Genomic DNA, 56541 nt, shown 5'->3' with positions numbered 1-56541 from the left:
TAGCCTTACTATCGGCAAAGCCTAATTTTTTCGCGGTAGCATTGAGCATATCCGCGTTCGGCAGCCCTTCAAAACCGCCGAAGAACACCTCGCGCAAGCCACGAAGCGCCACCACTGGCGCCTGGGGTTGGCCCATTTCCTGCAGGATAATCTGCATGGTTTCCCGTTGCCGCCCGGCATCACTGGTGTAATAACGGCTAAACGAGATATCCTTTAACCCGGCGCCAAGGTAGCGGGCGGTTTCAATGCCGGGAGCGGTCAATGGCGAATCAACCCACCCTTGCACGCGATCGTAAGTATTGAGCACCGTTTTCCCGTGGCGGGCAAAGTAAATATTAACGCTGTCTTCCACTGCGGCGTCCGCGTTATTGATTAATACCGTTGAAACGGCAAGCAAAGAAATGAAGAACCCTTTTTTTATGTTCATCTTATATTCCTCATTGAATAATAGGCACAGAAAAACAGGTACTACAGATAAAAACTAATTTATTAAAAACAAAAAAACCCAACCCTATATGACCAATGGCGAATAGGTTTGGGTTTTGCCTGTCGTTAAACAGTAACAATCCAGTTTCAGTGAGACTAACACATCAGGAAAAGAAGAAAATATGCTTTTTTTTAATTGGGATAGTTTCGTGATCGGTTTCGCACTCTTTATTTATTTTCTACCCCAAATAATTCAGGTAATAGAAAAGCGTAACGCCGTAAGCGCCAGGCGCTTACGGCCGAATAAACTCGGCCCGGCAGCAAAAATACCGCGATGGCGGCCTTACCCCATCCAACGGCTGATCCACTGGATGCCAAACGCGCCCGGCGCCAGAATGCCGAAGGCCCAAATCATCGCCGAAGCCAGATTGGCCGACTGGAAGTAGCGCTGCGGCATGGCGCATATCCCCCCGACCAACGGCACCACCGCACGCAGCGGGCCAAAAAACCGGCCGAAGAAAATGCTCATCACGCCCCAGCGTTCAAAGAACGCATGGCCGCGCGCCAACAGCTTGGGGTTACGGGAAAGCGGCCACATATGCGCCACGCGATCCTGATAGTGATAGCCCACCCAGTAGGAAAGCCAGTCGCCGAAAAACGCGCCGGCCGCCGCCGCCGCCCAGATCGGCCAGAAGGCGATGCCGCTTTCGCCGATCAGCGCCCCCAGCGCCAGCAGGATCACCGTGGCCGGCAACAGCAGCGACAGAAAAGCCAGGGATTCGCCAAATGCCAGGAAAAAGATAATCGGGATCGCCCAGCCTTCATGCTGACGTACCATTTCGCTGACCCAGTGGATCACATCATTCAGACTCAATGCACACTCCTTCAATGGGGCTGTCCTGCGCACAGAATAAGGAATCGCGCCCCGTGCCGCTTAAACACCGATTAAACATAACGTATTTCCCGGCTGGCGGGCTAAACGGCAGGCTCCAGATAGCGTGCCTGCAGCACGTCACGCTGTTGCGGCCCCAGGCCATACTCCGCCTCCAGCCAGCGCGCCGGCGAACCGTACTGTTCGCGGATGCAGCCAAGGGCGGTGGTCAGGAACTCTTCGCGGGCACCGAGCACGTAGGCAAACTGGGCCAGCGCCGCGGCGTTCAGGCGGCTCGAAAGCTGATCCAGCATCTGTTCGCGGAAGGCTGCCAGCGTGGTTTCGGTCAGCAGGTAATCCTCCAGCACCGTGGCCTCATCCGCCCCAAGGGCCAACAGCACCAACGCAGAGCCGACGCCGGTGCGGTCTTTGCCCACGGCGCAGTGCTGCACGATGGCGCCGTTTTCCGTTTGCAACAGCAGAGCGGCCAGTTGCCGGTAGGCCGGGTTATTGAACGGCAGGCGGCGATACAGCTGCAGCATAAAGGCCCGGCTGTCAAAAGCCGCCAGCACCTCGTTGTTCAGCTTTTCCAGATTGGCATTCACTTCGCTGCTCAACGGGTTGGCCGGGAAATGATGGTAATCGGCACCGGGCCACAGCACATCCGGCTTATCCTGCACTTCATCGCTGTCGCGGTAATCCAGCACGGCGCTGACCGGCACGCCGGCCAAAAACGCACAGTCACGCGGCGTTAAGCGATCGAGCGCGCCGGCGCGGAACAGCAACCCACGCTTGATACGGCGGCCATGAGCGACGCTATTGCCGCCTAAATCACGAAAGTTGATGCCGCCGTCGAGCGGGGCCAGTGAAGGGTGAAGCAGAATCTGAGCGGTCATAGACATCCTCGTTATTGTTGTCGACAAACAGCGCGATACAGGCAGCGGATACATCCCATCACAAAACACAGCAGGCTGCGCAGATGGCGCCAGTGCCTGCCACCGTAACAGATTATGGTGAAATGAAAAATGGGCCGCAGCGGCGGCCCATCGGCAACGAGGCGGGTTACAGCAGGCGGCGTGCGGCTTCCACCACGATTTGCACCGCGTGGGTTTCGGTTTGCTTCATGGTTTGCGCATCCGGAATTTCCTGCTGGGTGCGGTTGACGATCACCCCGGCCACCATCCCGGCGCGCAGCCCCTGGCTGGCGCACATGGTCAACAGGGTGGCGGATTCCATTTCATAGTTCATCACGCCCATCGCCTGCCATTCGGCCATTGAGCCCTTGAAGCGGCTCACCACACGGCCGGAATACGTATCGTAACGTTCCTGGCCGGGGTAGAAGGTATCGGAAGAAGCGGTCACGCCGATATGGGTCGTGGCGCCGCTGGCTTTCGCCGCCTCGACCAGCGCGGTGGTACAGGCAAAATCGGCAACCGCCGGGAACTCCATCGGCGCAAAGTGCAGGCTGGCGCCATCCAGGCGCACCGCCGCCGTGGTCACCAACACATCGCCCACGTTGATGTCAGGCTGGATCGCGCCGGTAGTGCCGATCCGCAAAAAAGTACGGATGCCCAACTGCGCCAATTCTTCCACCGCGATCGACGTGGAAGGGCCGCCGATGCCGGTTGAACACACGATGACGGGCTTGCCGTCGAGTTCCGCCCGCCAGGTGGTAAATTCACGATGGGAAGCCAGATGCACCGGGTTTTCCATCAGCCTGGCGATTTTTTCTACGCGTTGCGGATCGCCGGGGACGATCGCCAATTGCGCCCCCTGCAAATCGAATTTGGTCAGGCCAAGATGGAAGACATCTGATTGAGACATACCGGATCCCTCATTATTCATGTTTAGTCGGAGGAACAAAAACGCACTCTACTGAAAATCCATCGCCAATTTCGTGACGCGAATCACTTGTTAACAGAAAACGAATTTCAGAATACATATTTATTGTGATAATCATCACAAAATTAACCGACCGTTTACCCCTCGTGCAGTGTCTGCGCGGCTAAGCGGCTGGCCAGACGCAGCGGCCTTACACGGTGTAGCCCAAGCGCGCACGCCGTTGCCCGACGGCGAACAGGGTGGGGCTGCCACCGTGCGGAATCGAGCCTATAGTTAACAAGATCCCGCCCCGTTTTCCTTTTACACGGAGACCACAATGAAAACCGAGAGCCAAACGACGCAACAGCAAAGCCAGCAGGGCTTCAGCCCGGCCGTCAAACCGCTGGCCGCCACCACCCGGCACACCGACGAACAGGGCATTCACGCCGGCGAAACCACTATCCCGGTGCAGAACGAATCCCTGCCGGCCTACCTTGCCCGGCCCGATAACCAACGTGGCCCCTTCCCGGTGGTTCTGGTGGTTCAGGAGATCTTTGGCGTTCATGAACATATTCGGGATCTGTGCCGGCGGCTGGCCAAACAGGGCTATCTGGCGCTCGCCCCGGAGCTGTACTTCCGCCAGGGGGATGCCAGTAACTATAGCGATATCAGTGAACTGTTGCAGAATCTGGTGAGTAAAGTGCCGGACAGCCAAGTGCTGATGGACCTGGATCATACCGCCCACTGGGCCCTGCAGCACGGCGGGGCGCCAGGTAAGCTGGCGATCACCGGTTTTTGCTGGGGCGGGCGCATCGCCTGGCTGTACGCAGCGCATAACCCGCAGTTGAAAGCGGCCGTCGCCTGGTATGGCAAGCTGGTCGGTGAGAAAACCCTCAATACGCCGAAACACCCGGTGGATATTGCCACCGAGCTGTCAGCGCCCGTGCTGGGGCTGTATGGCGGCAAGGATACCGGCATCCCGCTGAACACGGTGGAAACCATGCGCCAGGCGATCCGCGCGGCGAATGCCGACGCCGAGATCGTGGTTTATCCGGACGCCGGCCACGCCTTCAACGCCGACTATCGCCCCAGCTACGATGCCGAAGCCGCCGCCGATGGCTGGCAACGGATGCTGGCCTGGTTTGCCCGGCACGGCGTCACCGGCGAGCCCCAGGCCTGAGCCGCGGCGGCGCATGTTATAGCTGTAAAGCGCCGAATGCGCCGCACCAGTCGTGCTCAAACTTTTCCACCGCGGCCTGCACTGCCGGCGCGGTGATGAACTGTTCCGCCACATCGACCGGCAAGGTTATCGCCCCGCAGCCCGCCAGCAGGCACTCCAGCGCCTGGCGCGGCGTTTTAAAGCTGGCCGCCAGCACCTGGGCGTGCGGCGCATGCAGCGTAAGCAATTGTTGCAATTCCCGTACGGTGGCAATGCCGTTGCCGCCCTGTGCATCCAACCGGTTGACGTAAGGCGCCACGTACTGCGCCCCCGCCAACGCCGAAAGCAGCCCCTGCGCGGCGCCGTACACCGCAGTGCCCAACGTTGGAATGCCCATGCCCTTCAGCGCCTTAATGGCCGCCAGCCCTTCCGCCGTAGCCGGGACTTTCACCACCAGCTCCGGCACCCGTTCATGCAGTAATACCGCTTCTTCCACCATGCGGGCCGCGTTGTTGGCCAAAACCTGGGCAAACAGCCGGCCTTCACCGCCCAACGCATCACGCAGCGCCGGCAGCACGTCCCACAGCGGAGTGCGCGAATTGGCGACGATGCTCGGATTGGTCGTCACCCCTTGCAGAGGCAGAATGCGCGCCAGGCGCTTGACGGCGCTGACATCGGCGGTATCGAGATAAAGTTCCATAATGGTTCCCCACAGCTAAACAAAGGGGCGCCCATGCGCCCGGAATAAATTACAGTTCAAGTTCCTGTTGCAGCAGGCTAACCACCTGCTGGGCGGAGCCTGCGTTGACCAGTGCGGCGCGAAAGCCTTCATGCATAATGCGCCGGGCCAGTTTGGAGAAAATACGCATGTGCTGATCGCCCGCGGCGTGTTTATTCAGCGTCAGCATAATGACGAACTGCGCCTCCTCATCGCCCCACGCCACCGGGCGGGCCAGTTTGGCCACGCTGATGGTCGATTGTTCAATGTGCTCCGATTTGGTGTGCGGGATGGCAAAGCCAAACCCCAGCCCGGTAGAGAAGACCGCCTCGCGCGCCCATACATCGGCCGCCAGTTTGCGCGGATAGCGGCAGCGCCCGGCCAGCAGCAGGTTATCCACCATGCCTTTGATCACTTCCTCCTTGCTGCGCCAATCGGCATCAAGGGCAATGCATTGAGAGGTGATCAGCGGCGCATCGCTTTGTTCCATACGGAACTGCGCCAGCAGGTGCTCCACCGCCAGCGACGTGCGGCAGGCCATGGCGCGGTTGAGCAACAGGCGGCACTCGCGGCTATCGAGCTTCGCCAGCCGCGCCTTGGTGGCCGGGATCGCCGGGGCGCTCATGCTGATTTCGTCCAGCCCCATCCCCACCAGCAGCGGCAGCACCGAGCCTTTTGCCCCCAGTTCGCCGCACAGGCCAATCCATTTGCCCTGCCGATGCACTTCGCGCACCGCATAATCCAGGCTGCGCAAAAACGCCGGGTTGAGGCTGTTGTAATGCTTAGTCACCTTGGCGTTATCGCGGTCCACCGCCAGCAGGTACTGCGTCAGATCGTTGCTGCCGATGCTAAAGAAATCTATTTCTTCGCAGCACTGTTCAATGATGAACAGCACGGAAGGCACTTCCAGCATGATGCCGAGCGGGATCTTTTCATCAAACGGCACTTGCCCGCCGCGCAGCGCCTGTTTTACTTCGGTCAGTTGATCCTTCACCCACAGGATCTCTTCCATCGAAGAGATCATCGGGATCATCACTTTCAGCGGGCCGTGGGCGGAAGCGCGCAGGATGGCGCGTAGCTGGGTGCGAAACAGCGGCAGGAATTCCTGATAGATGCGCACCGCGCGGTAACCGAGGAACGGGTTGTTTTCCGCCGGAATGTTGAGGTAATCCACCGGTTTGTCGCCGCCGATATCCATGGTGCGCACGATAATCGGTTTGCCGGCGGCCGCTTCCACCGCCTGGCAATAAATGTTGTACAGCTCGTCTTCCGTCGGCGCCGTGGTGCGGTCCATATACAGCATTTCCGTGCGGAACAAGCCTATCGATTCGGCGCCGTTGGCAAACGCGGCTTTGGCCTCCACCGCATGGGCGATGTTGGCCGCCACTTCCATCCGCACGCCATCGGCGGTGTGGGCCGGTACGGCCAGATAAGCGCTTTGCTGCTGGCGCAGCTGTTCACGCAGCCATTGTTCCTGGCGGTAATAGCGCCGTACCGGTTCGTTAAGATCGCAGGCGACCAGCCCCAGATCGCCGTCGATCTGTACCTGTTGATTCAGGTAGGGCTGCAACGCGGCGGCGTCAGCGCCCACCAGCGTCGGGATATTGAACGAGCGTGCCAAAATTACGGTATGCGAGGTGCTGCCGCCGCTGCCCAACAGCAGCCCTTTCAGATAGCGCTTGTCCAGTTCCAGAAACTGGCTCGGTGTCAGATCGTCAGTCAGGCAGATGCTGTCTTCATGCAGCGCCTGCTGGCAGGGGAAACGCTGCTCGCCGTAAATCTGCTGCAGCAGTTGAAAGCACAGATCGCGGATGTCCAGCTCACGCTCACGCAGGTAGGCGCTGGCGGACTGCGCCAACTGCTGGCTAAAGTGGGCGGCGGTAGCGACGATAGCCGCAGCGCAGCTGGCGCCTTGCAGCACGCCGTCCAACAGATGCTGGCGGAAGGCCGCGTCGCGCAACAGTGAACGATGCGCCTCCAGCACAGCCGTGGCGGTACCGGCGCCGGCCATCAATTGCAGCTCCAGCGCTTTGCTTAAACAGGCCAGGCCGTCGGCCAGCCGTTGCTGTTCCTGCTCAACCCCTGCCGACGCCGGCAGTTCGCCCAGCGCGCCGAGATCGACCCGCGCCAAATGCACCAGTTTGCCGAGCGCCGAGCCCTGGCTTACCGCTTTAGCGCGCAGCAAGGTGGGCTGCAGGTTGGCCAGCGCGGCCGGCACCGGCTCCAGTTCATCAGCCCCCGCTTCCTGCGGCAGCGGTTCGTCGCAGTGCGGGAATTCATGGGTAATGAAGTGGCTCAGGCGCTCAAAGGCGCCCTGCTCATCTTCCCCTTCAATCGTCACTTGGCATTCGTCGCCGAGCAGGATATCGGCGCCGATCAGCGACAGCACGCTTTTACCATCGCCCGTGATGCCGGTACGCGGGTTATGCCAGTGAAAGTGCGAGCTAAACCCGTTGCACAGGCTTTCAATGTGGCTGGCCGGGCGGGCATGGATGCCATTGGGCAGCGAACAGGTAAACGTCACGATTTTGGCCATTGATATTTCCTCATATCAAAGCAGTGCCGGAAAGCACCGGTTTGCCACAAGGATAAGAGCCGCCGCCCCGCGACGGCTAGCGGACAAAAATGCCAAACGCTGGACAAATGTAAGATACTGGCATAAATGCGAACTGGCTCACAAAGCGAGCCATACCGGCGGCATTTTATCTCGCTGTGCAATTTGCGTTGGATCTCACTTTTCCCCTGACATTACAAAAATCCAGTAAATGGCAACTTTATCCACTGTTGGCGCGCAGGGCGCTTGCCTATTGTGTTAGGCAACAACCTTTCTCCAGCAAGGGTTATTTTTCCTGATGGTTTCTGTACTCAGAGCACGCTGGTTAACACCGGGGGAATGAATGATGAAAGAGCTGATAAACATCCTAAAAAATACGCGCCAGCACCTGATGACCGGCGTATCCCACATGATCCCGTTTGTGGTGGCCGGCGGCATTTTACTGGCGGTTTCCGTCATGCTGTACGGCAAAGGGGCGGTGCCGGACGCAGCAACCGATCCCAACCTGAAAAAGCTGTTTGATATCGGCGTCGCCGGCCTGACGCTGATGGTGCCTTTCCTGGCGGCTTACATCGGCTACTCCATCGCCGATCGCTCCGCGCTGGCGCCGGCGGCCATCGGCGCCTGGGTGGGCGCTTCCTTCGGCGCCGGCTTCTTTGGCGCCATTATCGCCGGCCTGCTGGGCGGGACGATCGTGTTTTACCTGAAGAAGATCCCGGTGCCGAAGATCCTGCGTTCGGTGATGCCGATCTTCGTGATCCCCATCATCGGCACGCTGCTGACGGCCGGCATCATGATGTGGGGGCTGGGTGCGCCAATCGGCGCGCTGACCACCGGCCTGACGGAATGGCTGCAGGGCATGCAGCAAGGCAGCATCGTGGTGTTGGCGATCATTATGGGGCTGATGCTGGCCTTCGATATGGGCGGCCCGGTGAACAAAGTGGCCTATGCCTTCATGCTGATCTGCGTAGCGCAGGGGGTTTACACCGTGGTCGCCATCGCCGCCGTGGCGATCGCCACCCCACCGCTCGGGCTGGGGTTCGCCACCCTGATCGGCCGGAAATATTACACCGTAGAAGAACGCGAAGCCGGTAAGGCCGCCATTTTGATGGGCTGCGTCGGCGTCACCGAAGGCGCAATCCCGTTCGCCGCCGCCGATCCGCTGCGTGTGATCCCGGCGATTATGATCGGCGCCGCCAGCGCGGCCACCACCGCGGCCTTGCTGGGCGCACAGTGCTATGCCGGCTGGGGCGGGCTTATCGTGCTGCCGGTGGTGGAAGGCAAACTGGGCTTTATCATCGCGCTGCTGGTCGGTATGACGGTAACGGCACTGCTGGTTAACCTGCTCAAAAGTTTCGCGGCCAAAAAACAGGCGGCGGCGGCAAAAGAGAGCGATCTGGATCTGGATTTTGAAATCAACTAAACCGCGCCCGTGCGGGCGGCAAACGCCGACAAGACGGCGCTTTGCATACGAAGGAGATAATCATGGCTAACATTATTGCTGTAACCGCTTGCCCATCCGGCGTCGCCCACACCTACATGGCCGCCGAAGCCATTGAACGCGCGGCGAAGGCCAAGGGCTGGCAATGCAAGGTAGAAACCCAGGGTTCCATCGGGCTGGAAAACGAACTCACGCCGCAAGACGTGGCCGCTGCCGATCTGGTGATCCTGACCAAAGACATCGGCATCAAGCTTGAAGAACGCTTCAAAGGCAAAACCGTGGTGCGCGTGGCGATCAGCGACGCGGTGAAACGTGCCGACGCCATCATGGACAAGATCGCCGCACACCTGGCGCAAACCGCCTGACCGCCGGCCCCGGTGCGCCTGTGCCGGGGTTGTTTGCCCGTTCCGTAGGAAGAAGGATAACCTCATGACATCCCGTATCGAACGCCTGAAAGCCGCCCTGTTTTCCGCCCCGCGCGAAATCTCGCTGGAGCGGGCGCTGCTGTATACCGCCAGCCATCGCCAGACCGAAGGGCAACCCACCCTGCTGCGGCGGGCCAGGGCCACGGCGCATATCCTCGATCACGTGGCGATCGGCATCCGTGATGATGAACTGATCGCCGGCAACCGTACCGTCAAACCACGCGCCGGCATTATGTCGCCGGAGATGGACCCCTACTGGCTGCTGCAGGAGCTTGATACCTTCCCTACCCGCCCACAGGATCGCTTCGCCATTTCTGAACAGGATAAGCACGTATACCGCGAACAGCTCTACCCTTACTGGGCACAGCGCTCCATGAAGGATTTCATCAACGGCCAGATGCCGGCGGCGGTCAAGGCCGCCACCCAGACCCAAATTTTCAGTATCAACCAGACCGATAAAGGCCAGGGGCATATCATCATTGATTACCCGCGCTTATTGAATAACGGCCTGGATGCCCTGCTGGCCGAACTGCAGCACTATGTGGCGCAGCAGCCGGATAATCCCTTTTACCAGGCGGCGCTGCTGCTGTTGCAAGCGTCACAGCGCCATATCCTGCGCTACGCCGGCCTGGCGCAGCAGATGGCGGCGGCGTGCGAAAACGCCGCGCGCAAGGCGGAACTGCTGCGCATCGCCGACGTTTCTGAACGGGTGGCCCACCAACGGCCAAAGGATTTTTATCAGGCCTGCCAGCTGTTCTGGTACATGAACATCATCCTGCAGTACGAATCCAACGCCAGTTCGCTGTCGCTCGGCCGCTTCGATCAGTACATGCTGCCGTTCTACCAGGCTTCGCTCAACCAGGGTGACGATCCGGCCTTCCTGCGCGAACTGCTGGAAAGCCTATGGGTGAAGTGCAACGACATCGTGCTGCTGCGTTCCACCGCCAGCGCACGCTACTTCGCCGGCTTCCCCACCGGCTATACCATTTTGCTGGGCGGCCTGACGGAAACCGGGCGCAGCGCAGTCAACGTGCTGTCGTTCCTGTGCCTGGACGCCTACCAGAGCATCCGCCTGCCGCAACCGAACCTTGGCGTGCGGGTGAATGAGTTTATCGATCGGCCGTTCCTGCTGAAAACCGCCGAAACCATCCGCCTGGGCACCGGTATCCCGCAGGTGTTCAACGATGAAGTGGTGGTGCCGGCGTTTCTCAACCGCGGCGTCACACTGGAAGACGCGCGCGATTATTCGGTGGTGGGTTGCGTGGAGCTGTCGATCCCCGGCCGCACCTACGGCCTGCATGATATTGCGATGTTCAACCTGTTGAAGGTGATGGAGCTGGCGCTGCTGGAAAACGAAGGCAACGCCGCGCTGACCTATCCGCAGTTGCTAAGCCAGATCCGTGAAAAAATCCGCCACTACGTCAGGCTGATGGCCGAAGGCAGCAACGTCTGCGATATCGGCCACCGCGACTGGGCGCCGGTGCCGCTGCTGTCGTCGTTCGTGGAAGATTGCCTGCAAAACGGCAAAGACATTACCGCCGGCGGCGCCCGCTATAACTTCTCCGGTGTGCAGGGTATCGGTATCGCCAACCTAAGCGACTCGCTGTATGCCCTTAAGGGGCTGGTGTTTGATCAGCAGCTCGTGAGCTTCGATCAGTTGTTGGCCACGCTGAAAGATAACTTTGCCACCCAGGAAGGGCAGAAAATCCGCGCACGGCTGATCAACCGCTTTGATAAATATGGCAATGATATTGACGAAGTTGACCTGATCAGCGCCGAACTGCTGCGTTTTTACTGCAAAGAGGTGGAAAAATACCGTAACCCGCGCGGCGGCCAGTTCACACCGGGTTCGTATACCGTTTCCGCCCACGTCCCGCTGGGGGCGGTGGTCGGCGCGACGCCGGACGGGCGGCTGGCGGGCGAGCAGTTGGCGGACGGCGGGCTTTCGCCGATGCTGGGCCAGGACGCGCAGGGGCCGACGGCGGTGCTCAAATCGGTCAGTAAGCTGGACAACTACCTGCTGTCCAACGGCACCCTGCTGAACGTGAAGTTCACCCCCAGCACGCTGGAAGGCCAGGCCGGGTTGAACAAGCTGGCGGATTTCCTCGGCGCCTTCACCAAGCTCAAACTGCAGCATATCCAGTTCAACGTGGTAAACGCCGAGACGCTGCGCGCCGCCCAGGCCAGGCCGCAGGACTACGCCGGGCTGGTGGTGCGCGTCGCCGGTTACAGCGCATTCTTCGTTGAGCTGTCGAAGGAGATCCAGGATGACATCATCCGCCGTACAGCGCATCAACTGTAGCCTGATCGCGCCCGGTGCAGACCGGGCGCCCAACGGGCCGCAGGGCCATATTTTCAACATCCAGCGCTATTCGCTGAATGACGGCCACGGCATCCGCAGCGTGGTGTTCTTCAAAGGGTGCCCGCACACCTGCCCGTGGTGCGCTAACCCGGAATCCATGTCGCCGCGGCAGCACATCGTGCGGCGCATGGCCAAATGCCTGCACTGCCAGCCCTGTTTGAACGATCCGGACGAATGCCCAAGCGGCGCGCTGGAGCGCATCGGGCAATCCATCGGGCTGGAGGCCCTGCTGCAACAGTTACTGAAAGACGAGGTGTTTTACCGCACTTCCGGCGGGGGCGTAACGCTCTCCGGCGGCGAAGTGCTGATGCAGGCCCCCTTCGCCGGGCAACTGCTCCAGCGTCTGCGCCGGTACGGCATCCACACGGCGATAGAAACCGCCGGCGACGCGCCGCTGCCCAGGCTGTTGCTGCTGGCGGAGCATTGCGATCAGGTGCTGTTCGATCTGAAAATCATGGACGCCGGCACCGCAAGGCGCGTATTGAACATCAACCAACCGCGGGTGCTGGCCAACTTCGCCGCCCTGGCCGCACGCGGCGTGGCCCTCACTCCACGCGTTCCCCTGATCCCCGGTTACACCCTCAGCCAGGAAAATGTCGCGCAGATACTGGCTTTTCTGGCCCCTTTCGCGTTAAAAGAGATCCATCTGCTGCCGTTCCACCAATACGGCGCGGCCAAGTATGAACTGCTGGGGCGCGATTACCCGCTGCGCGATGTGGCGCCGCCAACCGAGCAGGACATTGCGCCGTTGCGCGCCATGGCCGAAGCAGCAGGATACCGGGTGGTGACCGGGGGTTAACGCAAGGGGGTTGGCATGTCGATTAAGTTGGTGGCGGTAACCGCCTGCGTCAGTGGCGTTGCGCACACTTATATGGCGGCCGAAAAGCTGGAAAAGCTGTGCGCGCAGGAAAAATGGCCGCTGAAGGTCGAAACCCAGGGCGCGTTGGGGATTGAAAACCCCCTGACGGAGCAGGATCTGGCGCAGGCCGATGTGGTGCTGCTGATCACCGATATCCAACTGGAAGGCAGCGAGCGCTTCACCCACCGCCGCTGCGTGCAAACCGCCATCAATACCTTCCTGTGCCAGCCGGAGAAGGCCTTTAGCGCGGTGCGCAAAGCGGCCACCTCACCGCAGGAAACCCATATTCTGGTGGAATAGCCGCCTATTCCCGTTCGCTCAGTTCACTGCGGTATTGCCCGCGGTATTCCGAGGGCGAACGCTCGGTGTTTTTGCGGAAGATACGGCAGAAATAGTTGCTGTCGACAAAGCCGCAGGCGTGCGCCACTTCCTTCACCTTCATATCGTAACGCTTGAGCAGGTGTTTGGCCTGCTCCAGGCGCACATGGTTCAGGTATTCATTGAACCCGACGCCGCCGGATTTTTGGAACAGGTGGGAGAGATAGTTCGGGGAGATATAAAACGCCTGCGCCACCGATTCACGGGTTAGCGGCTCGCGGTAGTGTTCTTCCAGATAATCGCGCACTGCGCCAAACAGCGCCTGGCTGCGCGAGGCGGTTTGCACCGAAGAACTGAACAGATCCAGCGCATGGCTCAGCAACCCTTTGACCAGAAAACGCGCGGTCGGCTGATCGCTCTGGTGCCAGGCCAGTTCGGTCAACGCCTGCAGCATAAATGAGCCGACGCGTGGGCCGCGGCGCCCGACGTTGCCTTTCCCCAGCGGCACCGTGTTCTGCCCATCCCATTGTAATAGGCTGTAGCCCAACTGTTGTTTGCCGAAAAGCAGGCTCAGCGTCGTGACCGGCCGCTGCCAGTTGGGGTTGTTCCAGCCGCGCGCCGGCACAAACAGCACATCCCCCGGCAACAGCCGCCGTTGCTGCCCGTCGCCCTGGCTGCCTTGCCATGTCATATCCAGTTCCCCGCTCAGCACCAGCTCCAGGCGGGGAAAGTTTACCTGATAGGCCAGCGCCGGCGCCGGCTGCTGGTTACCCGCAAAATAGACCTGCCGGACACCCGACGGATCGTCAAGCAACGGCGCCAGCACCGCTTCAAGCGGATGTTTCATGTGTCACACCTTTCATCCCAGAAAAGATAACGCCAGATGATAACGGATAGTGGCGAGCAAAAAGTGGGGGCAGAGCAACAATTTGAGCAATAATGGTGCAAGCAGTGGCGCACTCAGCATGGTTTTTGGCTGGCGCGGCGATGATTTCGGTCGCCATAACGCCGTAGTTTTCTGTGGCGCCGCAGGAACGCCGGTCAGAACCGCAGGCACAAAAAAAGGGCGCCGAAGCGCCCAACATCGTGTATCCATCAAATGACAACTACGCTACGGCCCACCGGCCGTAGCGCGGTACTTATGCCTGTTCGCGCAGGCGTTTGGCTGCCAGCACCATGTTTTCCAGCGACAGCCGGGTTTCCGGCCAGCCGCGGGTTTTCAGGCCGCAGTCCGGGTTCACCCACAGGCGCTCAGCCGGGATGTTCTGCGCCGCTTTGCGCAGCAACGCTTCGATCCATTCCACGCTTGGCACGTTCGGCGAGTGAATATCGTAAACGCCTGGGCCGATTTCGTTCGGGTATTCAAACTCTTTGAACGCTTCAAGCAGGTCCATATCGGAGCGTGAGGTTTCGATGGTGATCACGTCTGCATCCAGCGCCGCGATAGAGTCCATGATGTCGTTGAACTCGCAGTAACACATATGGGTGTGGATCTGCGTGTCATCTTGCGCAACCGCTGCGTTGAGCTTGAAGGCATCCACCGCCCAGCGCAGGTAAGCCGCCCAATCAGATTGGCGCAGAGGCAGGCCTTCGCGCAGCGCAGGTTCATCGATCTGGATGATGCCGATACCGGCTTTCTCCAGATCCGCCACTTCGTCACGCAGCGCCAGAGCGATCTGTTTGGCGATCACTTCGCGGCTGACGTCTTCACGCGGGAACGACCAGCACAGGATGGTTACCGGCCCGGTCAGCATCCCTTTCACCGGTTTGTCGGTCAGCGACTGGGCAAACTTGGCCCATTCGACGGTGATCGGCTGCGGGCGGCTGATGTCGCCAATGATGATCGGTGGCTTCACGCAGCGGGAACCGTAGCTTTGCACCCAGCCGTTCTGGGTAAAGACGAAGCCGTCCAGATTTTCACCGAAGTATTCCACCATGTCGTTACGCTCGGCTTCGCCGTGCACCAGCACGTCCAGCCCCAGGCGTTCCTGCTCGGCGACCGCTTGCTTGATGTGCTCGCCGATGCTGGTGCGGTAGTTGTTGCCGTCCAGGCGGCCCTGTTTGAAGTCCAGGCGCAGGCCGCGGATTTCAGTGGTTTGCGGGAAAGAGCCGATGGTCGTGGTCGGCCAGGCTGGCAGATTGAAACGCGCACGCTGCGCTTTCGCACGTTCGACATACGCATGCTGGCGTTCGATATCGCGGGCGGTAATGGCGGCCAGGCGGTTTTCCACCTGCGCATTGTGCACACGGGTGGATTCACGGCGTGCACGGATTGGCGCGCTGTAGGCATCCAGCTGTTTCTGCTTATCGGCATCCGGCGCATTCAACGCCTGGGTCAGCAGCGCCAGCTCGGCACATTTTTGCAGTGCGAAGGCAAACCAGCTCTTCACTTCATCGTCCAGGCGAGTTTCCACGCTCAGATCGATAGGGCTGTGCAGCAATGAGCAGGAAGAGCCGATCCACAGTTGGCGGCTCCCCACCAGCGGTTGCAGGCGATCAAACCAGTTGCTCAGATCGGCGCGCCAAACGTTGCGGCCGTTGATCACACCCAGAGACAGCAGCCAATCTTGCGGCAGCGCCTGGTTGAGCGCGGTAACGTCGTCATGGCCGGCGACCAGATCCACATGCAGCCCTTGTACCGGCAGCGCACGGATGGTGTCCAGATTATGGCCGATGCTGTCGAAGTAGGTGGTCAGCAGCAGTTTTACCTGGCCTTGCAGCGCTTCATACGCCGGTTTGAAGGCGTTCAGCCATTCCTGCGGCAGCTCCAGCACCAGCGCCGGCTCATCAATCTGCACCCACTCAACGCCGCGTTTCGCCAGTTCGGCCAGCACTTGCTGATAAACCGGCAGGATGTCTTTCAGTAATGACAGGCGATCGAACTGTTGGCCTTTCACTTTGCCCAGCCACAGGTAGGTTACCGGCCCCAGCAGCACAGGCTTGATTTTGTGGCCCAGCGCCAGCGCTTCGTCAACTTCGTCCAGCAGTTGGGTCCAGCCCAGTTTGAACTGCTGGCCTTTTTGGAATTCAGGCACCATGTAGTGGTAGTTGGTGTTAAACCACTTGGTCATTTCCGCCGCGGCGGCAGGTTCGCCAGTTGGCGCACGGCCACGGCCGATGCGGAACAGCGTATCCAGATCGATAGAACCCTCTTTGTTTTGGTGGCGGGCAGGCACGTTGCCCAGCAGCAGGCTGGTGGTCAATACGTGATCGTACCAGGCGAAATCGCCGACCGGCACCAGATCCACCCCGGCTTGCTGCTGCTGTTGCCAGTGACGAGCGCGCAGCTCGCGGCCAACCGCTAACAGTTCTTCCTGCGTTGAGTTACCTGCCCAGTAGCTTTCCTGCGCTTTTTTCAGTTCACGACGCAGACCAACGCGTGGAAAACCCAGTGTGTGATTCAAAATTGCCATCGTCATATTCCCATTTAGCCGTCCAGATGTTTACACATCTATAATCAGCAGGTACTGTATTAACCACAAGCGCAATTTATTCACTGTCACTGTGAAGGACTCTCATGATCGAACTGAAACACTTAAGGACATTGCAGGCACTGCGCAATACTGGTTCGCTGGCCGCTGCCGCTGCACAACTCCATCAAACCCAATCGGCGCTTTCGCACCAGTTCAGCGATCTGGAGCAGCGCCTGGGGTTCAAACTGTTCGTTCGTAAAAGCCACCCCCTGCGTTTTACCGCCCAGGGCGAGATCCTGCTGCAGTTGGCAGAACAGGTTTTACCGCAGATCCAGCAGGCGCTGCAGGACTGCCGCGAACCGCATCAGGCAACGCTGCGCATCGCCATTGAGTGCCACAGCTGTATCCAGTGGCTCACGCCGGCGCTGGACAACTTCCGCCAGAGCTGGCCGCAGGTGGTCATGGATTTTAAATCCGGCGTGACGTTTGATCCACAGCCGGCGCTGCAGCAGGGCGAGCTGGATCTGGTGATGACCTCCGACATTCTGCCGCGCAGCGGGCTGCACTATTCGCCTATGTTCGATTTTGAAGTTCGGCTGGTGCTGGCGCCGGACCATCCTCTGGCGGCCAAGGCGCGGATTGAACCGGAGGATCTGGCGGATGAGACGCTGATGATTTACCCGGTGCAGCGCCAACGGCTGGATATCTGGCGCCACTTTTTGCAGCCGGCGGGCATCAGCCCGGCGCTGAAAAACGTCGATAATACGCTGTTGCTGATTCAGATGGTGTCCGCCCGCATGGGCATTGCCGCCCTGCCGCACTGGGTGGTGGAAAGCTTCGAGCGCCAGGGGCTGATCGTCACCAAAACCTTGGGCGACGGTCTGTGGAGCCGGCTGTATGCGGCGGTGCGCGACGGCGAACAGCGCCAGGCGGTAACCGAGGCCTTTATTCGCTCGGCGCGCCAGCATGCGTGCCAACACCTGCCGTTCGTACGCGATGCCGGCCGCCCAGGGGCACCGGCGCTCACCACGCTACAGCCCTCACCCTAGCCTTCTCCAATCCCCCTCACCCTAACCCTCTCCCACAGGGAGAGGGAACCGTTCGGCGTTGGTTGCGGCCCTCACCCTGGCCCTCTCCCACAGGGAGAAGGAACCGTTCGGCGTTGGTTGCGGCCCTCACCCTAACCCTCTCCCACAGGGAGAGGGAACCGTTCGGTGTTGGGTTGTGGCCCTCACCCTGGCGGGAGAAGGGATCGTTCGGCGTTGGATTTGGACATTGCCGTGCGTATTACAGCAAACACGGTTTCCCCCTTTTGAGCGCCGGGCGGCTTTTCTCCCTCTCCCTATGGGAGAGGGTCGGGGTGAGGGAAGCGCGGTTCAGCTTTTGCTGTTCGGCGCCACCCAGCGGCGGTGCACCCACAGCGAAGCGACAATCACCGCGCCGCCGATCAGGAAGCTCGGCCAGTGCGGCTGCTGCTGCCAGATCGCCAGGTTAACCAGCAGCCCGGCGGGCACGTGCATATTATTCATGATGCCCAGCGTACCGGCATCCACCTGGGTCGCGCCGTAGTTCCACATGAAGTAGCCCAGCCCAGAGGCCACGACGCCCAGCCAGATCAATACCCCCCACTGCAGGCCGGTGGTCGGCAGTTGCTGCGGGTTGCCCCACAGGCACCAGGCGAATACCGCCACGATCAGCGCCCCCAGGTAGAACCAGGAAAATGCGGTATGCTGCGGCAACGGATGCACTTCCATCAGGCGCTTATAACCCACCATGCCGATAGCAAAGCAGATATTCGCCGCCTGCACCAGCAACAGCCCCCACCAGAAATGCTCGCTCACCTGGTGATAACGGATAATCGCCGCGCCCAGCACCGCCAGCAGCGCGCTCAGCACATAGCTCCAGCGTGGGCGCCGGCGGCTAATCACATCGTAAATCAGCGTGACATACAACGGCGTCAGCACGGTAAACAGCAGGAATTCCGGCACCGTCAGGTACATGTAAGCGCGGAAGCTGAACAAATACATAATGCCAAGCTGGAAAGCGCCAACGATCATGTACAGCAGGATCACGCGCGGCCGGATGTTGCGCCAGCGCAAGAACGGCAGAAACACCAGCGCCGCCAGCCCGATGCGTATCAGCACCGAAAACCAGCTATCCACCTGCCCCGCCAGATATTCGCCAATCAGGCTAAACGAGAACGCCCATAAAATGGTGGTAATAACCAGAAGAAACACGTCAGTTTCACCCTAATATACTCATCATACTTCAAGTTGCAGGTACGTTGGCTTTCCTCGCTCACCCCAGTCACTTACTCCAGTAAACTCCTGGGGACTCGCTGCGTTGCCGCCTTCCTGCAACTCGAATTATTTAGAGTATGAGTCAGAAAAGGCGATTGTAACGGAAGGCGGGCGGCCATGTGGCACAAAGGCGGTTGACGTCTGTTTGAAAATTGCTCTTATCGCAAATTTAGCGCGTTGGGTTATGCTTAAGGCAGGGAGAACATGATGAAAACACCAGCACTCTTTATCGCTTTGCTACTGCTGGCCTGGCAGGCCGGCGCACAAAATCTGAATGCCGCTGCCGGCGTGCAACCGTTAAATCAGGACAGCGTACAACAGCAGCGTATGTTGGATAACCAACAGCGGGAACAGCGCCGTTTACAGCAGCAACGCCAGTTTGACGCTAACCAACAGCGGCTGCAGCAAACATCCCCCGGTAATAGCCGGTTGATCCCTAACAACAATCAACCGCGCTCCCCGTTTGATCGCAGCGCGCCGTCCGTGCCGCAGGCGCCGCTGCCTGCCGCTCCCGCCGGTTAATCACGCAAAATCAGGGCCGATCAAATCGATCCGGTCAGTACAGATGCAATCAACCCCCCAGCCCAGCAGTTGGCGCGCGCGTTCCGGGCTATTGACGGTATAAACCAGGATCCGCAGCCCGGCGTCTTTTAGCGCATTAACCCGCTCCGCCGTCAGTTCACGATGGTTGATGTGCAGCGACACGCAGCCCAACCGTTCGGTCAATGCGCGCCAGCCGTCGTCCCAGGCATCCAGCAGCAGGCCACGTGGTAATTCAGGCACCGCCGCCTGTGCCGCCGCCAACGCCTCAACGGAAAAGGAAGACAGCAACGGATCGGTCTGCCCCTGCCACAATAAACGCGCCGCCTGCGCCACCGTGCGGCCGGTCACCTCTTCCGCGCCGGTGGTCGGTTTAATCTCGATGTTGGCCATCATGCCGTGTTGCCGGCAACGTTCAGCCACCTGCGTCAGCAACGGCAGGGGCTCGCCTTTAAACGCGGCGCTATACCAGTTGCCGGCGTCCAGTTGCACCAGCTTTTCCCAGGGCAGCGCGCCCGCCACGCCCCAGCCGTTGCTGGTGCGCTCCAGGGTATCGTCGTGCAAGAGGAAAATTTGCCCATCCTGGGCCAACTTGGCGTCAAATTCGATCATCCGGTGCCCGTGGCGGGCGCCGACATCGATCGCCGCCAGCGTATTTTCCGGCGCCAGAGAACCGCCGCCGCGATGGGCGACGATAGGAGGATAAGGCCAGGCAGTCGTCATTATTCAATCCGTAACCCGCTATGGGTATCAAAAAAGTGCAGCGCCTGCGCGGGCAGCTGCACATAAAGTGTGCTGCCGACAGACGGCATGGTTTCATGGCTCAGACGCGCGATCACACCGTTGCCGCCCCACTGCCCGTGCGCCAGATTATCGGCGCCGAGCAGTTCCAACGTTTGCATCACCAGCGGAAGGCCGCCCTGCTCATGCGTAGTCAGTTGAATATGCTCCGGCCGAATGCCCAACGTCAACTGGCGCCCGCTCCATTCCGGCCGGGCCTGCGGCAACGGCAGCAGCGTGCCATCCGCCAGTTGCAGCTGCTGGCCGTTGATGCTGACGGTCCCCGGCAACAGGTTCATCGCCGGCGAACCGATAAAGCTGGCGACGAACAGCGAAGCCGGGCGTTGGTACACTTCACTCGGCGTGCCGATCTGCTCGGCCACGCCTTTGTTCATCACGATCACCCGTTGCGCCAGCGTCATCGCCTCCACCTGATCGTGCGTCACATACAGGCTGGTGGTCTTCAGCCGCCGGTGCAATTGCTGCAATTCCAGGCGCATCTGCACGCGCAGCTTGGCGTCCAGGTTGGACAAAGGCTCATCAAACAGGAACACCGCGGGTTCGCGCACAATAGCGCGCCCCATCGCCACGCGCTGGCGCTGGCCGCCGGACAGCTCGCGCGGTTTGCGCAACAGCAGCGGCCCCAGTTCCAGAATGCGCGCCGCTTCCTCCACCCGCTGGCGAATGTGCGCTTTGCCAAAGCCGCGGATCTTCAGGCCGTAGGCCATGTTGTCGTACACGCTCATGTGCGGGTACAGCGCATAGTTCTGGAACACCATGGCGATGCCGCGGTCCTTGGGCTCCAGGTTGGTTACCCGCTCGGTATCAATATAGATATCGCCACTGCTGACGCGCTCCAGGCCGGCCACCATACGCAGCAGAGTGGATTTGCCGCAGCCGGATGGGCCGACCATCACAATAAACTCGCCGTCGGCCACATCGAGATCAAAAGGCTGAATCACCGCGGTTTTGCCGTCATAAGATTTGGTGACTGCCTGTAATTTTAAACCTGCCATTGCGGGTATACCCTTATTTCTCACTATCAACCAGGCCGCGCACAAACCAGCGCTGCATCAGAAGCACCACCGCCAGCGGTGGCAATAAAGTCAGGAACATCGCCGTCATCACCTGGTTCCACTGCGTCGGCGCGCCGGAGGTAGAAATCATGCTTTTGATGCCGGCCACGGCGGTGCCCATCTCTGCGTCGCTGGTGATCAGCAGCGGCCACAAGTATTGGTTCCAGCCGTAAATGAAGGTGATGACAAACAGCGCGGCCAGATGGGTCTTCGACAGCGGCAGCACGATGTCCCAGAAAAAGCGCATCGGGCCGGCGCCGTCGATACGCGCCGCTTCCAACAGCTCATCCGGCAGCGTCATGAAGAACTGGCGCAGCAGGAAGGTGGCGGTCGCCGAGGCCACCATCGGCAACGTTAACCCGGTGTAGCTGTCCATCAGGTTAAGGTTGGAAATCACCTCGACCGTCGGGAAAATGCGCACCTCTACCGGCAACATCAGGGTGAGGAAAATCAGCCAGAAGAACAGGCTGCGCAGCGGGAAGCGGAAATAAACGATGGCGTAAGCGGAAAGCACCGAGACGACGATTTTGCCGACGGTAATGCCCAGCGCCATAATCAGGCTGTTAAGCAGCAACAGCCAGAACGGCGCCTTGAGGTTGCCCACGCCGTTTTGCCAGATATAGCTGATGTTGTCCCACAGGTGGCCGCCGGGCACCAGCGTCATCGGCACCTGAAACACCTGCTGATCGTCCAGCGTGGCGGCCACGAAGGCTACGTACAGCGGGAACAGCACCAGCAGTACGCCGATAATCAGCACCACATGGCTGAAGATATCCAGCCCGCGTCGGTTCTCAATCATTGGTAACGCACCTTACGCTCAACAAAGCGGAACTGGATCACCGTCAGGCCAATCACCAGCAGCATCAGGATCACCGACTGCGCCGCCGAACTGGCCAGATCCAGGCCGGCAAAACCTTCGCGATAAATCTTGTAGATCAGCGTGGTGGTGGACTGCACCGGGCCGCCGCCGGTGGCGGCATCGATCACCGGGAAAGTATCAAAGAAGGCGTAAACCAGGTTCACCACCAGCAAGAAGAAGCTCACTGGGGTAATCAGCGGCAGCACCAGGTTGAAAAAACGCCGCACCGGGCCGGCGCCGTCGATCGCCGCCGCTTCCACCAGCGAGCGCGGGATAGACTGCAACGCCGCCAGGAAAAACAGGAAGTTGTAGCTGATCTGCTGCCATACCGAAGCCAACACCACCAGGAACATCGCCTGCCCGCTGTTTTGCGCGTGGTTCCAGTCATAGCCCAACCCATGCAGCACATAGGTAATCAGCCCCAGGCCGGGGTTGAACAGGAAGATCCACAGCACCGCCGCCACCGCCGGCGCCACCGCGTAAGGCAGGATCAGCAATGTGCGATAAATGCGGCTGCCGCGGATCACATAGTCCACCAGCGCCGCCAAAAACAGGGAAACCACCAGCCCAATGCCCGCAACCAGAAAGCTGAATACCAGCGTGGTGTAAAACGAATCCAGGTACAGCGGATCGCTGAACAGTTGGCGGAAGTTCTCCAGGCCGACGAACTGGCTGGAAATGCCGAACGGATCGAGAGTTTGTACCGAGTACCACAGCGCTTCACCGGCGGGCCATAAGAAAAAGACGGCGGTTATCAGCAACTGCGGCAGCACCAACAGATAAGGCAGCCAGCTACAGCCGAAACCAGGGCGGGACGAGGACATAGAGTTAACCGTTAGTTAGTTGGGCCGCGTTGCCGCCGCCCGCACTACCCCCTCTTCCCGCAGGAGAGAGGAGGGGGATCGATCGTATTTGCCGCAAATAAACCGGCAAACGCATTACTTGGTTGAGGCCTCAAAGCGGCTCAGCAAAGCATCACCGCGCTGTACGGCAGCATCCAGCGCTTGCTGTGGGGTTTTCTTGCCGGTCCAGACGCTTTCCAGTTCTTCGTCCACCACGGTACGGATCTGCGGCATATTGCCCAGGCGCAGGCCCTTGGTGAACGGCAACGGCGGTTTATTCAGCATCTGGCGCGTTGCCACATCGGCGCCGGGGTTCTTATCGTAGAAGCCCTGCTGCTTGCTCAGTTCATAAGCGGCGGTGGTAATCGGCAGGTAGCCGGTTTTTTGGTGCCATTCTGCGGCGATTTCCGGCTGCGCCAGGAACTGCAGGAATTCAGCAACGCCTTTGTAGGTTGCGGCATCTTTGCCGTTCATCACCCACAGGCTGGCGCCGCCGATAATGGCATTCTGCGGCGCTTCTTTAACGTCAGCGTCGTAAGGCATCATACCCACGCCGAAGTTAAACTTGGCGTAGTGTTTAATATCCGCCAACGAGCCGGAAGACGCGGTGGTAATGGCGCAGTCGCCGCTGTAGAACTTCTCGGTCGATTCATCCTTGCGGCCAAAATAGGTGAAATCCCCTTTCTTGTTCATCTCTTCCAGCATGGCGATGTGCTTCACCTGCAGCGGCTTGTTGAATTCCAACCGGGCGCTGGTGCCGCCAAAGCCGTTATTTTCCGTAGCAAACGGCACGCCGTGCCAGGCGCTGAAGTTCTCCAGTTGGATCCAGCCCTGCCAGCCGCTGGCATAGCCGCATTTCACGCCGGCAGCACGCAGCTTAGCGGTGGCGGAAGCCAGTGCCTGCCAGGTTTTTGGCGGCTGCTCAGGATCCAACCCGGCCTTCTTGAACGCATCTTTGTTGTAGTACAGCACCGGCGTTGAGCTGTTAAACGGCTGCGAAAGCAAATGGCCGCTCTTGTTGTCGGTGTAGTAGCCGGATACGGTCGGCACAAAAACCGACTCATCAAACTTGATGCCGGCATCGCTGAATACTTGGTACACCGGCTTGATGGCCTTGCTCGCCATCATGGTCGCCGTGCCCACTTCATACACCTGCAGGATGGCTGGCGATTTGCCTGAACGATAAGCGGCAATCCCCGCCGCCAGGCTCTGTTCATAGTTGCCTTTGTAGACCGGCACCACTTTGTAATCACTGTGCGCCTGGTTGAAGCGTTCCGCCAGGGAGTCCACTTCTTTGCCCAATTGGCCTTCCATCGAGTGCCAGAAGGGGATCTCGGTCGCCGCCAGTGCCTGGGAACTGACCGCCAGGGCCAGCGTAACGCACAGCGTGGTTTTACGAATAGCGTAGGTGAGCATGCCTAACTCCTGAAGAATCTGGTGGGGCAATATGCGCGTGAGCGAAAAGAATCAGTTTTTGTTCGGGAGCTAACATGCCATGCGCGGATGACAGAAAAATAACTAAAAGATGACAGCGGCGTGACAGCAGGGTGAAGTGCAGATTGCGATTTGATGTCGGCGGCAAGGGAAGCGCCCCTTGCCGCCGCAGGCATTACAGCGAACGGCGCAGGCGGGCGACCGCTTCCTGCATCTGTTGCTCGGAAGCGGTGGCGAACGACAGGCGGAACGTCGCGCGATCCGGGTTATCCGCAAAGAAATATTCCCCCGGCACAAACACCACACCCTGCTCCAGCGTGGTGGCCAACCACTCGGTGGCGTTGAACGGCTGGCGGAAGCGCGCCCACAGGAACATTCCGCCCTTCGGCCGGACGAAGCTGATGTAATCGCCCAGCTCTTGCTCCATCAGCCCGGCCAGCAGTTCGCCTTTTTCTTTATAGGCGGCGCGGATTTTGTCGATCTGCCCCGGCAGGCGATCCAGCCCCAGATAACATTCGACGATGCTCTGCGATAACGCGCTGGCGTGCAGATCGGCCGCCTGCTTGATGATCGCCACCTTGTGCAACAGCGCCGGCGGCATGATCGCCCAGCCCAGGCGCAGGCCTGGCGCCAGGATTTTCGAGAAGGTCGAGGTGTAGATGATGTTGTCGGTATGGCCCAACACCTGCTGCGCAACCTGGAACAGCGTGGCGTGGCGCTCTTGCGTAAAGCGCAGTTCGCCGTAGGGATCGTCTTCAATAATCAGGAAATGGTGCTCGGCCGCCAGTTTCACCAACTGCTCGCGGCGCTGCGCGCTCAGCGTCAGGCCGCTCGGGTTGCCAAAGTTCGGCACCACATACACCCCCTTGATTTTGCGGGTTTTCAGCAGTTCGGCCAGTTCATCAACCACCATGCCCTCGCTGTCGGAAGACACCGACATCACGTTGGCTTCCGCCAGTTCCAGTGTTTGCAGCGCTGCCAGGTAGGTCGGGCGTTCTACCACAAACACATCGCCGGGGTTCACCACGGCGCGCATCACCAGATCCAACGCCTGCTGCGAGCCGGCGGTGACCATCACATCCTCTGGGCGCGCCGTAATGCCGCGCGCGGTGCACAGCGTGCAGATACGTTCACGCAGCACCGGGCTGCCTTCGGTCAGGCCATACTGGAATGCGCTTTTCGGCTGCTCGGTGATGGCCTGCTGGGTGGCGATGTTCAGGCCTTCAAAATCGAACAGCGCGTCGGAAGGAATGCCGCCGGCCAGTGAGATAACGTGCGGCATTTTACTGTGTTTAAGCAATTCGCGAATTGCCGAACTTTTAACATTAACGATACGTTGCGCGAGGAGTCCTTCGGTACTCATTGTTCTCTTTTCTCGTAATCATGAACAAAAACGGGCGCAATACATTGCGCCCTTCTCTTGTATACCCTGGTTGTCTGGCAAGGGTTATCTCGTTACCCCCCCAGATAAGCCGATCTCACTGCTTCATTGGCCAACAATGCGGCACCGGTATCTTCCAACACCACGCGGCCGTTTTCCAGCACATATCCGCGATCCGCCAGTTTCAGCGCCTGATTGGCGTTTTGCTCGACCAGGAAGATGGTCATGCCTTCTTCGCGCAGTTGCTGAATGATGTCGAAAATCTGCTGGATAATGATTGGCGCCAGGCCCAGCGAAGGCTCATCCAGTAACAACAGCTTCGGCTGGCTCATCAGCGCCCGGCCGATCGCCAACATCTGCTGCTCGCCGCCGGACATGGTGCCGGAACGTTGGCTACGGCGCTCCAACAGGCGCGGGAACAGGCTGAACACCCGTTCAATGCGCTGCTGATACTGCTGGCGATCGGCAAAGAAGCCGCCCATCGCCAGGTTCTCTTCTACCGTCATGCGGGAAAACACCCGCCGCCCTTCCGGCACAATGGCCACCGCTTCACGCATAATGCGCGACGTTTGCCATTGGGTGATGTCCTGCCCTAAAAAGGTGATGGTGCCTTCGGTGGCGCGCGGTTCACCGCACAGCGTGCCCAGCAAAGTGGTTTTGCCAGCGCCGTTAGCGCCAATCAGGGTGACGATCTCACCCTGCTGGATGTTCAGACTAACCTGATGCAGCGCCTGAATTTTGCCATAATGGGCGGATACTTGATTAAATGACAACATAACGCGTTAAGCCTCGCCCAGATAGGCCCGGATCACATCCGGGTTATTACGAATTTCTTCCGGCGTGCCGTGTGCCAACGGCGTTCCCTGATTCACCACGTAGATGCGATCGGAAATCTCCATCACCAGCTTCATATCGTGCTCGATCAGCAGCACGGAAACCTTGTGCTGGCCGCGCAGCTCGACGATCAGGTGGTTCAGCTCGTCGGTTTCTTTCGGGTTCAGGCCCGCCGCGGGCTCATCCAGCATCAGCAGCTCCGGCCGCGTGACCATACAGCGGGCAATCTCCAGCCGGCGCTGCTGGCCATAGGCCAGGTTGCCGGCCGAACGGTTGGCCATCTCAAGCAGGCCGACGCGCTCCAGCCACACGGCGGCGCGATCCAGCGCGTCCGCTTCCGCCCGGCGAAACGCCGGGGTTTTCAGCAGCCCGGCGAAAATACCGCTTTTCAGGTGCTGGTGTTGCGCCACCAGCAGGTTTTCGATCACCGTCATTTCACGGAACAGCCGCACATGCTGGAAGGTGCGCACCACGCCCATGCGGGCTATCGCCTGGCCGGATAACCCTTCCAGGTGCCGATCGCGCAGCAATATCGTTCCGCCGGAGGGGCGGTAGAAACCGGTCAGGCAGTTGAACACCGTGGTTTTGCCCGCGCCGTTCGGGCCGATCAGCGAGACGATCTCGCCTTCATGCAGTTCCAACGCCACGTTGTTGACCGCCAACAGGCCGCCAAAACGCATTGACAGCCCTTCCACCGCCAGTAAAGGTTGCGCACTCATGCCTGTTCCCCCTTACCGGAATGGATAACCGCTTTCAACTGCGGGCGTTTCATCGGCAGCAACCCCTGCGGCCGCCAGATCATCATCAAGACCATCAGTGCACCCAGCAGCAGCATGCTGTATTCGTTCAGATCGCGCATCAGCTCACGGGACACCACCAGCAGGATCGCCGCCAGAATCACCGCAAACTGCGAGCCCATACCGCCCAGCACCACAATCGCCAACACGAAGGCCGATTCCACGAAGGTGAAGGATTCCGGGCTGACAAAGCCCTGGCGCGCCGCGAACAAGGTCCCGGCAAAGCCGGCAAACGCGGCGCTGATGGTAAAGGCGGTCAGCTTGATTTTGGTTGGGCTCAGGCCAAGCGAACGGCAGGCGATCTCATCTTCGCGCAGCGCTTCCCAGGCGCGGCCCAGCGGCATGCGCAACAGGCGGTTGATGACAAACAGCGTCAGCACCACCAACAGCAACGCCACCAGATACAGGAAGATAATGCGATCGCCCGGATCGTATTGCAGGCCAAAGAAGTTGTGGAACGTATCCCAACCGCCGTCGCGCGCGCTGCGGTTAAACTCCAGGCCGAAGAAAGTCGGTTTCGGAATTTGGCTGATGCCGTTCGGGCCGCCGGTGATTTCCGTGTTGTTCAGCAACAGAATACGCACGATCTCGCCAAAGCCCAGCGTGACGATCGCCAGATAGTCGCCGCGCAGGCGCAGCACCGGAAAACCGAGCAGGAAACCAAACATCGCGGTCACGATCCCTGCCAACGGCAGGCTTTCCCAGAAGCCCAGGCCGTAATAGTGATTCAGCAACGCGTAGGTATAGGCGCCAATGGCATAGAACCCGCCGTAGCCCAACACCAGCAGGCCAGACAGCCCCACCACCACGTTCAGGCCAAGGCCGAGCATCACATAGATCAGCGTCAGGGTGGCGATATCCACCGTGCCGCGCGAAACCAGAAACGGCCAGGCGACGGCGGCGGCGATCAAGACGGCGGCCAGCAGTTTCTGGCGCGGCGTGGTGCCGTCGAAGCTCGGCAGCACAAAAGACGGGCCAGAGACTTTTTTCATCCCTTGTTGCACCAACGGGCGCAGCAGTTGGAAGAAAAACACCACGACGCAGGCAATGCCGATCCACATCCAACGCACTTGCGCCGCGCCATGCACCACCAGTTTGGTGCCGTCCAGGCTCAGTTGCATCCCCATCAGGAACGACGCCATGACAAACAGCACCACCGTGGCGAAGATAGCGCCAAGCAGATTGAGTTTCATACTTTCTCAACCTCCGGACGGCCAAGGATGCCGGTCGGCATCACCAACAGCACCACGATCAACAAGGCGAAGGACACCACGTCTTTATACTCGGCGCTTAAATAGGCCGACGTCAGCGCTTCGGCCACGCCCAGGATCAGGCCGCCGATCATCGCCCCCGGAATGCTGCCGATACCGCCCAGCACTGCGGCGGTAAAGGCCTTCATCCCGGCCATAAAACCGATATACGGGTTAATCACCCCGTAGAACTGGCCTAGCAGCACGCCCGCTACCGCCGCCATCACGGCGCCGATAACGAAGGTCAGCGAAATAACCCGGTCGGTGTTGATGCCCAACAGGCCGGCCATTTTCAAATCTTCCGCACAGGCGCGGCAAGCGCGGCCCATGCGCGAATAGCGAATAAACATCGTCAGCGCCAGCATCGCCAGGAAGGTGACGATCCAGATCGTCAGTTGCATGGTGCTGATGGTGGCGGCAAAGCCGTTGCTTTCGCCCAGCACCCAGCCGCCGCTGACCAGACTTGGCAGCGCCAGATCGCGCGAGCCCTGGGTCAGGCTAACGTAGTTTTGCAAGAAGATAGACATACCGATGGCGGAAATCAGCGCAATCAGGCGCTTGGAGTTGCGCACAGGCTTGTAGGCCACGCGTTCGATGCTCCAGCCATAGGCGCTGGCGATGACGATCGAGACCAGAAACGCACTGCCGATCAGCAACCAGCCGACATCAATGCCCATCATCATCAGCGCGGCGATCACAATAAACGACACATAGCTACCGATCATGTACACCTCGCCGTGGGCGAAGTTGATCATGCCGATAATGCCATACACCATGGTGTAGCCAATGGCGATCAAGGCATAGGTACTGCCAAGGGTCACGCCATTGAACATTTGCTGCAGGAAATAGAGAAACTGCTCTGACATACTCTGACCTTTTTGAGGTGTTGTTGCGGCCAAAACGGCCCGGCCCAACGGCCCAAGGGGCAGAGAACGCGGATGCCGCGCCCCTGCCCCATCAGGCAAACTGCTTATTGGTGATTTAGTTCACCGGGGTTGATGTGCCGTCGGCATGCCACTCGAACACCCCGAATTCAAAGCCTTTCAGATCGCCTTTTTCATCCCAGCTCAGCGGCCCCATCACGGTTGGCACCGGTTCGCCGGTTTTCAGCGTTTTGACGATATCCGCCGGTTCCGCGCCTACGCGCTCCATCCCCGTGGTCAGGGACTGAATCGCTGCATAGGTGGTCCAGACGAACGGCCCAGTCGGATCCAGTTTCTTGGCTTTCAACGCATCGACAACCGGTTTGTTGGCCGGAACCTGGTCATAGCGTTTCGGCAAGGTCACCAGCATGCCTTCAGAAGCGGCGCCGGCAATGTTGGACAGCGACGAGTTACCCACCCCTTCCGGCCCCATGAAGCGGGCGTTCAGGCCGGCCTGTTTAGCCTGGCGCAGGATCTGGCCCATCTCTGGGTAATAGCCGCCGAAGTAGACGAAATCAACGTTCTCTTTCTTCAGGCGCGCCACCAGCGTGGAGAAATCTTTATCGCCCGCGGTGATACCTTCAAACAGCACTACGTCGGTCCCTTGCTTTTTCAGGCTGTCGCGCACGGAACGCGCCAGGCCTTCACCGTACTGCTGTTTGTCATGCACAACGGCGATACGTTTTGGCTTAATCGTGCTCAGAATGTATTTGGCAGCGGTTGGGGCCTGATCGGAATCCAGGCCGGTGGTGCGCATGATCATCTGGTAACCACGGGTGGTCAGATCGGCATTGGTGGCCGCCGGGGTAATCATGATCACGCCTTCATCTTCATAAATATCGGAAGCCGGCTGGGTGGAAGAAGAGCACAGGTGGCCGATAACATAGCGGATACCGTCATTAATCACTTTGTTGGCGACCGCCACGGCTTGTTTTGGGTCACAGGCGTCGTCGTATTCCACGCCAACCAGCTTATCGCCTTTGATGCCGCCCTTGGCATTAATGTCGGCAATGGCCTGACGCGCGCCGGTGAACTCCATATCGCCGTATTGAGCGACCGGCCCAGACATCGCCCCAACGATGGCGATTTTAATGTCTTTAGCCAGTGCGGCATGGCTCATCGCCATCGCGATACAGCCGGCCAACAGTGCTTTACCCTTTGTTAATTTCATCCGCGTAATCCCCATCTGTCGTGTAGTGAACATACCTGTTGTGTTTGTCGCCCATCATCGTTAGTTACGGTTTTTATTCATAAGTAATAATGGCTTAGGCGTTTTTGGGGTAAAATTTTTTAATAAAACTTTACTTTTCATACTATTAAACAGGAATTTTATGCTGCAAATCAACTGACATATTCAGAAACAAGCGGTGTAAACAGGATTTAATTCGGATTAAATTGGTGACAATATCAGCAATTAATAGTTAATTGTTCTTGTGTTTTGCGAATTAACTAACACATTACTCTGAAAATAAGGCTTACTAAAAACATTTCCCGCAGTAAACGTACAGAAAAACTTACACAATACGCTGGGCAGGATAATCGCCCGGAAAATGCACGTTTTTTACGCGTTCCTTGGCCCGGCGGGCAGCGCCACGTACAATGGCGGAATATCGTCTAACTGACTGGAATTGTGCATGAAACTCACCATAGAGCGCCTGGCGGCGTTATCGTCGCAAGATCTGATCGATCTGGGCAAAATTTGGCCGCAGCAGCAGCCGGGCGACTGGCAACGCTGGCTCAGCGAGGGGCGGGCGCTGTTTGGCGCGCGTTTCAATGAACGCCTGCTGGGAGCGGTGAAAGTCGAACTTGATGGCGGCAGCGCCCGGTTGCACGATCTGCAGGTGCGTGAGCTGACCCGCCGGCGCGGCGTGGGGCTGTATCTGATTGAGGATGTGCAGCGCCAAATGCCAGCGGTTAAGCACTGGCGGCTGTCTGCCGCAGAATTGCCAGCCGAGGCGCGTGATGCGCTAGGAGCGTTTATGCTCGCCTGTGGTTTTACGCAGCAGGGCGAAGACTGGCAGAAAGAAACACCGCGCGTTTAAAGTCATGCCCATTCGACGAAACGGTATATCCGCAAGAATTCGCTTCCCCCAAACAAAAATGCCAGTCAGATTTAACTGACTGGCATTAAGCTGCGGCAGAATTTCGGCCCAGAGTAAGTACGAACGAGCTTACGCCTCAATCGCCATTTTCAGTTTCTTCATGGCGTTTTTCTCCAGCTGGCGCACGCGCTCGGCGGAAACGCCGTACTGATCGGCCAGTTCCTGCAGCGTGGACTTATTATCGTCGTCCAACCAGCGGGCGCGGATGATATGCTGGCTACGCTCGTCCAACCCTTCCAGCGCATAGGCCAGTTTGTCGGCCGCGTTGCTCTCCCAGTTATCTTCCTCAATGCCTTCGGCGAAGTCGGAGCTTTTGTCCTGCAGGTACAGCATTGGCGCCATGGCCTGCCCGTCGCGGGTTTCGTCGTCTGGCGTAGGATCAAACGTCATGTCCTGTGCGGCCATGCGGGATTCCATCTCGCGCACATCTTTGCTGGTCACGCCCAGTTCGCGAGCAACCAGTTCCACCTCGTCCTGGTTGAACCACCCCAGACGCTGCTTGGTTTTGCGCAGGTTGAAGAACAGTTTGCGTTGCGCCTTGGTGGTCGCCACTTTGACGATACGCCAGTTACGCAGCACATACTCATGAATTTCTGCTTTGATCCAGTGTACCGCGAACGATACCAGGCGCACGCCCACTTCCGGGTTAAAGCGACGGACTGCTTTCATCAGGCCGATGTTGCCTTCCTGGATCAGGTCTGCCTGCGGCAGGCCATAGCCAGCATAGTTGCGGGCAATATGAGCGACAAAGCGCAGGTGAGACAGGATTAGCTGCTTAGCTGCTTCCAGATCGCCCTGATAATGCAGCCGTTCAGCCAGTTCCCGCTCTTCCTCTGCCGTCAGCATCGGATAGGCGTTGGCTGCCCGGATATAGGCTTCCAAGCTACCTTGGGGTACTAAGGCTAAAGTTTGCATTTCTTTGGTCATTCAAACCCTCTCTTGAGAAAACTATCGTGCTTGCAGGTGAATATTACGGCGGGGAGAGACTGATTTTACGGCAGTTGCTGTGCAAAACAGGTTCCGCTCGCCGGACACCTTAACATTTGCTGCAATTTTGGACCCTGTTGCAGCCCGTTAGTTCACTATTTTTTTACACCTGGAAAACCAGGCGACAGATAAAAAATAGCAGATTAACGGGAAATTGTGCGCTTAATTGAAGGAAGGATCCGCGGGATCCGCCAACACTCTTCTCCTGCAATAGGGTAACGCAGCAGGAGAAGAGTATAACAAAAAAACGTTATTGTGGTGTAAATCGGCGTAAATGTTGCACCGTCGCCAGCCAGGCGGCAATCCAACCGATCATCGCGGAAACAATCAACAGCAGCAAGGCTTCATCCCAGCCCAAACCGCGCAGGATAAAGGTGGTGCCAAAGACCTGCGCCACCCCGGTAACCACCGACTCCAGCTTCCACACCAGCGCCGACGAAAGTATCAACGACAGCAGCGCGCCGAAGAAGCCGAGCATCGCGCCGCCGTTGAGGAACGGCCGCAAAATAAAGCCATCGGTGGCGCCGATCAATTTCATCACGTTGATGGTATCGCGGCGGCTGAAGATGCTCAGGCGCACGCTGTTGCCGATCACCAGGAATACCGCCACGATCATCAGGATACCGATCATCGCCGCCACTTGGCCCACCAGCCCGGTCAATGCCGCCAGGCGGGCAAACCAGCTGTCGTCCATGCGCACTTCTTCCACGCCATGCACCGCCGCCACCCGATCGCGCAGGGTGTTGAGAGTATCCGCGCTTTGGAAATCCATCTTCGGCGTGATGATGGCCACCGCCGGCAGCGGGTTCTCTTCCAGCATATCCAGCGCGCCGCCAAAACCAGACCAGTTACGGAACTCGCCTAAGGCTTCTTCACGCGACAGGTAGTTCACCTTATCCACTCCGGCTTCCGCGCGGATGGCGTCCAGCACTTTCACCGCCGCATCGTCATCCAGAGACTTATCCAGGTATACCGTCAACTGCGGCGTGGGGTACCACTGGCTGGCCGCCTGGCTGACGTTCTTCCAGACGATGTAGCACACGCTCGGCAGCGTCAGGGAGATGGCGATCACCATCACCGTCAGCAAGGTTGCCAAGGGTTGGCGCAGCATATCGGCCAGGGCGTTCACCCAGGCATAGCGCCACTGTTCACGCCAGCCGCCGCGCAGCGCCTTCGCCTTGCTCTTGGCCGCGTTCGCGCCTTTTGCCGCTTTCACGTTATTCGCCATGATGTGCTCCCCCCACCATACGCCCCTGGCTTAGCGTCAGGATGCGATAATTGCGGCGGGCAATCAGCCCGGTATCATGGGTTGCCATCAGTACCGTCACCCCAACGCGGTTGAATTCTTCAAACAGACGCAGAATGCCTTCCGACAATGCGTCATCCAGGTTACCGGTTGGCTCATCCGCCAACAGCACCGCCGGTTTGTTCACCACCGCGCGGGCGATGCCGACGCGCTGCTGTTCACCGCCGGAAAGCTGAATCGGAAAGTTTTTCGCTTTATCCAACAGGCCAACTTTGTCCAACGCCGCAGATACGCGGCGGCGGATGTCTTCACCGCTGGCGCCGGCGATGATCAACGGCATCGCGACGTTGTCATACACCGTGCGATCGAGCAGCAGGTGATGATCCTGAAAAATCATGCCGATCTGGCGGCGCAGGAACGGCACCTCGCGGTTTTTCAACCGGCTGATGTCGTGCCCGCTAAACCAGATATGGCCGGCGCTCGGCCGTTCGATACCACAAATCAGTTTCAGCAGGGTACTTTTACCTGCGCCGGAATGGCCGGTCAGAAACGCCATCTCCGCCTGGCGCAGATGAAAATCCACCCCCTGCAGCGCCTGACGGCCGCCCAGATAGGCTTTACTGACCTGTTCAAAGCGAATCATCCGTATTAATCCTCTCGGGCAAAAAGTGCCTCAATAAAATCATCAGCCTTGAATGGCCGCAAATCTTCGATGCCCTCGCCTACGCCGATATAGCGGATCGGGATGCCGAACTGATCGGCAATGGCGAAGATCACCCCGCCCTTGGCGGTACCATCCAGTTTAGTCAGCGTAATGCCGGTTAACCCTACGGCCTCATTAAATAATTTGGCCTGGCTGACCGCATTCTGGCCGGTGCTGGCGTCGAGCGTCAGCATAACCTCGTGAGGGGCGTGCTCGTCCAGTTTTTTCATCACGCGCACGATTTTCTTCAGCTCTTCCATCAGGTGCGCCTTGTTCTGCAGGCGCCCGGCGGTATCGGCGATCAACACATCCACGCCGCGCGCCTTGGCGGCCTGCAAGGCATCGAAGATCACCGAAGCGGAATCCGCGCCGGTATGCTGCGCCACCACGGGAATGCGGTTGCGATCGCCCCACACCTGCAGTTGCTCCACCGCCGCCGCGCGGAAGGTATCGCCCGCCGCCAGCATCACCGATTTGCCCTGCGCCTGGAACTGGCGCGCCAGTTTGCCGATCGTGGTGGTTTTACCCACGCCGTTAACGCCGACCATCAGGATGACATACGGGGTTTTACCACTGATATCCAACGGTTGATCAACCCTGGCCAGAATTTCAGACATTTCTTCCTTCAGCTTGCCGTACAGCGCTTCCGCATCTTTAAGCTGTTTGCGGCTGGCATGTTGAGTAAGGGAATCAATGATTTTACGCGTGGTGTCGACACCCACGTCGGCAATCAACAGTTGCTCTTCCAACTCGTCGAACAGATCCTCATCAATTTTCTTGCCGCGAAACAGGCCGACAAAACCAGAGCCGAGGTTTTGTTTGGTTTTCACCAGGCTGCGTTTCAAACGGGCGAAGAAGCCTTCTTTGGTTGGGCGCTCCTGCTCCTGCGTTACCGCCGGCGCCAAAGCATCCTCTTCGTCTTCCGCTTCCTGAACGGCTTCCGGCTCGGCAGCTACGCTGGCGACAACCGCGATGCTCTCTGACGGTGCGGCTTCAGGCTCTGGCTGTTCCGGCTCTGGCAATTCCGGTTCTGCTTCTTCCTGTTTTGGCGCCTCCTCCTGCGCGGCAACCTGCTCGGTCACATTGACGATCTCTTCGGCCAGCGCCTGGGCATGATCCGCTTCCTGGTGCGCTTCCGGTTCGATCGGGGCGGCAGCGGTCACTGCTGGCTCAGATTCCTGGGCCGGCGCCGGGTTCGGCTCCACGTGCTCAGGGGCGGCCGGTTCCGCCGGCGTCTCCGCGGCCTGATTTTCCCCCGCTTCTACCGGCGGCTCAGGTTGCTGTTGCTCTTCTTCCTTCTGGCCGAACCCCAGCCAGGAGAAAAACCCGCGTTTCTTATCTTTTGCCATGTTCTGACCTTACTCCGTACCGATGGCGTGCAAATGCGACTAATTAAACCGCAGAGTCTACCACTTTCCCTCTCGCAGCAACACGCATGCGCGCTGCTTTCCGTTGTAAAATCAGGCAACAAAGTTTAACCGTTCCCCCCGGCGCGCGTCCCCGCTAGAATAGGAGCAACTTTTTATTAACGTCGCAACACAGTAAGCAGACCTATGGCAAAATTTTCACCGCGCAGCGCGGCCAGGAAACCGCAGCCGGCCGCGGCCGGGCAGATTCGTATCATTGGGGGCCAGTGGCGCGGGCGAAAATTACCCGTGCCCAACAGCCCCGGGCTGCGCCCCACCACCGATCGCGTGCGCGAAACGCTGTTTAACTGGCTGGCGCCGGTGATCCAGGGCGCGCGCTGCCTGGATTGTTTCGCCGGCAGCGGCGCGCTGGGCCTGGAAGCGCTGTCGCGTTACGCCGGCAGCGCCACGCTGCTGGAGTTTGAGCGCCCGGTGGCGCAGCAGTTGGAAAAGAACCTGGCGCTGCTGCAGGGGCACGGGCAGGTGGTCAACACCAATACGCTGAACTGGCTGGCGGGCGACGGCGAACCGTTCGACGTGGTGTTCCTCGATCCCCCGTTCCGCAAAGGGCTGCTGGCAGACACGGTGCAGTTGCTGGAGCAGCAGGGCTGGCTGGCTGATGAAGCCTGGGTGTATGTAGAGGCGGAAGCCGAAAGCGCCGCCGCAGACGTGCCGGCTAACTGGGCGCTGCACCGCGAAAAGGTCGCCGGTCAGGTGGCCTACCGTCTTTATATCCGTTCTGCCAAAGGGGCAACCGAACATGCTGATTAATCTGGGCCGCCTTTTGATGCTGTGCGTATGGGGCTTTTTACTGACCAATTTGGTCCATCCGTTCCCCAAACCGCTGAAATATTTTATCGACGTGGCGCTGTTCTTTATGGTGGTGATGCACGGCTTGCAATTGGTGCTGCTGAAATCCACCCAGCCCAAGGATCAGCCGATCGGTAAATGGCAGGAAACCAAAATCTTCATCTTCGGCGTGTTCGAGCTGTTGGCCTGGCAAAAGAAGCAGCCGCCGATCAGCAAAAAATAGTCGCCTGCCTACGGCTGCTGGGCGCTAAACCCGACAAAGCGCGTTCCCTGCACGCTTAACGTGCCCTGGGCGCCCTGTTCAATCTGGTTATACTGCGGCTGCTTGAGCCGCAGGGTGATCGCCTCACCGCCGCGCAGCGGCTGGAACACCACTTCATAACGCATCGGCTCATTGACGATATGTTCACGCTGGCGCGAGCGGTTGCGGGTGTCGGGGATTTCCCGTTTTTCCGCCACCCTCACCTGCTGGGTGCGCACCAGCGCGCGATCGTTTTCCGCCTCCACGCGGCGCTGGCTGAAATAGCGGTGCGTTGCCATCACGGCGATCAACACCAGCACGGCAACCACAATCAACGGCGGCTTACTCATTTTTTCTTTCCTTTGCCCATCAAACCGCCGCCACCATAACACCAGGAAGAAAGCATTGTCGATCCCGGGCGGGGCACCTACACTGGCAGCATCACGTTGGAAACTTTGGAGCGGGCGACCGTCCCTAATGAATAAGGAAAATCTATGAGTTGGCCCTTCCTCGCCGTCTTCTTTTCCGGTTGGCTATTCGTTGACGCAACCTACCGTGGCCCACGCTGGCAGCGCTGGGTATTCAAGCCGGTCACTTTGCTGCTGCTGTTGCTGCTGGCCTGGCAGGCGCCGGTGCTCAATGCCGCCGGTTATCTGCTGGTTCTTGGCCTGCTGGCCACGCTGATCGGCGATGCGCTATTACTGCTGCCGCGCGAGCGGGTGCTGTACGCCATCGGCGCGTTCTTTCTTTCGCATCTGCTGTATACGCTCAGCTTCGCCAGCCAGATGACGTTCAGCCTGTTTTGGCCACTGCCGCTGACGCTGTTGATCATCGGCGCCCTGTTGCTGGCCACCATTTGGACCAAGCTGGAAAACCTGCGCTGGCCGATCGTCGCGCTGGTGGCGATGACGCTGTTGATGGTATGGCTGGCGGGCGAGCAGTACTTCCTGCGCAGCACCGATTTTGGCTTCTCGCTGCTGGTGGGCACCTCGCTGCTGTTGCTGGCGAACATCGTGTGGCTGCTGAACCGCTACCGTTTTACCTTCCGCGCTTCGGACGCCATTGTGGCGTTTTGCTATTTTGTCGGCCACTTCCTGATCGTCCGTTCGCTGTACCTGTAGCGCATCGATCGGTTATCTGCGCTGGCGGCACGCCGGCGCAGGTTCTGGCATTGCCGGGCGCAGCGCTCCCCCTTAAGACGCCGTTAGCAACGGTTCTCATTTGGCACTTGACTCTGGAGTCAACTCCAGGGTGTAGAGTCATGCATGAACACCGTTAACTACCAATCAGGGGGCGTTATGCAGACCCATAAAGCACAGCATCAGGAGCACCAACACCCATCAAGCCACTGCGGCTGCCAGCACAGCCATGCGAAAACCCAGCACGGTTGCAGCAGCACCGCCAGCCATTGCTGCGTTGAAGCTGCGCAAACGCATGAACAGGGGCCAGCGGCCAATGCGGATTGCTGCAGCCCGGCGAGCGAGGCGCCGGACGAGGAAAGCGACAGGCCCCCCGCTGGCGGCCAACATTTCAGTTGGAAAATCAACGGAATGGATTGCCCTTCCTGCGCACGCAAAATTGAAAATGCCGTTATCGCTTTGCCCGGCGTTGATAGCGCGCGTGTACTGTTCGCCACCGAAAAGCTGGTGGTCGATGCCCAAAGCGACGTCAGCATTCATGTGCAAAACGCGGTGCAAAACGCCGGCTTTAGCCTGCTTGATGCCCAAGCCCCAGCCGCCGCCGGCAAAGCCACAACCGCACGCCTGCGCGAATTTGGTCCATTGATAGTGCTGATAGCATTAATGGCCGCCAGCGCGGCGATAGAGGCCGTCAACCCGGCATTCGGGCGCATCGCCTTCACCCTCACCACCCTGGTGGGCCTGTATCCCGTCGCCACCCAGGCACTGCGGCTGATCCGCTCCGGCACGCCGTTCGCCATTGAAACGCTGATGAGCGTTGCCGCCATCGGGGCGCTGTTTATCGGCGCGACCGCCGAGGCGGCGATGGTATTGCTGCTATTCATGATCGGCGAACATCTGGAGTCTTTCGCCGCCAATCGCGCCCGCCGCGGCGTTAGCGCACTCATGGCGCTGGTGCCGGAACAGGCGCTACGTATCAACAACGATGTGCGTGAAACGGTGCCGGTCGCCAGCCTGCGGCCGGGCGATGTGATCGAAGTGGCGCCCGGTTCGCGCCTGCCGGTGGATGCCGAACTGCTCAGCCCGTTCGCCAGCTTTGATGAAAGCGCACTGACCGGCGAATCGGTGCCGGTGGAACGCCAGCAGGGTGAAAAGGTCGCCGCCGGCAGTCTGGTGGCCGATCGCGTCTCTCTGATGAAGGTGGTCTCTGAGCCAGGTAAAAGCGCCATCGACCGCATCCTGCAGTTGATTGAAGAAGCCGAAGAGCGCCGGGCGCCGATTGAACGTTTTCTCGATCGCTTCAGCCGTTATTACACCCCGGCCATCATGCTGCTGGCAGTGCTGGTGATCCTGGTTCCACCGCTGCTGTTTTCCCTGCCGTGGGAAACCTGGATATACCGCGGCCTGACGCTGTTGCTGATCGGCTGCCCGTGCGCGCTGGTGATCTCGACCCCGGCGGCCATCACGTCCGGGCTGGCGGCGGCCACGCGCCGCGGCGTGCTGATCAAAGGCGGCGCAGCGCTGGAGCAACTGGGGCAGGTGGAAACCATCGCCTTTGATAAAACCGGCACGCTAACCGAAGGCAAGCCGGCGGTCACCGACGTAGAGCCGGGCGCCGGACTGGATGAGCAACGGTTGTTGGCGCTGGCCGCTGCGGTAGAAGCGGGTTCGCATCACCCGCTGGCGCAGGCCATTATCCGGCACGCCGGGCAAACGGCATTGCCGTCGGCGCAAAACCGCCGGGCGCTGGCGGGGATCGGCGTCTCGGGCGTTATCGATGGGAAAACGATCCTGATCGCCGCGCCCAGCAAACTGACGGAAAACCCGCTGACCGCCGACTGGCAAACGCGGATAGCCCTGTTGGAAAACGCCGGCAAAACCGTAGTGGTGGTGTTGGAAGACGGCCGCCCGCTGGGGCTGCTGGCGCTGCGCGACACGGTGCGCAGTGATGCGCGCCAGGCGATCGCCGCGCTGGAACAGTTAGGCATACGCAGTGTGATGCTGACCGGCGATAACCCGCGCGCCGCAGCGGCCATTGCCGGCCAGTTGGGGTTGGATTACCGCGCCGGGCTGTTGCCGGAAGATAAAGTGCAGGCCATGGTGGCGCTGAGCGCTACGCGTAAAACCGCCATGATCGGCGACGGTATCAACGACGCGCCGGCGATGAAGGCGGCCAACATCGGCGTTGCCATGGGCAACGGTACCGACGTGGCGCTGGAAACCGCCGATGCGGCGCTGACCCACAACCGCCTGCAGGGCGTGGCGGACATGATCCGCATTTCGCGTGCGACCCATGCCAACATCCGCCAGAACATCACTATCGCGCTTGGCCTGAAAGCGATCTTCCTGGTCACCAGCCTGTTTGGGCTAACCGGGCTGTGGCTGGCGGTGCTGGCGGACTCGGGCGCCACCGCGCTGGTTACCGCCAACGCGCTGCGGCTATTGAAGAAACAGAAGTGAAATCAGCCCCCTGGCGCGGCGGCCAGGGGGCTTGAACGACGTTATTGCCCTTTACGCAGCAAATACCGGTAGGGAGTTTTATCGGTTTCCTGCGCCAGCAGGGTATGTTCCATAAAACGGCAAAAACCCGGAATATCGCGGGTGGTGGCCGGATCGTCGGCAAGAATTAGCAGCGTTTCGCCTTCATTCATATGACGCACGGTTTTGCGCACCATCATCACCGGTTCCGGGCAGCGCAGCCCCAGCGCATCAAGCGTTTGGTCCGCCTGGGAAAAAATGTCACTCATACTCTTTCTTAATCCACAACGTAGTGCGGCGGGCAACCGCCAAATCTGATTGGCGCTTAGTTTACGCCAGTGGTTTTTATGCGCAAGATACGTTAACGTTTGCTTCAAATTTAACCGTTGCATTGGTTGCGCAAACGCGTATCATGCCGCCGCGCACGTAAAATACGCAAAGTTTATCCCTGGGTTCCCTCACCCCATCACTAAAAAGGCGACATCATGTATGCATTTACTCCCCAACAACGCTTAATCGCGTTAGTTTGGCTATCGCTATTCCATATTGCCATCATCACCTCCAGTAACTACCTGGTGCAGCTGCCGATTACCCTTTTTGGCTTCCATACCACCTGGGGGGCCTTCACGTTCCCGTTTATCTTCCTGGCGACCGATTTAACCGTGCGCATCTTTGGCGCCCCGTTGGCCCGGCGGATTATCCTGGCGGTGATGGTACCCGCGCTGTTCATTTCCTATGTGATTTCGACCGTCACCTATCAGGGTGAATGGCAGGGCTTTAGCGCCCTGGGCAGCTTTAACCTGTTTGTCGCGCGCATCGCGGCGGCCAGTTTCATGGCCTATGTGCTTGGCCAGATCCTGGACGTGCACGTCTTCAACCGGCTGCGCCAACGCAGCGCCTGGTGGGTGGCGCCGGCAGCCTCCATGTTCCTTGGCAACATCAGCGATACGCTGGCCTTTTTCTTTATCGCCTTCTACAAGAGCAGCGATGCCTTTATGGCCGCCAACTGGGTGGAGATCGCCCTGGTGGATTACAGCTTCAAGGTGATGATCTGCATGCTGTTCTTCCTGCCGATGTATGGCGTGTTGCTCAATATGCTGCTGAAACGGCTGGCTGTGCGCCGCCAGGACGGCGAGCTGCAGCTCAACTGACCGGCATTTTTGCTGATACGCGCCATACTTTACCTGCATGAACATTAGCGGTGATCGCCAGCGGTTATCAGATTATTGCACTGGAAAAGAAAGGCGAAGTGGCTGACTATCGGCTGATGTCGAAAAAAAACCGCTAACAACATCTGCCTTGCATTTCAGCGTGGAATACGTTGCGATACATGGAGAAAACGACCTGTAAGGAAAAAGGAAGCCCCATGCGAAAAATAGTAAAAGTAATGGGTATTGGCCTGATTGCGCTGGGCCTTGCCGCCTGCGACGGACAAACCCAGGAAACCCAGGCGCCGGCGGGCAATAGCAGCAATAACAGCAGCAGCAACAGCGCCGCCGCCAACGCCCAGACAGGCTCACAGATTAGCCTGCTGGGCGGCAAGCTGGTCTTTACCCTGCCAAACGGCATGACCGATCAGAGCGGCAAGCTGGGCAATCAGGCGAACAACATGCACGTTTATGCCGACAGCTCCGGCCAACGTGCGGTGATCGTGATCCTGGGCGATAAAACCGCCGACAGCCTGGAAACGCTGGGCCAACGGCTGGAAGAGAAGCAACGCTCCCGCGATGCCAACCTGCAGGTGATCACCAACAAAGCCATTGAAATCGATGGTGTTCCGCTGCGCCAGTTGGACAGCATCATCACCAGCGGTGGCGAGAAAGCCTACTCTTCGATCCTGATCGGCACGCTGGACAACCAATTGCTGACCATCCAGATCACGCTGCCGGCGGATAACCAGCAGCAGGCGCAAAGCCAGGCGGAAGGGGTGATCAATACCCTGAAGCTGCAGCAATAACACAGGCCTGTGCCCTCCCAACCAGGAGGGCGCATCCGGCCGATTACGCCAGTGCCTGCGCCAGCAGAGTGATCGGGTGCTCACAGCGTTTGCCGGTCGACATTTCAATCTGCCATTTGCAGGTTTCACAATCGGTCACCACCAAATCGGCCCCGCTTTCCGCAATCTGGCGGAACAACCCGGCGCCAATCCCCTGTGCCGTGGCGTAGTTCTCCGATTTAAAGCCATAGGTGCCGGCGATGCCGCAGCACTGTGAGTCCAACACGATCAGCTCCAGCCCCGGGATCTGCCGCAACAGTTCCAGCGTGTAGGCCGTCCAGCCCATTTTCTCCATATGGCAGGGCGTATGATACGCCACGCGCAGCGGCGTATGGCGCAAAGGCAGACGGCGCCCCTGGCTTAGCAGGCGGTAAAGATAGCGCGTGGCCAGCTCAACCCGATCGCGCACCGCAGCGGTATCGACGTCCAACAGGTGCGGGTATTCATCCCGCAGGGTAAAGGTGCAGCTTGATGAGGTCGCCACCACCGGTATCCCGCGCGTCAGCACCATGTCACGCAGCGATTGCAGGTTGGCGTTAGCCTGCTTTTTCGCCTGTTTGATAAAACCGTTGGCGATCAGCGGCACGCCGCAGCATTTCTCCTGTTTGAGCAACTGCACGCCAATATCCAACGCATTGAATACTGCGATCAGATCCTTGCCCAGTTGCGGATGGTTGTAGTTCACAAAGCAGCCGTGAAAAAACGCCACCTGTTCGGCATAACGCTGCTGCACCGCCGCCTGCTGGCGATACCAACGGCGAAAGGTGCCGAACGAATATTTCGGCAACGTGCGCCGGTGGTCAATCTTCAGTGCCTTGTCCAACAATTTGCGCACCGGCGGCAGGCCGGTGGCGGTATTGACGATAGGCGCGAACGGCGTCGACAGTGTGCCCATCAAATCGGTGTGGCTAAGGATCGCATCGCGCAACGTTGGTTTGCCGTGGCCATATTCCGCGCGGGCACGCTGGATGATGTCGCCAATCTTGACGTCCGACGGGCAAGCCACCTCACAGCGTTTGCAATTGGTGCAGTATTTCAGCGCTTCGTCATACAGCGCCGGATCCTTGCGCCGCAGGCGTTCGCCATCGGGCCCCGCCTGCTTCGGCCCGGGGTACAGCGGATTAACCTGCGCCACCGGGCAATAGGTGGTGCAGACCGTGCATTTGATGCAGCTTTCAAAACTCTGGTCTTTCGAGAGGCTCATGCGGCTTCCCCCTGCGCAAGGATCTGTTGCGCGACATGTAACGCCCCGATGAGCGAAACGCCGCCGCCGCACCCTTGGTACAGCGGATCAAAACCGCCCGTCACCGCCCCGATGGCATATAAGTTCGGTATGGCTTCGCCCTGCTTCTGCGCCCGCAGTTGATTATCGGTGCGCACGCCGAACTGCAAATAAGGCTGCGGCGCGAAGAAATCGGCCCGGCTCCAGTCAGCCCGTTCGGCTTTGCTGAACACGTCCAGCCCGAACACCGGCTCCCGTATCCGATCAAATTCGGCCACCAGCCCGTTGCTGAAGAAACTGCCGCTGGCCAACACCACCTGCTGCGGGCGCAGCGGAATGTCGCCATGGTTGCGGGTATACAGGCAGGCCACCCGCCCCTGCGTCAGTTCTGCCCGCTGCACGGCGTCGCCGGGCATAAACACGCCGCCCAACCGCTGCAGGCGTTGGCGCAGCGCCTGGTGCAGCCGCATCCCCAGTACCGAAGGCGGCAGCGTTGGCAACAGGCATACCGGCTTGCCGAGCGCCGCACGCAGCATCGCCAGTGGTTGTTCGCTTTCCAGCCCCAAGCAGGCCGGCAGGAACAGCGCTTGTGCATCGGCCGCCAATGGGTGCAAGGCCTGCCCCAGCGCGGCGATATTTTCCGCCCGATCCAGCGCCCGGGCGATATTCACCGCACGAAACTCGCTGGGGTTATTACGCAGGCGATCCAGCACCGGCAAATGCAACTGTTCCACCCAAGCCGTGATGCCCTGCTCACGCGCCAGCGCGCTGGCGGCCAGCTGTGGCTGGAAATCAAGAAAACCCTCGATGCCCACTACGGCAATTTTTTGCCAGGGCAGTTGCCCTTGCCATGGCGCGGAGGGCACCGCCTGCGGGCTAAGCCAGGTGGCGCGCCGCGTACCAAGCGGCGTAATGCGCAGATGATTGTGAACGCTGCTGCCCTGCAAGAGCACGCCGCAGCGCTGCAACAATTGTTCCGCCTCCCCGGCCAGCGCCGCTACCCGCGCGGCGCCGATCAGGCTATAGGGGTGCTGCGGCGCCTGCTGCGCCAGCGCGGGCAACGCATCTAGCGGCCTGGCCACCGGCGAACCGTCGGGCAGGCGCGCCAGCAAATCAAGCGAACCGGAAGAAAAGTAGAGCGCGCTTTGCCCAGCGCCGATCACCGCGCAGCGCTTGCCGCGTTCCGCCAGGCGGATCGCGCAGCTCAGGCCGGCTAACCCACCGCCAATCACCACCACGTCAAATTGCATCTTCGGCCTCCTGCCCAGCGTGTTCATCAAGCCCGCACAGCCCCTGATAAACCCAACTGGTGAATTCGCTTTCGCGTAACGCATCCCCCCAGGCAATGGGCCGCACGCCCTTCCAACGTTCGTTAAGGAAATGGGATAGCTGGGCGATCGACTGCAGTGGCGTGGCCGCCTTAAAGTGCGCCAACAACCCGGCGGCGCGGCAGGCACACAGCTCGCCCTGGCAGGTGCCCATGCCGACGCGGGTGCGGCGGCGGAGATCGATCAGGTTATTCACCGCCAATGCATTCACCGCGTAGCGCACTTCCCCGGCGGTGACGGCTTCGCACTCGCACACCAGGCTGTTGTCCAGGCGGCTGCCAGCCGGAACCTGGCCGGCGCGATCGCCGTGGCGGTATACAGCCGAGCCGCGAATGCTGGCAGGCAGGCCAGCCGCGCCGCGCGCCGTTTCTTCCGCCGTGCGCTCGGAGCCGGGCAACGCGGCCGCTGCGGTGCTGCACGGCACGTTAACCCCGAGTTTTTCACAGACCTTATCGGTGGCCCATTCGGCCATCAGGCGGTAGGTCATCAGCTTGCCGCCGGTGATGGTGATAAAGCCTTCCAGCCCGTCGCGGGCGGCGTGATCCAGCAGCACGATGCCACGGCTGACGTTGCGCCCGGAAGGATCGTCATCGCTGGCCACCAGCGGCCGCACCCCGGCATAGGCCCGCAGGATACGGGTCTGCGCCAGCGCCGGCGCCAACAGCGCGCCTTCGCGGATCAGGATCTCCACTTCCTGCGGCGTCACCACCATATTGTCGATCTGGTCGTAATCAATGTGGGTTGAGGTCGTGCCAATCAGCGAAATGGTATCGCCGGGCACCAGGATGTCGGCGTCCGCCGGTTTGCGGCAGCGGTTGATCACCATGTTATTGATACGGTGCCCAAGGATCAGTAATGCCCCTTTAGCCGGGAACATACGCACGCGCAGCTCGGCGTATTCCGCGATTTGTTGGCCCCAGATGCCAGCCGCGTTAACCACTACCGGGGCATGAAGGGCGTACTGCCGTGCCGACTGATGGTCGAAAACGCGCACGCCGGTCACCCGATCGCCGCTACGCAGCAGGCCGGTCACCTGATGATAGGTGAATATTTGCGCGCCGTGCTCACGGGCGTCGAGCATATTGGCGGCGGTCAGGCGGAATGGATCGACCGTGCCGTCAGGCACCCGCACCGCGCCGATTAACGCCGGATTGGCCGCCGGCTCCAGGCGCCGCGCCAGTTGCGGATCGATAGCCTGCGCGTCAATGTCTGCCTGCTGGCAAGCGGCGATAAACTGCTGCTGGTAGTCCAGCGAATCCTGCGGCAGCGTGATAAACAGGCCGTCGGTGCGTTCGATACAGTGGTGGGCGATACGCTTGAGGATGCGGTTTTCTTCAATACATTCGCGCGCGGATTCGCTATCCGTTACCGCATAGCGCGCGCCGCTGTGCAGCAGGCCATGGTTGCGCCCGGTGGCCCCGGTGGCGATGTCATACCGTTCCAACAGGATACAGCGCAGGCCGCGACGTGCGCAGTCACGGGCGATCCCCGCCCCGGTCGCTCCGCCGCCGATAATGATCACATCCGTTTCGCTGCCAGGTGCATTGTGGCCCATTTAAGCCCCCAAACGCTGTGGTTATGGGTTTATTTATCCACAATCCGTGGGGTTTTTGTTTGATAAGAAACAAAAACGAGCAAGAAACGAAAATACAATGTCCATAAAAAACCATATTTGTGAACACCATCACGCCTTATAGTCGCACATCTATTTCATAACGTTAACGAATCACTCAAAATCCGCCATGGTTTCATAAAACTGTAACAAATGCGCGATTCATCACAGTTGGCACTCCGGGCTTTCACTAGGATGGCGCCGGTGATGAAACATCATCCTGATAACGCGACCTCTCTCCCTCACAACGAACGGTTGATGACATAAACAATACAAGCCATCGGAGGCACGAATGTTGAGTATTTTCAAGCCCGCAGCCCACATCGGCCGTGTGCCGGCAGAACAGGTAGACCCGCTCTACCGCAAACTGCGCTGGCAGATTTTTATGGGGATTTTCTTCGGCTATGCCGCTTACTATCTGGTGCGTAAAAACTTTACCCTGGCGATGCCATACCTGATCGATCAAGGCTTTAGCCGTGGCGATCTGGGCTTTGCACTGTCCGGCATTTCCATCGCCTATGGGTTTTCCAAATTTATCATGGGTTCGGTATCCGATCGTTCCAACCCGCGCGTGTTCCTGCCCGCCGGGCTGATCCTGGCGGCGGCGGTGATGCTGTTTATGGGCTTTGTGCCCTGGGCGACTTCCAGTATCGCCGTCATGTTTGTGCTGCTGTTCCTGTGCGGCTGGTTCCAGGGCATGGGGTGGCCGCCGTGCGGCCGCACCATGGTGCACTGGTGGTCGCAGAAAGAACGCGGCAGCATCGTTTCGGTGTGGAACTGCGCCCATAACGTGGGCGGCGGCCTGCCGCCGCTGCTGTTCCTGCTGGGGATGGCCTGGTTCAACGACTGGCATGCGGCGCTGTATATGCCGGCCTTCGGCGCAGTCCTGGTCGCGCTGATCGCCTTTGGCCTGATGCGCGATACCCCGCAATCCTGCGGCCTGCCGCCGATTGAAGAATACAAAAACGATTACCCAAGCGATTACAGCGAAGAAGCGGAACAGGAGCTGACCGCAAAACAGATCTTCATGCAGTACGTACTGCCAAACAAACTGCTGTGGTACATCGCCGTCGCCAACGTGTTTGTCTATCTGCTGCGCTACGGCGTGCTGGACTGGTCGCCAACCTATTTGAAAGAGGTGAAGCATTTCGCGCTGGATAAATCATCCTGGGCCTATTTCCTGTACGAATATGCCGGTATTCCCGGCACGTTGCTGTGCGGCTGGATGTCGGACAAAGTGTTCAAAGGCAACCGCGGCGCCACCGGCGTGTTCTTCATGACGCTGGTGACCATCGCCACCATCGTGTTCTGGCTGAACCCACCCGGCAACCCGACGGTGGATATGATGTGTATGTTGGTTATCGGCTTCCTGATTTACGGTCCGGTCATGCTGATCGGCCTGCACGCGCTGGAGCTGGCGCCGAAGAAAGCCGCTGGCACAGCGGCGGGTTTCACCGGCCTGTTCGGCTACCTGGGCGGTTCGGTGGCCGCCAGCGCCATCGTCGGCTACACGGTGGATTTCTTCGGCTGGGACGGCGGCTTTATGGTGATGATCGGCGGCAGCATGCTGGCGGTTATCCTGCTGCTGCTGACCATGCTAAGCGAGAAGAAGCACCACGCTGCGCTGGCCAACAAACGCGGCTAACTGTCATATAGCCGCAGTAACCTTTACAGGCCGCATTGCGGCCTTTTTATTCCCGGTGCACTTATGGAGAAGAACATGCGGATGCAGATCAATACATTATTGGCGGGCATTTTATTCGCCGCCGCAATGAACAGCACGGCCTACGCTGCCGATAAGCTGGTGATTGCCCATCGCGGCGCCAGCGGTTATCTGCCGGAACATACCCTGTCGGCCAAGGCGATGGCCTATGCGCAAGGTGCCGATTTCCTTGAACAAGATCTGGTGATGACCAAAGATGACGAGCTGGTAGTGCTGCACGATCACTATCTGGATCGCGTAACCGACGTGGCGCAACGCTTCCCGGATCGCATGCGTAAAGACGGTCGCTATTACGCCATCGATTTCACCCTGGCGGAGATCAAATCGCTGGCATTCACCGAAGGGTTCACCATCAAGGACGGCAAAGCGGTGCAAAGCTACCCCGGCCGCTTCCCGATGGGCAAATCGAGCTTCCGTGTGCATACTTTCCAGGAAGAAATCGAGTTTGTTCAGGGCCTGAACCACTCCACCGGCAAAAATATCGGTATCTACCCGGAAATCAAAGCGCCGTGGTTCCACCGGCAGGAAGGCAAAGACATCTCCAGCAAGGTGTTAGCGGTGCTGAAGCAATATGGCTATACCGGCAAAAACGACAACGTCTACCTGCAATGCTTCGACGCCAACGAATTGAAACGCATCAAGAACACGCTGGAACCCGCCATGGGGATGGATTTGAAGCTGATACAGCTGATCGCCTATACCGACTGGCATGAAACTTACCAACAGCAGCCGGACGGCAAGTGGGTCAACTATGACTACGACTGGATGTTCAAACCAGGGGCGATGAAACAAATTGCCCAATACGCCGACGGCATCGGGCCGGATTACCATATGCTGGTCGCCGCTGACCAATCACAGCCGGGCAAGGTGGTGCTGACGACGATGACGAAAGAGGCGCATGCCAGCCGGCTGCAGGTGCACCCGTTCACCATCCGCGCCGACGCGCTGCCGAAATACGTCACCAACGTCACCCAACTGTTTGACGTAATCTACAATCAGGCCGGCGCTGATGGCGTGTTCACCGATTTCCCAGACAAAGCCGTGCAGTTCCTGCAACAGCAGGGGCAGCATAAATCCGCGGCGGAGATGGATCAGTAAACCGTTTCACCAAAGAGCAGGCATGAAGCGGGGCTGGAAAAGCCAGGGGCGCAAACATCACGCCCCGGCGATAATCGCTTAAGACAGGAACATCTTGCGCAGATAATGCGGCACGGCGTCATCCACGTTAGAGCCAATCACGTCGAGCTGTGGCAGCTTGTTCTTCAGGCGCTGGTGCGCGTCGCGCATGATGCAGCCTTTGCCGGCCATCGACAACATTTCCAGATCGTTCATTCCGTCGCCGAAGGCGATGCAGTCTTTGAGCGTATAGCCCATGATTTTCGCCACTTCATCCAATGCCCGCCCTTTCGAGACGCCGCCGGCCATCACTTCCAGGCAAGTGGGGAACGAGAAGCTGACGTTAACCCGATCGCCCCAACGGGCGTTGATGGCATCTTCCAACGGCAATAGCTTTTCGTGATCGTCACAGGTGAAATACACCTTGCACACGCCGTCGGTTTCCAGCAGGGCCGGTTCAAACAGGTGGTATTTGAAGATCGACTCCTGGAAGAATTCTTTCTGCTCCGGGCTTTCGCGATCGATGTACCAATCGTCGTTACGGTAAACGTTAGTGGTGATATGCGGATTGTTATGCACAACGCCGTAGAGATCGCGCGCAATGTCCGCGTCCAGATCGTGGCTGAAGATCAGCTCGCCCGCCGTGTTATGCACCCGCGCGCCGTTGGAGGTGATCATAAAAGCGCTGATTTCGAGGTTATCGCGGATCTGCGAAACGTCAACGTGATGGCGGCCGGTAGCGAAGACAAAATGCACGCCGCGCTGCGTCAGCAGCCTCAACGTTTCTTTGGCAAACGGTGTCAGCGTGTGGTCGGGCGACAGCAGCGTGCCATCTAAATCGGATGCAACGACATGATACATAGCGATACGTTCTAACCTCTGATGGAATTATCGGCGGCGTGGGCGCCGCTGAATGGGTGTTGAGCAAAGAAGCGCAGGATTACGTTCAATGCTTCGGCGCGCATCTCGTCCCGCTCAAACAGGATCTCATGCCGTGCACCTTTGATAACCCGCGGTTTCCCCCCTTTACAAGGGTGCCCCGCGTCTGACATTGCCTGACAAAAAGCCAAATGAGCGTGGTTATCGACCACCCGATCCTCACTGGCCTGTAATAATAAAAGCGGCGTGGTTATTTTCGCCGCCAGGGCGATCACCTGATGCCCGGCCCAGATACTCTCCCGCACCCAGTGATAGGTTGGCCCGCCAACCCGCAGTTCCGGGTAATCGGCGTAATAACGCAGATTGCGGCGATAGCGCTCGCGGCTATGGGTCAGCATATTGACCACGTACGGCAGCGGCCGCCACTGGCCGGTGCCCACCGCGTAGTAATCGCGCATCGGCGGGTGCTTTTCCGCCCAGTTGAGGATCTGGCCTGCCACCCAGCCCGGCATCGGCAGATGGATGCCGAACATCGGCGCGCACAGTACGGCGGCGTCAAAGGCATTGGGCCGGCGCGCCAGAAACAGCGCCAGTATCGCCCCGCCCATCGAATGGGCCAGCGCATAACACTGCCGGTAACCGCGCGGCGCCACCTGCTTCAGGTAAAAATTTTCGAAATCATCAACGTAGTCGGTGAAGTTTACCACATGACCACGGTGCGAGTCGGTCAGCAACCGCCCGGAGCGCCCCTGGCCGCGGTGATCGATAATCATCACGTCAAAGCCGCGATGGAACAGATCGTAAGCCACCTCAGGGTATTTCACATAGCTTTCAATACGGCCGGGGCTGACCACCACCACCCGATGATGGCGCATGGAGCAAAAGCGCACGTAGCGAATAGGCACGCCGTCAACGCCGATAAACTCACCTTCTTCACGCTGGCGCCAAAAGTCCAACAACGGCCCGGTGGCGAACGCGGCAAACTGCGTTTCGCGCGTTAACCAGTCATCGGTGTTGAATGTAAACGAGGTCATCGGTGCCTTTCCCTGTGTAACAAATGTGACCGCTGGCACAAGAAATCATACTATACCCGATAGGCGATAATGTTACCGAAAGGTGGCAAACGAATGCCGCCAGAGCGCCGTTGCCAGAACTGCCGCAGCCGACGCATCTGCAACTTGAAGTATGGCGGGTATAGCGTAGTATTTTGGCACAAATCGGTGCGCACAGGGAGCACACAATGACCTTTGACTGGTGGTTAACCTATCTGCTGACAACCCTAATCCTTAGCCTTTCGCCAGGCTCCGGCGCCATCAATACCATGAGCACGGGTATCAGCCACGGTTACCGCGGCGCTGCGGCGTCGATCGCCGGTTTGCAGGTTGGCCTGGCGATTCATATCGTGCTGGTCGGCATCGGCCTGGGCGCGCTGGTATCGCAATCGCTGCTGGCGTTTGAGATCCTGAAATGGTTGGGCGCCGCCTACCTGGTGTGGCTGGGGATTCAGCAGTGGCGCGCCGCCGGCGCATTGGATCTGCACACGCTGGCCGGCCATATGCCGCGCCGCCGCCTGTTCCGCCGGGCGGTGCTGGTCAACCTCACCAACCCGAAAAGCATCGTGTTTCTGGCCGCGCTGTTTCCGCAGTTCATTGTGCCGCATCAGCCCCAGGCCGAACAGTATGTGGTGCTGGGCGTCACCACGGTCGTGGTGGATATTATCGTGATGATCGGTTACGCCACGCTGGCCAAACGTATCGCCGGCTGGCTGAAAACGCCGCGCCAAATGCAACTGCTCAACCGGATTTTCGGTTCGCTGTTTATTCTGGTGGCGGGGCTGCTGGCGACGGCCAGAAAGGCCTGATTACGCGTGGGGGAACGCCCGGGCGCAACCCGGGCCGAAGCTTAACGGGTGAAGATCAGGTGCAGGCCAAAACCGGTGAACAGCGCCCCCGCCAGCCCGTCGATCCACTTCGCCAGGCGCTGGTAGCCGCGGCGCATGGCTGGCAGCGCAAACACCACCGCCACCAGGCTGAACCAGATAAACGTTTCCGCCACGATCAGCAGAAATAACCCCCACCGGGCGCCGGCGCCCACGTTATCGCCGACGAACAGCGAAAACACGCTGCCGAAATAAATCACCGCCTTTGGGTTGGATAGGTTGGTCAGCAGGCCGCGCAGAAAACTGCGCCCGGCTTTAGGCAACGCCACTTTCACCTCTGCCGGCGCGGCAAGCGGTTGGCGATGCTGCGCCCGAGCCGAACGCAACAGTTGCCACCCCATCCAGCACAGGTAAATGCCCCCGCCCACCATAATGATTTGATGCAGCCAGGCCATTTTTTGCAGGATCAGGTTCAGGCCCATCAGCGCCACGCCCGCCCACACCACGATGCCAAGCGAGATACCGGCCACGCCCATCATCGCTTCCCGGCGTGAACGGCTGGCCGCAGTTTGCGAAACAAAAAAGAAGTCCGGCCCGGGGCTCATCAGCGCAATAAAATGCACCAGGGCGACGGTAAGAAACAGCATTAGCATCGTGAGTTATCCTTATTCGTCATCCGCAAGATGATCGCGGATCATGGCCATAAACGGAGTACCAAACCGCTCCAGCTTGCGCTGGCCGACGCCGTTCACACTCAACAGCTCACTGGCGCGGGTCGGCATCTGTTCCGCCATTTCCAGCAGCGTGGCGTCGTTGAACACCACATAAGGCGGGATATTCTCTTCGTCGGCGATCGACTTGCGCAGCTTGCGCAACTTGGCAAACAGCTTGCGATCGTAGTTGCCGCCGTAGGATTTCTGATTGGCGCTGCTGCGCGGCTTCAGGCTTTGGATACGCGGCACCGCCAGCTGCAACGCCACCTCGCCGCGCAATACCGGGCGGGCGGCTTCGGTCAGTTGCAGCGCCGAGTGCATGGCGATGTTCTGCGTGATAAAGCCCAGATGAATCAGTTGGCGCAGCACGCTGGTCCAGTGTTCGGTGGTTTTATCGCGGCCAAGGCCGTAGATCGGCAGCTTGTCGTGGCCAAATTCGCGGATGCGCTGGTTATTGGCGCCGCGCAATACCTCCACCACATAGCCGATACCGAAGCGCTGCCCCACCCGGCCGATGGCCGATAGCGCTTTGCGCGCGTCTTCCAGCCCGTCGTAACGCTTGGGCGGATCCAGGCAAATATCACAGTTGCCGCAGGCCTGCTGCCGGCCTTCGCCGAAGTAGTTAAGCAGCACCAGGCGCCGGCAGGTTTGCGCTTCCGCAAAGGCGCCCATCGCATTGAGCTTGTGGCGCTCGATATCCAACTGCTGCCCGGCCGGCTTTTCTTCCAGGCAGCGACGCAGCCAGGCCATATCGGCCGGATCGTACAACAGGATGGCTTCCGCCGGCAGGCCGTCGCGCCCGGCGCGGCCGGTTTCCTGATAGTAGGACTCGATGTTGCGCGGGATGTCGAAATGCACCACAAAGCGCACGTTGGGTTTATTGATGCCCATGCCGAAGGCCACGGTCGCGACCACCACCTGCAGATCGTCACGCTGGAACGCTTCCTGCACCTGCGCGCGGCGTTCGTTGTCCAGCCCGGCATGGTAGGCCGCCACGCTCAGGCCGCGGCTTTGCAGGCGCGCGGCGGTATCCTCCACCTTGGCGCGGCTGTTGCAGTAAATGATGCCGCTTTTACCACGCTGATCCTGCACAAAGCGCCAGAGCTGATCGAGCGGCTTGAATTTCTCAACCAGCGTGTAGCGGATATTCGGCCGGTCGAAGCTGCTGACCTGGATCAGCGGATCCTGCAACGCCAGCAGGCGAACAATATCGCCGCGCGTGGCCTCATCGGCCGTGGCGGTCAGAGCAATCACCGGCATCGAAGGGTAGCGCTGTTTCAGTTGGCCGAGCGCACGGTATTCCGGGCGGAAATCATGCCCCCACTGCGAGATACAGTGCGCCTCATCCACCGCCAGCAGCGCCGGCTGGCAGCGATCCAGCAACTCCAGGAAGCTGTCCATCATCAAGCGCTCGGGCGCGATGTACAGCATTTTCACCTCGCCGCTGCGGCAGCCGGCCATCACCGCCAGCTGCTGCTCGCGGGTCTGCGTCGAGTTGTAGCAGGCCGCCGATACACCATAGGCCAGCAGTTGATCCACCTGGTCTTTCATCAGGGAGATCAGGGGAGAGACCACCAGCGTCAGGCCATCCATCACCAGCGCCGGGATCTGGTAACACAACGATTTACCGCCGCCGGTCGGCATCACCACCAGGCAGTCACGCCCGGCGATCGCCGTATTGATAATCTGTTGCTGGCCCGGCCGGAACTGCTGGTAACCAAAGGTATCGCGCAATACCTGCTCTGCCAGCAACTCTCTGTTTATCACTGCTGCGGTAGACACTCACTTCCCCATTATTTGCTGTACCCGCGCGGCTCCAGGTTGGAAACGCAGGGATGTATCACGCCGCCCGAAGGCGGCAAGGTTACATAATATCGTTAAGCATGACACCAACGCCAACCCGTGTCTGCCGGAAGTTATAATCAATCAACGATTCGCCGTAGCCGCTGAACACCTGGGTGTAAAAACGCACGTGGCGAGTGATCGGATAGCTCCAACCCAGCTCCGCGCCGCCATAACCGCTGTTCCAGTTATAGTGCCCTTCGGCGCTGAATACGCTATCGCCCCAGGCATAGCCCACCTTCAGGCGGTAATAGCCCATGTATTTGGTGATATCCGGGTTGTCATCGCTGCTTGCGCTTTCCGGGATGCGCAGCCAGGGCTTGATATCCACCTGCCAGTTGCCGTTCTGCGCCATAAAGCGCGCATAGGCACGGTTCCAACTGCGGGAGGTCGGCTCCGAGCGGCCGTTCGACTGGTGATTAAGGCCGACTTCCACATCGCGCAGCGTCCAGCCGCCAACGGTATAGTCGGTCGCCCAGCCGAGGAAAATCTGCGGCTCATAATCGGTTTCGCGGAATGGCGAAGACTCGCCGGTGTTGGAAAGCTGCCACCAGGAACGCTGGGTGTAAGACGCGCTGAGCAAGGAATTATCGCCCGCAATGCCGCGCCACAGCGGGAACGCCAAACTGAGCTGGTATTTTACTTCGTCTTTACGCGCATTTTTCGACCAGTTATAGGTGCTGATCGCTTCTTTATTGATATCGCTGGTGTCGGTGTAAAGAATATAGTTGGTTTCATAGGGGTAAAGAACAAACGGCGTATCATACGTTTGCAGCAGATTGGCGATAATACTGCCGCGCACTGCCGGTTTATCCTGCACGGCCTGTTTGGCTTCTTCCGCCTGTGCCAATGCCGGCATCAGCGCCAACACCAGCATAAGCCCTGACAAAATGCGCATAGCTTTCCTCACTCAAAAAATAAACACAGCCCTGAAATTCAAGCCGCCATTTTACACGCCCGGAGCAGTTTACCGCAGTTCAACGCGCGTTTATTGGATTAGTCTGGAAAGCAACGAAAAACAACCATAAAATAAACCAATATTTAACAATTCACCGACGGCCTGCGCTACGCCCAGCGCCAGAGAAATGGACATGACGCCAAAACCTTCGATCACCCTGGAAGCCGCCCGCCAAAAGATTGGCGAAATTTTTGTCTACCACATGCCATTCAACCAAGAGCTCGGCCTGGAACTGCACCATTTCTGCGACGACGGCGTGGAGTTGCACTTTGCCAACCAGCCCAAGCTGGTGGGGAATGCGGCGCAGGGCATCCTGCACGGCGGTGCGATCGCCGCGGTGCTGGACGTGGCCGCCGGCCTGGCCTGCGTAAGCAGCGCGTTGCTGCGCTTGCTGCCGCTGACGGAAGAAGAGCTGACATTCCGGCTGGCACGCATGGGCACCATCGATCTGCGCGTCGATTATTTGCGCCCTGGCCGCGGCCAGCACTTCATCGCCCGCGCGCAGGTGCTGCGCAGCGGGAATAAGGTGTCGGTTGCCCGCGTGGAACTGCATAACCATGAAAGCCTGCATATCGCCAGCGCCACCGCGACTTATCTGGTCGGTTGAACCCCTGCACGATTGAATGTGCGACACCGCCAGCCAACTTCAGTACACTTGGCGGTTACGACGTTTCCCATCAGAGCTACGCAATGGATGCACAACAAACGCGGCAGGGCATCATCTTCGCCCTGGCCGCCTATTTTATTTGGGGTATTGCCCCGGTCTACTTCAAACTGA

General features: G+C 59.3%; 55 protein-coding genes (2 of these 55 running past the window's edge). 20 read left to right on the top strand and 35 right to left on the bottom strand.

Annotated elements, in window-relative coordinates; all coding sequences use genetic code 11:
• The 4 genes from ABFX35_RS20235 to udp all read right to left on the bottom strand — a co-directional run.
• A protein-coding gene (locus ABFX35_RS20235) for a histidine phosphatase family protein (RefSeq protein WP_428832220.1) crosses the window boundary here: on the bottom strand, positions 1-427 show its 5' portion. 362 nt of this gene lie to the left of the window's left edge; 427 of the gene's 789 nt are visible here — the first part of the coding sequence; the start codon lies at positions 425-427; its stop codon lies beyond the left edge, outside the window.
• 342 nt (positions 428-769) lie between these two features.
• Complete coding sequence (locus ABFX35_RS20230) at positions 770-1300, bottom strand: DedA family protein (protein ID WP_165907038.1); 531 nt, start codon at positions 1298-1300, stop codon at positions 770-772.
• Between the two features lie 101 nt (positions 1301-1401).
• Positions 1402-2193, bottom strand: a complete 792-nt coding sequence (locus ABFX35_RS20225; RefSeq protein ID WP_346082639.1) for a tyrosine-protein phosphatase — start codon at positions 2191-2193, stop codon at positions 1402-1404.
• Between the two features lie 166 nt (positions 2194-2359).
• The gene (gene udp / locus ABFX35_RS20220; protein WP_346082637.1) at positions 2360-3121 is read right to left on the bottom strand and encodes a uridine phosphorylase; all 762 of its coding nucleotides are present in this window, start codon (positions 3119-3121) and stop codon (positions 2360-2362) included.
• 334 nt (positions 3122-3455) lie between these two features.
• Between udp and ABFX35_RS20215 the strand changes: the two genes are divergently transcribed.
• Positions 3456-4298, top strand: a complete 843-nt coding sequence (locus tag ABFX35_RS20215) for a dienelactone hydrolase family protein (protein ID WP_346082635.1) — start codon at positions 3456-3458, stop codon at positions 4296-4298.
• 16 nt (positions 4299-4314) lie between these two features.
• Here ABFX35_RS20215 and fsa read toward each other — a convergent pair whose 3' ends face one another.
• Together fsa and ptsP are read right to left on the bottom strand one after the other, a co-directional pair.
• On the bottom strand, positions 4315-4977 hold the full coding sequence (fsa, locus tag ABFX35_RS20210; protein WP_346082633.1) for a fructose-6-phosphate aldolase: 663 nt from the start codon (positions 4975-4977) through the stop codon (positions 4315-4317).
• A gap of 49 nt (positions 4978-5026) precedes the next feature.
• Positions 5027-7531 (bottom strand): phosphoenolpyruvate--protein phosphotransferase, encoded by a 2505-nt coding sequence (gene ptsP / locus ABFX35_RS20205; protein ID WP_279024584.1) that lies wholly within the window; start codon positions 7529-7531, stop codon positions 5027-5029.
• A gap of 364 nt (positions 7532-7895) precedes the next feature.
• Between ptsP and ABFX35_RS20200 the strand changes: the two genes are divergently transcribed.
• The 5 genes from ABFX35_RS20200 (at position 7896) to ABFX35_RS20180 (ending at position 12936) form a co-directional block, all read left to right on the top strand.
• Complete coding sequence (locus ABFX35_RS20200; protein ID WP_095848991.1) at positions 7896-8972, top strand: PTS fructose transporter subunit EIIC; 1077 nt, start codon at positions 7896-7898, stop codon at positions 8970-8972.
• Between the two features lie 62 nt (positions 8973-9034).
• Positions 9035-9355, top strand: a complete 321-nt coding sequence (locus ABFX35_RS20195; RefSeq protein WP_095846302.1) for a PTS fructose-like transporter subunit IIB — start codon at positions 9035-9037, stop codon at positions 9353-9355.
• Between the two features lie 64 nt (positions 9356-9419).
• The gene (locus ABFX35_RS20190; protein ID WP_346082632.1) at positions 9420-11717 is read left to right on the top strand and encodes a formate C-acetyltransferase; all 2298 of its coding nucleotides are present in this window, start codon (positions 9420-9422) and stop codon (positions 11715-11717) included.
• Positions 11683-12576, top strand: coding sequence for a [formate-C-acetyltransferase]-activating enzyme (locus ABFX35_RS20185; RefSeq protein WP_279024580.1), 894 nt, complete (start codon positions 11683-11685; stop codon positions 12574-12576). Before ABFX35_RS20190 ends, ABFX35_RS20185 begins: the two co-directional genes overlap by 35 nt.
• Positions 12577-12591: 15 nt before the next feature.
• Positions 12592-12936 carry a PTS fructose-like transporter subunit IIB gene (locus ABFX35_RS20180; protein WP_095846305.1) on the top strand — a complete coding sequence of 115 codons (345 nt, stop codon included), beginning with the start codon at positions 12592-12594 and terminating at the stop codon, positions 12934-12936.
• A 4-nt stretch (positions 12937-12940) separates the two neighbouring features.
• Here ABFX35_RS20180 and ABFX35_RS20175 read toward each other — a convergent pair whose 3' ends face one another.
• The 3 genes from ABFX35_RS20175 to metE are packed head-to-tail and all read right to left on the bottom strand — an operon-like array spanning position 12941 to position 16367.
• Positions 12941-13801, bottom strand: a complete 861-nt coding sequence (locus ABFX35_RS20175) for a helix-turn-helix domain-containing protein (RefSeq protein ID WP_346082630.1) — start codon at positions 13799-13801, stop codon at positions 12941-12943.
• The gene (locus ABFX35_RS20170) at positions 13785-14039 is read right to left on the bottom strand and encodes a hypothetical protein (protein ID WP_346082628.1); all 255 of its coding nucleotides are present in this window, start codon (positions 14037-14039) and stop codon (positions 13785-13787) included. The genes ABFX35_RS20175 and ABFX35_RS20170 overlap by 17 nt, the downstream gene beginning before the upstream one ends.
• Before the next feature lie 54 nt (positions 14040-14093).
• Positions 14094-16367, bottom strand: a complete 2274-nt coding sequence (gene metE / locus ABFX35_RS20165) for a 5-methyltetrahydropteroyltriglutamate--homocysteine S-methyltransferase (protein ID WP_279024577.1) — start codon at positions 16365-16367, stop codon at positions 14094-14096.
• 104 nt (positions 16368-16471) lie between these two features.
• On the opposite strand from metE, the gene metR reads away from it, so the two are divergent.
• On the top strand, positions 16472-17416 hold the full coding sequence (metR, locus tag ABFX35_RS20160) for an HTH-type transcriptional regulator MetR (protein WP_279024575.1): 945 nt from the start codon (positions 16472-16474) through the stop codon (positions 17414-17416).
• 327 nt (positions 17417-17743) lie between these two features.
• On the opposite strand, the gene ABFX35_RS20155 is transcribed toward metR, so the two are convergent.
• Positions 17744-18604, bottom strand: coding sequence for a carboxylate/amino acid/amine transporter (locus ABFX35_RS20155; RefSeq protein WP_121552768.1), 861 nt, complete (start codon positions 18602-18604; stop codon positions 17744-17746).
• Positions 18605-18871: 267 nt separating this feature from the next.
• Between ABFX35_RS20155 and ABFX35_RS20150 the strand changes: the two genes are divergently transcribed.
• Positions 18872-19189: a hypothetical protein gene (locus ABFX35_RS20150; RefSeq protein ID WP_230469433.1), complete on the top strand. Its 318-nt coding sequence runs from the start codon at positions 18872-18874 to the stop codon at positions 19187-19189.
• Here the strand turns inward: ABFX35_RS20150 and ugpQ are convergent, their stop codons facing one another.
• The 11 genes from ugpQ to ABFX35_RS20095 all read right to left on the bottom strand — a co-directional run bounded on the left by ugpQ (position 19190) and on the right by ABFX35_RS20095 (position 30554).
• Positions 19190-19930, bottom strand: coding sequence for a glycerophosphodiester phosphodiesterase (gene ugpQ, locus ABFX35_RS20145; RefSeq protein WP_346082625.1), 741 nt, complete (start codon positions 19928-19930; stop codon positions 19190-19192).
• The gene (locus ABFX35_RS20140) at positions 19930-21003 is read right to left on the bottom strand and encodes a sn-glycerol-3-phosphate import ATP-binding protein UgpC (protein WP_279026059.1); all 1074 of its coding nucleotides are present in this window, start codon (positions 21001-21003) and stop codon (positions 19930-19932) included. The genes ugpQ and ABFX35_RS20140 overlap by 1 nt, the downstream gene beginning before the upstream one ends.
• Positions 21004-21016: 13 nt before the next feature.
• Positions 21017-21862, bottom strand: a complete 846-nt coding sequence (gene ugpE, locus ABFX35_RS20135) for a sn-glycerol-3-phosphate ABC transporter permease UgpE (protein ID WP_121552771.1) — start codon at positions 21860-21862, stop codon at positions 21017-21019.
• Positions 21859-22746 carry a sn-glycerol-3-phosphate ABC transporter permease UgpA gene (gene ugpA / locus ABFX35_RS20130; RefSeq protein WP_095846313.1) on the bottom strand — a complete coding sequence of 296 codons (888 nt, stop codon included), beginning with the start codon at positions 22744-22746 and terminating at the stop codon, positions 21859-21861. Before ugpA ends, ugpE begins: the two co-directional genes overlap by 4 nt.
• Before the next feature lie 114 nt (positions 22747-22860).
• Entirely contained in the window at positions 22861-24180 is a 1320-nt protein-coding gene (ugpB, locus tag ABFX35_RS20125; protein WP_346082622.1) for a sn-glycerol-3-phosphate ABC transporter substrate-binding protein UgpB, read from the bottom strand.
• A 193-nt stretch (positions 24181-24373) separates the two neighbouring features.
• Positions 24374-25561 carry an aminotransferase-like domain-containing protein gene (locus ABFX35_RS20120; protein WP_346082620.1) on the bottom strand — a complete coding sequence of 396 codons (1188 nt, stop codon included), beginning with the start codon at positions 25559-25561 and terminating at the stop codon, positions 24374-24376.
• 92 nt (positions 25562-25653) lie between these two features.
• A complete protein-coding gene (gene livF / locus ABFX35_RS20115; protein WP_279026064.1) occupies positions 25654-26355 on the bottom strand; it encodes a high-affinity branched-chain amino acid ABC transporter ATP-binding protein LivF in 702 nt (233 codons plus the stop codon).
• Between the two features lie 6 nt (positions 26356-26361).
• On the bottom strand, positions 26362-27132 hold the full coding sequence (gene livG, locus ABFX35_RS20110) for a high-affinity branched-chain amino acid ABC transporter ATP-binding protein LivG (protein WP_279026065.1): 771 nt from the start codon (positions 27130-27132) through the stop codon (positions 26362-26364).
• Positions 27129-28403, bottom strand: coding sequence for a high-affinity branched-chain amino acid ABC transporter permease LivM (locus ABFX35_RS20105; protein ID WP_346082617.1), 1275 nt, complete (start codon positions 28401-28403; stop codon positions 27129-27131). Before ABFX35_RS20105 ends, livG begins: the two co-directional genes overlap by 4 nt.
• Positions 28400-29326: a high-affinity branched-chain amino acid ABC transporter permease LivH gene (gene livH / locus ABFX35_RS20100; protein WP_095846319.1), complete on the bottom strand. Its 927-nt coding sequence runs from the start codon at positions 29324-29326 to the stop codon at positions 28400-28402. The genes ABFX35_RS20105 and livH overlap by 4 nt, the downstream gene beginning before the upstream one ends.
• Positions 29327-29441: 115 nt before the next feature.
• Positions 29442-30554, bottom strand: a complete 1113-nt coding sequence (locus tag ABFX35_RS20095; RefSeq protein WP_279026069.1) for a branched-chain amino acid ABC transporter substrate-binding protein — start codon at positions 30552-30554, stop codon at positions 29442-29444.
• Between the two features lie 463 nt (positions 30555-31017).
• Here ABFX35_RS20095 and panM point away from each other — a divergent pair, with 463 nt between their 5' ends.
• Entirely contained in the window at positions 31018-31425 is a 408-nt protein-coding gene (panM, locus tag ABFX35_RS20090; protein WP_279026071.1) for an aspartate 1-decarboxylase autocleavage activator PanM, read from the top strand.
• Between the two features lie 129 nt (positions 31426-31554).
• On the opposite strand, the gene rpoH is transcribed toward panM, so the two are convergent.
• The 4 genes from rpoH to ftsY all read right to left on the bottom strand — a co-directional run bounded on the left by rpoH (position 31555) and on the right by ftsY (position 35770).
• Entirely contained in the window at positions 31555-32412 is an 858-nt protein-coding gene (rpoH, locus tag ABFX35_RS20085; protein WP_095846326.1) for an RNA polymerase sigma factor RpoH, read from the bottom strand.
• A gap of 310 nt (positions 32413-32722) precedes the next feature.
• On the bottom strand, positions 32723-33700 hold the full coding sequence (gene ftsX / locus ABFX35_RS20080; protein ID WP_121552776.1) for a permease-like cell division protein FtsX: 978 nt from the start codon (positions 33698-33700) through the stop codon (positions 32723-32725).
• Positions 33690-34361: a cell division ATP-binding protein FtsE gene (gene ftsE / locus ABFX35_RS20075; protein ID WP_095846328.1), complete on the bottom strand. Its 672-nt coding sequence runs from the start codon at positions 34359-34361 to the stop codon at positions 33690-33692. The genes ftsX and ftsE overlap by 11 nt, the downstream gene beginning before the upstream one ends.
• A 5-nt stretch (positions 34362-34366) precedes the next feature.
• Positions 34367-35770 carry a signal recognition particle-docking protein FtsY gene (ftsY, locus tag ABFX35_RS20070; RefSeq protein WP_279026074.1) on the bottom strand — a complete coding sequence of 468 codons (1404 nt, stop codon included), beginning with the start codon at positions 35768-35770 and terminating at the stop codon, positions 34367-34369.
• A 204-nt stretch (positions 35771-35974) separates the two neighbouring features.
• On the opposite strand from ftsY, the gene rsmD reads away from it, so the two are divergent.
• On the top strand, positions 35975-36598 hold the full coding sequence (rsmD, locus tag ABFX35_RS20065; protein WP_346082615.1) for a 16S rRNA (guanine(966)-N(2))-methyltransferase: 624 nt from the start codon (positions 35975-35977) through the stop codon (positions 36596-36598).
• Positions 36588-36860 (top strand): DUF1145 family protein, encoded by a 273-nt coding sequence (locus tag ABFX35_RS20060; protein ID WP_095846331.1) that lies wholly within the window; start codon positions 36588-36590, stop codon positions 36858-36860. The genes rsmD and ABFX35_RS20060 overlap by 11 nt, the downstream gene beginning before the upstream one ends.
• Before the next feature lie 8 nt (positions 36861-36868).
• Here ABFX35_RS20060 and ABFX35_RS20055 read toward each other — a convergent pair whose 3' ends face one another.
• Positions 36869-37228, bottom strand: a complete 360-nt coding sequence (locus ABFX35_RS20055; protein WP_346082614.1) for a DUF2500 domain-containing protein — start codon at positions 37226-37228, stop codon at positions 36869-36871.
• Positions 37229-37372: 144 nt separating this feature from the next.
• Between ABFX35_RS20055 and ABFX35_RS20050 the strand changes: the two genes are divergently transcribed.
• Positions 37373-37999: a lysoplasmalogenase gene (locus tag ABFX35_RS20050; RefSeq protein ID WP_095846333.1), complete on the top strand. Its 627-nt coding sequence runs from the start codon at positions 37373-37375 to the stop codon at positions 37997-37999.
• Between the two features lie 177 nt (positions 38000-38176).
• On the top strand, positions 38177-40477 hold the full coding sequence (locus ABFX35_RS20045) for a zinc/cadmium/mercury/lead-transporting ATPase (protein WP_346082613.1): 2301 nt from the start codon (positions 38177-38179) through the stop codon (positions 40475-40477).
• Positions 40478-40518: 41 nt separating this feature from the next.
• Here ABFX35_RS20045 and tusA read toward each other — a convergent pair whose 3' ends face one another.
• Positions 40519-40764, bottom strand: coding sequence for a sulfurtransferase TusA (gene tusA, locus ABFX35_RS20040; RefSeq protein ID WP_095846334.1), 246 nt, complete (start codon positions 40762-40764; stop codon positions 40519-40521).
• Between the two features lie 216 nt (positions 40765-40980).
• Between tusA and ABFX35_RS20035 the strand changes: the two genes are divergently transcribed.
• Both ABFX35_RS20035 and ABFX35_RS20030 read left to right on the top strand, forming a co-directional pair.
• Positions 40981-41646 carry a 7-cyano-7-deazaguanine/7-aminomethyl-7-deazaguanine transporter gene (locus tag ABFX35_RS20035; protein ID WP_121552781.1) on the top strand — a complete coding sequence of 222 codons (666 nt, stop codon included), beginning with the start codon at positions 40981-40983 and terminating at the stop codon, positions 41644-41646.
• A gap of 215 nt (positions 41647-41861) precedes the next feature.
• Complete coding sequence (locus ABFX35_RS20030) at positions 41862-42452, top strand: DcrB family lipoprotein (protein WP_279026082.1); 591 nt, start codon at positions 41862-41864, stop codon at positions 42450-42452.
• A 43-nt stretch (positions 42453-42495) separates the two neighbouring features.
• Here the strand turns inward: ABFX35_RS20030 and glpC are convergent, their stop codons facing one another.
• From glpC to glpA, 3 genes are read right to left on the bottom strand one after another with little or no spacing between them, the layout of a single operon-like run.
• Positions 42496-43695 carry an anaerobic glycerol-3-phosphate dehydrogenase subunit GlpC gene (gene glpC, locus ABFX35_RS20025; RefSeq protein WP_346082611.1) on the bottom strand — a complete coding sequence of 400 codons (1200 nt, stop codon included), beginning with the start codon at positions 43693-43695 and terminating at the stop codon, positions 42496-42498.
• Complete coding sequence (glpB, locus tag ABFX35_RS20020) at positions 43692-44963, bottom strand: glycerol-3-phosphate dehydrogenase subunit GlpB (RefSeq protein ID WP_346082610.1); 1272 nt, start codon at positions 44961-44963, stop codon at positions 43692-43694. Before glpB ends, glpC begins: the two co-directional genes overlap by 4 nt.
• Positions 44953-46596 (bottom strand): anaerobic glycerol-3-phosphate dehydrogenase subunit A, encoded by a 1644-nt coding sequence (glpA, locus tag ABFX35_RS20015; protein WP_346082609.1) that lies wholly within the window; start codon positions 46594-46596, stop codon positions 44953-44955. Before glpA ends, glpB begins: the two co-directional genes overlap by 11 nt.
• Positions 46597-46945: 349 nt before the next feature.
• Here glpA and glpT point away from each other — a divergent pair, with 349 nt between their 5' ends.
• Both glpT and glpQ read left to right on the top strand, forming a co-directional pair.
• Entirely contained in the window at positions 46946-48298 is a 1353-nt protein-coding gene (glpT, locus tag ABFX35_RS20010) for a glycerol-3-phosphate transporter (protein ID WP_279027823.1), read from the top strand.
• Between the two features lie 75 nt (positions 48299-48373).
• Positions 48374-49474: a glycerophosphodiester phosphodiesterase gene (glpQ, locus tag ABFX35_RS20005; protein WP_346082656.1), complete on the top strand. Its 1101-nt coding sequence runs from the start codon at positions 48374-48376 to the stop codon at positions 49472-49474.
• Positions 49475-49552: 78 nt separating this feature from the next.
• On the opposite strand, the gene yigL is transcribed toward glpQ, so the two are convergent.
• Both yigL and pldB read right to left on the bottom strand, forming a co-directional pair.
• Positions 49553-50353, bottom strand: coding sequence for a sugar/pyridoxal phosphate phosphatase YigL (gene yigL / locus ABFX35_RS20000; RefSeq protein ID WP_095846349.1), 801 nt, complete (start codon positions 50351-50353; stop codon positions 49553-49555).
• 11 nt (positions 50354-50364) lie between these two features.
• Complete coding sequence (pldB, locus tag ABFX35_RS19995) at positions 50365-51405, bottom strand: lysophospholipase L2 (protein ID WP_346082606.1); 1041 nt, start codon at positions 51403-51405, stop codon at positions 50365-50367.
• 206 nt (positions 51406-51611) lie between these two features.
• On the opposite strand from pldB, the gene rhtB reads away from it, so the two are divergent.
• Positions 51612-52232 carry a homoserine/homoserine lactone efflux protein gene (gene rhtB / locus ABFX35_RS19990; RefSeq protein ID WP_279027817.1) on the top strand — a complete coding sequence of 207 codons (621 nt, stop codon included), beginning with the start codon at positions 51612-51614 and terminating at the stop codon, positions 52230-52232.
• A gap of 41 nt (positions 52233-52273) precedes the next feature.
• Here rhtB and rhtC read toward each other — a convergent pair whose 3' ends face one another.
• The 3 genes from rhtC to pldA form a co-directional block, all read right to left on the bottom strand.
• Positions 52274-52903 carry a threonine export protein RhtC gene (gene rhtC / locus ABFX35_RS19985; RefSeq protein WP_279027815.1) on the bottom strand — a complete coding sequence of 210 codons (630 nt, stop codon included), beginning with the start codon at positions 52901-52903 and terminating at the stop codon, positions 52274-52276.
• A gap of 12 nt (positions 52904-52915) precedes the next feature.
• Complete coding sequence (gene recQ, locus ABFX35_RS19980) at positions 52916-54745, bottom strand: ATP-dependent DNA helicase RecQ (protein ID WP_346082604.1); 1830 nt, start codon at positions 54743-54745, stop codon at positions 52916-52918.
• Between the two features lie 82 nt (positions 54746-54827).
• Positions 54828-55703, bottom strand: coding sequence for a phospholipase A (pldA, locus tag ABFX35_RS19975; RefSeq protein WP_279027811.1), 876 nt, complete (start codon positions 55701-55703; stop codon positions 54828-54830).
• A gap of 187 nt (positions 55704-55890) precedes the next feature.
• Between pldA and ABFX35_RS19970 the strand changes: the two genes are divergently transcribed.
• Positions 55891-56370 (top strand): thioesterase family protein, encoded by a 480-nt coding sequence (locus ABFX35_RS19970; RefSeq protein WP_279027810.1) that lies wholly within the window; start codon positions 55891-55893, stop codon positions 56368-56370.
• A gap of 83 nt (positions 56371-56453) precedes the next feature.
• Positions 56454-56541, top strand: the 5' portion of a protein-coding gene (gene rarD, locus ABFX35_RS19965) for an EamA family transporter RarD (RefSeq protein WP_346082603.1). Its footprint extends 797 nt past the window's final position; 88 of the gene's 885 nt are visible here — the first part of the coding sequence; the start codon lies at positions 56454-56456; the stop codon falls past the right edge of the window.

The organism is Gibbsiella dentisursi (genome assembly GCF_039539505.1).
GTDB classification, from domain to species: Bacteria; Pseudomonadota; Gammaproteobacteria; order Enterobacterales; family Enterobacteriaceae; genus Gibbsiella; species Gibbsiella quercinecans.
The sequence above is the reverse complement of the archived record's forward strand: the minus strand, read 5'-3'. Positions and strand labels throughout refer to the sequence as shown.

Coding starts and splice junctions, on each gene's coding strand:
- ABFX35_RS20225 (WP_346082639.1), bottom strand. CDS start 2,193: ATGACCGCTCAGATTCTGCTTCACCCTTCACTGGCCCCGCTCGACGGC.
- udp (WP_346082637.1), bottom strand. CDS start 3,121: ATGTCTCAATCAGATGTCTTCCATCTTGGCCTGACCAAATTCGATTTG.
- ABFX35_RS20215 (WP_346082635.1), top strand. CDS start 3,456: ATGAAAACCGAGAGCCAAACGACGCAACAGCAAAGCCAGCAGGGCTTC.
- fsa (WP_346082633.1), bottom strand. CDS start 4,977: ATGGAACTTTATCTCGATACCGCCGATGTCAGCGCCGTCAAGCGCCTG.
- ptsP (WP_279024584.1), bottom strand. CDS start 7,531: ATGGCCAAAATCGTGACGTTTACCTGTTCGCTGCCCAATGGCATCCAT.
- ABFX35_RS20200 (WP_095848991.1), top strand. CDS start 7,896: ATGAAAGAGCTGATAAACATCCTAAAAAATACGCGCCAGCACCTGATG.
- ABFX35_RS20195 (WP_095846302.1), top strand. CDS start 9,035: ATGGCTAACATTATTGCTGTAACCGCTTGCCCATCCGGCGTCGCCCAC.
- ABFX35_RS20190 (WP_346082632.1), top strand. CDS start 9,420: ATGACATCCCGTATCGAACGCCTGAAAGCCGCCCTGTTTTCCGCCCCG.
- ABFX35_RS20185 (WP_279024580.1), top strand. CDS start 11,683: ATGACATCATCCGCCGTACAGCGCATCAACTGTAGCCTGATCGCGCCC.
- ABFX35_RS20180 (WP_095846305.1), top strand. CDS start 12,592: ATGTCGATTAAGTTGGTGGCGGTAACCGCCTGCGTCAGTGGCGTTGCG.
- ABFX35_RS20175 (WP_346082630.1), bottom strand. CDS start 13,801: ATGAAACATCCGCTTGAAGCGGTGCTGGCGCCGTTGCTTGACGATCCG.
- ABFX35_RS20170 (WP_346082628.1), bottom strand. CDS start 14,039: ATGTTGGGCGCTTCGGCGCCCTTTTTTTGTGCCTGCGGTTCTGACCGG.
- metE (WP_279024577.1), bottom strand. CDS start 16,367: ATGGCAATTTTGAATCACACACTGGGTTTTCCACGCGTTGGTCTGCGT.
- metR (WP_279024575.1), top strand. CDS start 16,472: ATGATCGAACTGAAACACTTAAGGACATTGCAGGCACTGCGCAATACT.
- ABFX35_RS20150 (WP_230469433.1), top strand. CDS start 18,872: ATGATGAAAACACCAGCACTCTTTATCGCTTTGCTACTGCTGGCCTGG.
- ugpQ (WP_346082625.1), bottom strand. CDS start 19,930: ATGACGACTGCCTGGCCTTATCCTCCTATCGTCGCCCATCGCGGCGGC.
- ABFX35_RS20140 (WP_279026059.1), bottom strand. CDS start 21,003: ATGGCAGGTTTAAAATTACAGGCAGTCACCAAATCTTATGACGGCAAA.
- ugpE (WP_121552771.1), bottom strand. CDS start 21,862: ATGATTGAGAACCGACGCGGGCTGGATATCTTCAGCCATGTGGTGCTG.
- ugpA (WP_095846313.1), bottom strand. CDS start 22,746: ATGTCCTCGTCCCGCCCTGGTTTCGGCTGTAGCTGGCTGCCTTATCTG.
- ugpB (WP_346082622.1), bottom strand. CDS start 24,180: ATGCTCACCTACGCTATTCGTAAAACCACGCTGTGCGTTACGCTGGCC.
- ABFX35_RS20120 (WP_346082620.1), bottom strand. CDS start 25,561: ATGAGTACCGAAGGACTCCTCGCGCAACGTATCGTTAATGTTAAAAGT.
- livF (WP_279026064.1), bottom strand. CDS start 26,355: ATGTTGTCATTTAATCAAGTATCCGCCCATTATGGCAAAATTCAGGCG.
- livG (WP_279026065.1), bottom strand. CDS start 27,132: ATGAGTGCGCAACCTTTACTGGCGGTGGAAGGGCTGTCAATGCGTTTT.
- ABFX35_RS20105 (WP_346082617.1), bottom strand. CDS start 28,403: ATGAAACTCAATCTGCTTGGCGCTATCTTCGCCACGGTGGTGCTGTTT.
- livH (WP_095846319.1), bottom strand. CDS start 29,326: ATGTCAGAGCAGTTTCTCTATTTCCTGCAGCAAATGTTCAATGGCGTG.
- ABFX35_RS20095 (WP_279026069.1), bottom strand. CDS start 30,554: ATGAAATTAACAAAGGGTAAAGCACTGTTGGCCGGCTGTATCGCGATG.
- panM (WP_279026071.1), top strand. CDS start 31,018: ATGAAACTCACCATAGAGCGCCTGGCGGCGTTATCGTCGCAAGATCTG.
- rpoH (WP_095846326.1), bottom strand. CDS start 32,412: ATGACCAAAGAAATGCAAACTTTAGCCTTAGTACCCCAAGGTAGCTTG.
- ftsX (WP_121552776.1), bottom strand. CDS start 33,700: ATGGCGAATAACGTGAAAGCGGCAAAAGGCGCGAACGCGGCCAAGAGC.
- ftsE (WP_095846328.1), bottom strand. CDS start 34,361: ATGATTCGCTTTGAACAGGTCAGTAAAGCCTATCTGGGCGGCCGTCAG.
- ftsY (WP_279026074.1), bottom strand. CDS start 35,770: ATGGCAAAAGATAAGAAACGCGGGTTTTTCTCCTGGCTGGGGTTCGGC.
- rsmD (WP_346082615.1), top strand. CDS start 35,975: ATGGCAAAATTTTCACCGCGCAGCGCGGCCAGGAAACCGCAGCCGGCC.
- ABFX35_RS20060 (WP_095846331.1), top strand. CDS start 36,588: ATGCTGATTAATCTGGGCCGCCTTTTGATGCTGTGCGTATGGGGCTTT.
- ABFX35_RS20055 (WP_346082614.1), bottom strand. CDS start 37,228: ATGAGTAAGCCGCCGTTGATTGTGGTTGCCGTGCTGGTGTTGATCGCC.
- ABFX35_RS20050 (WP_095846333.1), top strand. CDS start 37,373: ATGAGTTGGCCCTTCCTCGCCGTCTTCTTTTCCGGTTGGCTATTCGTT.
- ABFX35_RS20045 (WP_346082613.1), top strand. CDS start 38,177: ATGCAGACCCATAAAGCACAGCATCAGGAGCACCAACACCCATCAAGC.
- tusA (WP_095846334.1), bottom strand. CDS start 40,764: ATGAGTGACATTTTTTCCCAGGCGGACCAAACGCTTGATGCGCTGGGG.
- ABFX35_RS20035 (WP_121552781.1), top strand. CDS start 40,981: ATGTATGCATTTACTCCCCAACAACGCTTAATCGCGTTAGTTTGGCTA.
- ABFX35_RS20030 (WP_279026082.1), top strand. CDS start 41,862: ATGCGAAAAATAGTAAAAGTAATGGGTATTGGCCTGATTGCGCTGGGC.
- glpC (WP_346082611.1), bottom strand. CDS start 43,695: ATGAGCCTCTCGAAAGACCAGAGTTTTGAAAGCTGCATCAAATGCACG.
- glpB (WP_346082610.1), bottom strand. CDS start 44,963: ATGCAATTTGACGTGGTGGTGATTGGCGGTGGGTTAGCCGGCCTGAGC.
- glpA (WP_346082609.1), bottom strand. CDS start 46,596: ATGGGCCACAATGCACCTGGCAGCGAAACGGATGTGATCATTATCGGC.
- glpT (WP_279027823.1), top strand. CDS start 46,946: ATGTTGAGTATTTTCAAGCCCGCAGCCCACATCGGCCGTGTGCCGGCA.
- glpQ (WP_346082656.1), top strand. CDS start 48,374: ATGCGGATGCAGATCAATACATTATTGGCGGGCATTTTATTCGCCGCC.
- yigL (WP_095846349.1), bottom strand. CDS start 50,353: ATGTATCATGTCGTTGCATCCGATTTAGATGGCACGCTGCTGTCGCCC.
- pldB (WP_346082606.1), bottom strand. CDS start 51,405: ATGACCTCGTTTACATTCAACACCGATGACTGGTTAACGCGCGAAACG.
- rhtB (WP_279027817.1), top strand. CDS start 51,612: ATGACCTTTGACTGGTGGTTAACCTATCTGCTGACAACCCTAATCCTT.
- rhtC (WP_279027815.1), bottom strand. CDS start 52,903: ATGCTAATGCTGTTTCTTACCGTCGCCCTGGTGCATTTTATTGCGCTG.
- pldA (WP_279027811.1), bottom strand. CDS start 55,703: ATGCGCATTTTGTCAGGGCTTATGCTGGTGTTGGCGCTGATGCCGGCA.
- ABFX35_RS19970 (WP_279027810.1), top strand. CDS start 55,891: ATGGACATGACGCCAAAACCTTCGATCACCCTGGAAGCCGCCCGCCAA.